51 protein-coding genes (2 of these 51 cut by a window edge) are annotated in these 57,030 nt (G+C 69.1%); 21 read left to right on the top strand and 30 right to left on the bottom strand.

From position 1 onward, the window contains the following. Positions 1-276, top strand: the end of a protein-coding gene (locus WAF18_RS00785) for a TlpA disulfide reductase family protein (protein WP_337243419.1). The gene continues 303 nt to the left of window position 1, outside the view; 276 of the gene's 579 nt are visible here — the last part of the coding sequence; its start codon lies off the left edge, out of view; it ends in the stop codon at positions 274-276. Between the two features lie 136 nt (positions 277-412). Here WAF18_RS00785 and WAF18_RS00790 read toward each other — a convergent pair whose 3' ends face one another. Continuing rightward, complete coding sequence (locus WAF18_RS00790; protein ID WP_337243420.1) at positions 413-1,147, bottom strand: SDR family oxidoreductase; 735 nt, start codon at positions 1,145-1,147, stop codon at positions 413-415. Positions 1,148-1,242: 95 nt separating this feature from the next. Between WAF18_RS00790 and WAF18_RS00795 the strand changes: the two genes are divergently transcribed. Beyond that, the gene (locus tag WAF18_RS00795; protein ID WP_337243421.1) at positions 1,243-2,142 is read left to right on the top strand and encodes a LysR family transcriptional regulator; all 900 of its coding nucleotides are present in this window, start codon (positions 1,243-1,245) and stop codon (positions 2,140-2,142) included. Between the two features lie 121 nt (positions 2,143-2,263). Here the strand turns inward: WAF18_RS00795 and WAF18_RS00800 are convergent, their stop codons facing one another. After that, entirely contained in the window at positions 2,264-2,608 is a 345-nt protein-coding gene (locus tag WAF18_RS00800; protein ID WP_337243422.1) for a DUF86 domain-containing protein, read from the bottom strand. Then, positions 2,605-2,895 (bottom strand): nucleotidyltransferase family protein, encoded by a 291-nt coding sequence (locus WAF18_RS00805; protein WP_337243423.1) that lies wholly within the window; start codon positions 2,893-2,895, stop codon positions 2,605-2,607. The genes WAF18_RS00800 and WAF18_RS00805 overlap by 4 nt, the downstream gene beginning before the upstream one ends. A gap of 526 nt (positions 2,896-3,421) precedes the next feature. Here WAF18_RS00805 and WAF18_RS00810 point away from each other — a divergent pair. Both WAF18_RS00810 and WAF18_RS00815 read left to right on the top strand, forming a co-directional pair. Further along, positions 3,422-3,817: a ribonuclease inhibitor gene (locus WAF18_RS00810; protein WP_337243930.1), complete on the top strand. Its 396-nt coding sequence runs from the start codon at positions 3,422-3,424 to the stop codon at positions 3,815-3,817. A 92-nt stretch (positions 3,818-3,909) separates the two neighbouring features. After that, a complete protein-coding gene (locus WAF18_RS00815; RefSeq protein WP_337243424.1) occupies positions 3,910-4,929 on the top strand; it encodes a PTS sugar transporter subunit IIC in 1,020 nt (339 codons plus the stop codon). 142 nt (positions 4,930-5,071) lie between these two features. Here WAF18_RS00815 and WAF18_RS00820 read toward each other — a convergent pair whose 3' ends face one another. Next, positions 5,072-5,596, bottom strand: coding sequence for a hypothetical protein (locus WAF18_RS00820; protein WP_337243425.1), 525 nt, complete (start codon positions 5,594-5,596; stop codon positions 5,072-5,074). Positions 5,597-5,866: 270 nt separating this feature from the next. Here WAF18_RS00820 and WAF18_RS00825 point away from each other — a divergent pair, with 270 nt between their 5' ends. Beyond that, on the top strand, positions 5,867-6,331 hold the full coding sequence (locus tag WAF18_RS00825; RefSeq protein WP_337243426.1) for a peptidylprolyl isomerase: 465 nt from the start codon (positions 5,867-5,869) through the stop codon (positions 6,329-6,331). A 202-nt stretch (positions 6,332-6,533) separates the two neighbouring features. Here WAF18_RS00825 and dbpA read toward each other — a convergent pair whose 3' ends face one another. Continuing rightward, positions 6,534-7,916 (bottom strand): ATP-dependent RNA helicase DbpA, encoded by a 1,383-nt coding sequence (dbpA, locus tag WAF18_RS00830; RefSeq protein WP_337243427.1) that lies wholly within the window; start codon positions 7,914-7,916, stop codon positions 6,534-6,536. A gap of 172 nt (positions 7,917-8,088) precedes the next feature. Here dbpA and WAF18_RS00835 point away from each other — a divergent pair, with 172 nt between their 5' ends. Beyond that, the gene (locus WAF18_RS00835) at positions 8,089-8,346 is read left to right on the top strand and encodes a type II toxin-antitoxin system prevent-host-death family antitoxin (RefSeq protein WP_337243428.1); all 258 of its coding nucleotides are present in this window, start codon (positions 8,089-8,091) and stop codon (positions 8,344-8,346) included. Beyond that, positions 8,334-8,663: a type II toxin-antitoxin system RelE/ParE family toxin gene (locus tag WAF18_RS00840; protein ID WP_337243429.1), complete on the top strand. Its 330-nt coding sequence runs from the start codon at positions 8,334-8,336 to the stop codon at positions 8,661-8,663. Before WAF18_RS00835 ends, WAF18_RS00840 begins: the two co-directional genes overlap by 13 nt. A gap of 9 nt (positions 8,664-8,672) precedes the next feature. Here WAF18_RS00840 and WAF18_RS00845 read toward each other — a convergent pair whose 3' ends face one another. From WAF18_RS00845 to WAF18_RS00860, 4 genes are all read right to left on the bottom strand, one after another. Next, positions 8,673-9,854, bottom strand: coding sequence for a glutathionylspermidine synthase family protein (locus tag WAF18_RS00845; protein WP_337243430.1), 1,182 nt, complete (start codon positions 9,852-9,854; stop codon positions 8,673-8,675). 2 nt (positions 9,855-9,856) lie between these two features. Then, positions 9,857-10,426, bottom strand: coding sequence for a DUF1190 domain-containing protein (locus tag WAF18_RS00850; RefSeq protein ID WP_337243431.1), 570 nt, complete (start codon positions 10,424-10,426; stop codon positions 9,857-9,859). Positions 10,427-10,512: 86 nt separating this feature from the next. Then, on the bottom strand, positions 10,513-11,412 hold the full coding sequence (locus tag WAF18_RS00855) for an NAD(P)/FAD-dependent oxidoreductase (protein ID WP_337243432.1): 900 nt from the start codon (positions 11,410-11,412) through the stop codon (positions 10,513-10,515). After that, a complete protein-coding gene (locus WAF18_RS00860; RefSeq protein WP_337243433.1) occupies positions 11,405-11,866 on the bottom strand; it encodes an Rrf2 family transcriptional regulator in 462 nt (153 codons plus the stop codon). The genes WAF18_RS00855 and WAF18_RS00860 overlap by 8 nt, the downstream gene beginning before the upstream one ends. Positions 11,867-11,943: 77 nt before the next feature. Here WAF18_RS00860 and WAF18_RS00865 point away from each other — a divergent pair, with 77 nt between their 5' ends. Beyond that, positions 11,944-13,326, top strand: a complete 1,383-nt coding sequence (locus WAF18_RS00865; RefSeq protein WP_337243434.1) for a serine hydrolase — start codon at positions 11,944-11,946, stop codon at positions 13,324-13,326. Positions 13,327-13,650: 324 nt separating this feature from the next. Here the strand turns inward: WAF18_RS00865 and WAF18_RS00870 are convergent, their stop codons facing one another. Next, positions 13,651-15,519 (bottom strand): DUF885 domain-containing protein, encoded by a 1,869-nt coding sequence (locus WAF18_RS00870; RefSeq protein WP_337243435.1) that lies wholly within the window; start codon positions 15,517-15,519, stop codon positions 13,651-13,653. 276 nt (positions 15,520-15,795) lie between these two features. On the opposite strand from WAF18_RS00870, the gene WAF18_RS00875 reads away from it, so the two are divergent. Then, positions 15,796-16,176, top strand: coding sequence for a hypothetical protein (locus tag WAF18_RS00875; protein WP_337243436.1), 381 nt, complete (start codon positions 15,796-15,798; stop codon positions 16,174-16,176). Positions 16,177-16,236: 60 nt separating this feature from the next. Beyond that, a complete protein-coding gene (gene folE / locus WAF18_RS00880) occupies positions 16,237-16,845 on the top strand; it encodes a GTP cyclohydrolase I FolE (protein ID WP_337243437.1) in 609 nt (202 codons plus the stop codon). 9 nt (positions 16,846-16,854) lie between these two features. On the opposite strand, the gene WAF18_RS00885 is transcribed toward folE, so the two are convergent. After that, entirely contained in the window at positions 16,855-17,628 is a 774-nt protein-coding gene (locus WAF18_RS00885; protein WP_337243438.1) for a TSUP family transporter, read from the bottom strand. 104 nt (positions 17,629-17,732) lie between these two features. On the opposite strand from WAF18_RS00885, the gene argS reads away from it, so the two are divergent. The 4 genes from argS (at position 17,733) to WAF18_RS00905 (ending at position 21,860) form a co-directional block, all read left to right on the top strand. Further along, positions 17,733-19,433 carry an arginine--tRNA ligase gene (gene argS / locus WAF18_RS00890; protein WP_337243439.1) on the top strand — a complete coding sequence of 567 codons (1,701 nt, stop codon included), beginning with the start codon at positions 17,733-17,735 and terminating at the stop codon, positions 19,431-19,433. Beyond that, positions 19,433-20,221: an SPOR domain-containing protein gene (locus tag WAF18_RS00895; protein ID WP_337243440.1), complete on the top strand. Its 789-nt coding sequence runs from the start codon at positions 19,433-19,435 to the stop codon at positions 20,219-20,221. The genes argS and WAF18_RS00895 overlap by 1 nt, the downstream gene beginning before the upstream one ends. A gap of 15 nt (positions 20,222-20,236) precedes the next feature. Then, a complete protein-coding gene (locus WAF18_RS00900) occupies positions 20,237-21,004 on the top strand; it encodes a UPF0149 family protein (RefSeq protein WP_337243441.1) in 768 nt (255 codons plus the stop codon). 103 nt (positions 21,005-21,107) lie between these two features. Next, the gene (locus WAF18_RS00905; protein WP_337243442.1) at positions 21,108-21,860 is read left to right on the top strand and encodes an SDR family NAD(P)-dependent oxidoreductase; all 753 of its coding nucleotides are present in this window, start codon (positions 21,108-21,110) and stop codon (positions 21,858-21,860) included. 74 nt (positions 21,861-21,934) lie between these two features. On the opposite strand, the gene speA is transcribed toward WAF18_RS00905, so the two are convergent. After that, positions 21,935-23,824, bottom strand: coding sequence for an arginine decarboxylase (gene speA, locus WAF18_RS00910; RefSeq protein ID WP_337243443.1), 1,890 nt, complete (start codon positions 23,822-23,824; stop codon positions 21,935-21,937). A gap of 147 nt (positions 23,825-23,971) precedes the next feature. Here speA and speE point away from each other — a divergent pair, with 147 nt between their 5' ends. Then, the gene (gene speE, locus WAF18_RS00915; protein ID WP_337243444.1) at positions 23,972-24,820 is read left to right on the top strand and encodes a polyamine aminopropyltransferase; all 849 of its coding nucleotides are present in this window, start codon (positions 23,972-23,974) and stop codon (positions 24,818-24,820) included. Between the two features lie 61 nt (positions 24,821-24,881). Here the strand turns inward: speE and WAF18_RS00920 are convergent, their stop codons facing one another. From WAF18_RS00920 to WAF18_RS00940, 5 genes are all read right to left on the bottom strand, one after another. Next, complete coding sequence (locus WAF18_RS00920) at positions 24,882-25,196, bottom strand: AzlD domain-containing protein (protein ID WP_183425164.1); 315 nt, start codon at positions 25,194-25,196, stop codon at positions 24,882-24,884. Then, entirely contained in the window at positions 25,193-25,882 is a 690-nt protein-coding gene (locus WAF18_RS00925) for an AzlC family ABC transporter permease (RefSeq protein WP_337243445.1), read from the bottom strand. Before WAF18_RS00925 ends, WAF18_RS00920 begins: the two co-directional genes overlap by 4 nt. Positions 25,883-25,915: 33 nt before the next feature. Next, entirely contained in the window at positions 25,916-26,590 is a 675-nt protein-coding gene (locus WAF18_RS00930; protein WP_337243446.1) for a hypothetical protein, read from the bottom strand. A 68-nt stretch (positions 26,591-26,658) separates the two neighbouring features. Beyond that, on the bottom strand, positions 26,659-27,705 hold the full coding sequence (locus tag WAF18_RS00935) for a D-alanine--D-alanine ligase (RefSeq protein WP_337243447.1): 1,047 nt from the start codon (positions 27,703-27,705) through the stop codon (positions 26,659-26,661). Continuing rightward, positions 27,702-28,040 (bottom strand): P-II family nitrogen regulator, encoded by a 339-nt coding sequence (locus WAF18_RS00940; protein ID WP_183425161.1) that lies wholly within the window; start codon positions 28,038-28,040, stop codon positions 27,702-27,704. Before WAF18_RS00940 ends, WAF18_RS00935 begins: the two co-directional genes overlap by 4 nt. 222 nt (positions 28,041-28,262) lie before the next feature. Here WAF18_RS00940 and WAF18_RS00945 point away from each other — a divergent pair, with 222 nt between their 5' ends. Together WAF18_RS00945 and WAF18_RS00950 are read left to right on the top strand one after the other, a co-directional pair. Continuing rightward, on the top strand, positions 28,263-28,547 hold the full coding sequence (locus WAF18_RS00945; RefSeq protein ID WP_337243448.1) for an accessory factor UbiK family protein: 285 nt from the start codon (positions 28,263-28,265) through the stop codon (positions 28,545-28,547). Positions 28,548-28,559: 12 nt separating this feature from the next. After that, on the top strand, positions 28,560-30,071 hold the full coding sequence (locus WAF18_RS00950) for a YifB family Mg chelatase-like AAA ATPase (RefSeq protein WP_337243449.1): 1,512 nt from the start codon (positions 28,560-28,562) through the stop codon (positions 30,069-30,071). 1,008 nt (positions 30,072-31,079) lie between these two features. On the opposite strand, the gene WAF18_RS00955 is transcribed toward WAF18_RS00950, so the two are convergent. From WAF18_RS00955 to WAF18_RS00975, 5 genes are all read right to left on the bottom strand, one after another. Beyond that, complete coding sequence (locus WAF18_RS00955; protein ID WP_337243450.1) at positions 31,080-31,433, bottom strand: TraB/GumN family protein; 354 nt, start codon at positions 31,431-31,433, stop codon at positions 31,080-31,082. A gap of 2,164 nt (positions 31,434-33,597) precedes the next feature. After that, positions 33,598-33,891 (bottom strand): hypothetical protein, encoded by a 294-nt coding sequence (locus WAF18_RS00960; protein WP_337243451.1) that lies wholly within the window; start codon positions 33,889-33,891, stop codon positions 33,598-33,600. 14 nt (positions 33,892-33,905) lie between these two features. Next, positions 33,906-34,358 carry a hypothetical protein gene (locus tag WAF18_RS00965; protein WP_337243452.1) on the bottom strand — a complete coding sequence of 151 codons (453 nt, stop codon included), beginning with the start codon at positions 34,356-34,358 and terminating at the stop codon, positions 33,906-33,908. Positions 34,359-35,153: 795 nt separating this feature from the next. Beyond that, a complete protein-coding gene (locus tag WAF18_RS00970) occupies positions 35,154-37,091 on the bottom strand; it encodes a hypothetical protein (RefSeq protein ID WP_337243453.1) in 1,938 nt (645 codons plus the stop codon). Between the two features lie 456 nt (positions 37,092-37,547). Further along, complete coding sequence (locus WAF18_RS00975) at positions 37,548-38,546, bottom strand: DUF4349 domain-containing protein (protein ID WP_337243454.1); 999 nt, start codon at positions 38,544-38,546, stop codon at positions 37,548-37,550. A 189-nt stretch (positions 38,547-38,735) separates the two neighbouring features. On the opposite strand from WAF18_RS00975, the gene WAF18_RS00980 reads away from it, so the two are divergent. After that, positions 38,736-40,832, top strand: a complete 2,097-nt coding sequence (locus tag WAF18_RS00980) for a S9 family peptidase (RefSeq protein WP_337243455.1) — start codon at positions 38,736-38,738, stop codon at positions 40,830-40,832. A gap of 127 nt (positions 40,833-40,959) precedes the next feature. Here WAF18_RS00980 and ligD read toward each other — a convergent pair whose 3' ends face one another. Beyond that, a complete protein-coding gene (gene ligD / locus WAF18_RS00985) occupies positions 40,960-43,563 on the bottom strand; it encodes a DNA ligase D (protein WP_337243456.1) in 2,604 nt (867 codons plus the stop codon). Between the two features lie 4 nt (positions 43,564-43,567). Beyond that, positions 43,568-44,488 (bottom strand): Ku protein, encoded by a 921-nt coding sequence (locus WAF18_RS00990; RefSeq protein ID WP_337243457.1) that lies wholly within the window; start codon positions 44,486-44,488, stop codon positions 43,568-43,570. A 255-nt stretch (positions 44,489-44,743) separates the two neighbouring features. Here WAF18_RS00990 and WAF18_RS00995 point away from each other — a divergent pair, with 255 nt between their 5' ends. Both WAF18_RS00995 and WAF18_RS01000 read left to right on the top strand, forming a co-directional pair. After that, positions 44,744-44,941 (top strand): hypothetical protein, encoded by a 198-nt coding sequence (locus tag WAF18_RS00995; RefSeq protein WP_337243458.1) that lies wholly within the window; start codon positions 44,744-44,746, stop codon positions 44,939-44,941. Positions 44,942-45,086: 145 nt separating this feature from the next. Further along, the gene (locus tag WAF18_RS01000) at positions 45,087-47,264 is read left to right on the top strand and encodes a glycoside hydrolase family 3 N-terminal domain-containing protein (protein ID WP_337243459.1); all 2,178 of its coding nucleotides are present in this window, start codon (positions 45,087-45,089) and stop codon (positions 47,262-47,264) included. A 70-nt stretch (positions 47,265-47,334) separates the two neighbouring features. Here WAF18_RS01000 and WAF18_RS01005 read toward each other — a convergent pair whose 3' ends face one another. From WAF18_RS01005 to WAF18_RS01030, 6 genes are all read right to left on the bottom strand, one after another. After that, positions 47,335-47,730: a DUF6165 family protein gene (locus WAF18_RS01005; protein WP_337243460.1), complete on the bottom strand. Its 396-nt coding sequence runs from the start codon at positions 47,728-47,730 to the stop codon at positions 47,335-47,337. 33 nt (positions 47,731-47,763) lie between these two features. Continuing rightward, positions 47,764-48,525, bottom strand: coding sequence for an N-acetylmuramoyl-L-alanine amidase (locus tag WAF18_RS01010; protein ID WP_337243461.1), 762 nt, complete (start codon positions 48,523-48,525; stop codon positions 47,764-47,766). Positions 48,526-48,590: 65 nt separating this feature from the next. Further along, positions 48,591-48,848: a hypothetical protein gene (locus tag WAF18_RS01015; protein WP_337243462.1), complete on the bottom strand. Its 258-nt coding sequence runs from the start codon at positions 48,846-48,848 to the stop codon at positions 48,591-48,593. A 46-nt stretch (positions 48,849-48,894) separates the two neighbouring features. Next, positions 48,895-49,155, bottom strand: coding sequence for a hypothetical protein (locus WAF18_RS01020; protein ID WP_337243463.1), 261 nt, complete (start codon positions 49,153-49,155; stop codon positions 48,895-48,897). A gap of 56 nt (positions 49,156-49,211) precedes the next feature. After that, complete coding sequence (locus WAF18_RS01025) at positions 49,212-51,077, bottom strand: S8 family peptidase (protein WP_337243464.1); 1,866 nt, start codon at positions 51,075-51,077, stop codon at positions 49,212-49,214. 68 nt (positions 51,078-51,145) lie between these two features. After that, the gene (locus WAF18_RS01030) at positions 51,146-56,479 is read right to left on the bottom strand and encodes an ESPR-type extended signal peptide-containing protein (protein WP_337243465.1); all 5,334 of its coding nucleotides are present in this window, start codon (positions 56,477-56,479) and stop codon (positions 51,146-51,148) included. A gap of 208 nt (positions 56,480-56,687) precedes the next feature. Here WAF18_RS01030 and WAF18_RS01035 point away from each other — a divergent pair, with 208 nt between their 5' ends. Continuing rightward, a protein-coding gene (locus WAF18_RS01035) for an ATP-binding protein (RefSeq protein ID WP_337243466.1) crosses the window boundary here: on the top strand, positions 56,688-57,030 show its 5' end (the start). The gene runs 1,010 nt beyond the window's last position; the window shows 343 of its 1,353 coding nt (coding positions 1-343); it begins with the start codon at positions 56,688-56,690; the stop codon falls past the right edge of the window.

Raw genomic sequence — 57,030 nt, forward strand, 5'->3', positions numbered from 1 at the left:
ACGCTGCGGCGCCAGCTCAAGGATCTGACGGTGACCTGGACCCACGACCATGACGGGGCGATCAGCGTGGCATACGGCGTCTCCTCTGTCCCCTACGTGTTCATCATCGACCGGGATGGCAACACTGCGGACATCATGCGCGGCTACTCTGAGGGCTCCATTCCGCGTCTCGTCAACCGGCTCAACGGTCTGCTCGCCGATCACGGCCCTGCCGACGCACCCCATGCGTCGGCAGGAGACGCCGAAACGCCATCACCTGCCGCGACCGCCGACTGAAGCTGACGCACAGTGGCAAGCCCGGGCTGCAGCGCGGATGTCGGATGCTCCCATTGCACGGCACTTGCCCGCGCGCGGGCGTCGAACTCGGACAGGCCATCGTTTGCGAAGGCCACACGGGATGGCGATCGCGGGCTCAATACGGACTGGCCACCGGCCGCACGACCACTTCGCTGACATCGACATCCGCCGGTTGTTCCATCGCATAGGCAATGGCGCGAGCGACTGCCTCAGGCGCGATCGTGATGCGGCGGAAATCGCGCATGCCCTCGGCCGCGCCCGCATGGGTGATCGTGTCGGCAAGCTCCGAAGTCGTGGTGCCCGGGCTGACCACGGTCACGCGCAAGCGGTCGGTCTCCTGACGCAGGCCTTCCGACAGCGCCCACACCGCGTACTTGGTCGCGCAGTACACCGCCGATGTGGGAAACACGCGGTGCGCGCCGATCGAGGCGACGTTGACCACGTGCCCGAAGCCCTGCCGCTCCATCGTCGGCAGCACCGCGGCAATGCCGTGCAGGACGCCGCGCAAGTTCACGTCGATCATCCGGTTCCATTCGTCGCGCTTGAGCGCCGACAACGGCGAGAGCGGCATCACGCCGGCGTTGTTGACGACGGCGTCGATGCGGCCGTGCGCGGCGAGCGCGTGGTCGGCGAAGGCCTGCATGTCGTCGGGTGACACGACATCCAGCGCACGCGCCTGCGCGCGCCCGCCGGCAGCGACGATCTCGGCGACCAGGGCGTCGAGACGTTTGGTCCGCCGCGCGCCGAGCACGACGGTTGCGCCGCGGGCCGCGAGCTCGCGCGCCGTGGCGGCGCCGATGCCGCTGCTGGCGCCGGTGATCAGGATGATGCGGTCGGTCAGGGTCTGCATGAGACGGTCTCCAGTAGGGAGCGCCCACGGTAGGCGTCGCGCCAGACGACCGGAATTCCCTTGCCACTGGACGCATTGGTTAGACTGGCTAACCAATGGAACTCGATCTCAACCTGCTGCGCGTCTTTCTCGCCGTCGCCGAAGGTCCGAACTTCCGCGCCGCCGCCGACCGGCTCGGGGTGACGCGCTCGGCGGTCAGCCAAGGCATCCGCCGGCTCGAGGATGCGCTTGGCATCGCGTTGGTCCACCGCTCCACGCGCAGCGTGCGCCTGACCGAGGCCGGCGAGCGTCTGCATCGCCAGGTCGTCACGCCGCTGACCGCATTGGGCACCGCGCTCGACGAAGCCGTCGACGACGGCCCGTCACGGGGCCTGTTGCGCATGGCGGTCACCTCGATCGCCGAGCGCTTTTTGTCCGGCCCGCTGATCGCGACGTTCGCCCACACCTATCCCGGCATCACGCTGGATGTGACCGTCACCGACGAGACCTTCGACATCGTCGCCGCCGGCTTCGACGCCGGCGTGCGCCTGGGCGAGGTGATCGAGCAGGACATGGTCGCCGTCCCGCTGACAGGCCCGCAGCGCGAAGTCGCCGTTGCCGCGCCGGACTACCTCGCCCGCCACGGTGTGCCTGCACATCCGCGCGATCTCGTCGCCCACCGCTGCATCGGCTGGCGCATGACGCCGGCCATGGCGCCGCACCGCTGGGAGTTCGTCGAGGACGGCCGTCCGTTCGACGTGCAGGTCGCGCCGCAGATCACCACCAACGACATGCTGCTGATGATCCGCACCGCACTGGCCGGCGGCGGCATCACGTTCGGCATCGAAGAGACATTCGCACCGTACCTCGCACGCGGCGAACTCGTGTCGCTGCTGCAGGACTACCTGCCGCCGTTCCCCGGCTTCTTCCTGTACTTCCCGAACCGCCGGCACCAGCCGCCGAAACTGCGCGCGCTGATCGAGCATGTGCGGGCGTATCGGGAGGTCGAGCGCTGATGGCGCTGTCGTTGCGATAGCTGTTCTGTGACCTTGATACCGGATGCGGCGTAGGGCTTGACACCGTCGCAAGGAATCGCAGAAGCCGCCGTCGCCCTCCTAGGAGGTTGATCACGCAGCGTCAGTCGGCGCGTGCTTCTAGGTGGCTGACAAGATCGGGCAAGGCGCGTTGCACGGTTTCCCATACCACGCCCATGTCGATCTCGAAGTATCCGTGCGCGATACGATTGCGCATCCCCTTCATCCCCGCCCACGGAATGCTGGCGTACTGCACGATGCGCTCTGGGTACCGCTCGATCATCTTGGCCGCAATCTCGCCGATGATCAGCAGGTTCATGGCGACCGCTTGTTGGGTGCGGGCATCGTCGAGGAACTCTTCGCGTGTCATGCCTTCGACGTACCCGCAGGCCTGCTGCGCCGCCCCACGCATGTCATCCAGCCAGCCCTCGAACCGATCGAGGCTCACAGCGGCTGAGCTTCCCGCAACACCGTGTCCCGGAACCTGGCCGGCAGATCACCAGGCGTACGTACGTCGACCGGGACACCAAGCAGTTCTTCCAAGGCAACCTGGAGCGCGCCGAGGTCGAACAACGTGGTCTCGGGCGTGGGGTCCACCAACAGATCGAGGTCACTGCCATCACGATCGGTGCCATGGACCACCGATCCATACACGCGCGGGTTGGCGACCCGGAAGCGGCGCGCGGTGCCACGCAAAGCGGTCAACTGGTGGCGGATAGCGTCGGAGGGTTTCATGGCCTTCTATCTCATCTGCGGAAAATCGCTTGCTCTGGCACAGGACCGCCGTGACCAGCCGCTTGTCGGCACCTCGCAAAGCGGCCAGAGCAGCGAGAATACTTCAGCCCTTCATAGCCGCACAGCCACCACGTTAATGAAGAGATAGCGCCAGGCGGTTGCGCGCATGGTCCAAGTAAATTCGGCCCGCTGCTCGGCACGGCGGCCGGCCACGGATCTGCCCCGTCACACGGCCAGTGCGGCGCTGGGCGGGCCCTGCCGGCTTCGCAATGCCGTACACCGGGCGATCTTTGCGGATGCGGCAACGCGGCGCCTGTTCAATCAGTTGCGCCTGCACCTGATCGAGGATCTCCCGCAGGTGCTGCGCGAGCGCCCGAACCCTGTTGCGCAAGCATCGACTTGCTTTGAACGGAGGGGCGTGCGCTTTGCAGCCCGGGCTGGCCTTCAAGTCCCGGGCAGGTTCACTTTTCCACCCGCTTCGATCAGGCTCTGCCTCTTCGCGAACTCGATGCCGACCGTCTTGCCCATCGCGTCCAAATCGCTGCTGCTCGACGGTACCCGGATCCACGACATCACGTCGTTCTATGACGAGATCAACCGCGTCTTCATGGCGGAGGGCGACTGGACGCTCGGGCCGAGTCTGGATGCGCTCGACGACATGCTCTACGGCGGGTACGGCGCGCTGGATGGCGATGCACCGGTGACGCTGGTGTGGTCGGCGTTCGAGAAGAACCGGCGGGACCTGGGCGTGGAAACGACGCGCCGCTTCCTGCAGGCCAAGCTCGCGCATCCCGAGCGCTTCAACGTGGCGCATGTGCAGCGCCAGCTCGATGCGCTGGAGGCCGGTATCGGGCAGACGTACTTCGAGATCGTGCTGGAGATCCTCGCCGCGCATCCGAACATCACGTTGGTCCCACGCTGAGGGACGGTCGACCGCCGAGCCGCTATCCTTGCGCGCTCGTTCGATCCGCGCGGTCCGTCCAGGCCGTCTCGTTTTCCTGTACCGGCACGGCCATGTCCCTGACATCCTTCCTGCGCGCGCGCGACATCGAGTTTTCGCTGCGGCGCTACGGCATCGAGGCGCTCAACGCGATGACGCTGGGCCTGTTCGGCTCGCTGGTGATCGGCCTGATCCTCAAGACCATCGGCGGCTGGACGAACCAAGCCTGGCTGCTCGACGCCGGCACGATGGCGCAGCAGGCGATGGGGGCTGCGATCGGCGTGGCGGTGGCCTACGGCTTGAAGGGGCCGCCGATCGTGATCTTCGCCAGCGCCGCGACCGGGCTACTGGGCGCCAAGCTCGGTGGGCCGGTCGGTTGCTTTGTCGCGGTCGCGGTGGGGACCGAGATCGGCAAGTTGGTCAGCCGCACCACGCCGATCGACATCATTGCAACGCCAGCTGCAGCACTGGTCGCCGGCTTCGCCACTGCGCACGCGCTGGCCCCGCTGATCGGTAATGTGCTGGCGGTGACCGGGCAGACCATCGAGTGGGCGATGACGCTGCAGCCGTTGCTGATGAGCGTGCTGATCGCAGTGGCGATGGGCATGATCCTGACCGGCCCGACCTCGAGCGCGGCGCTGGCGATCTCGCTGGGCCTGGGCGGTCTGGCCGGCGGCGCGGCGACCGCGGGCTGCGCGGCGCAGATGGTCGGCTTCGCGGTCATGAGCTGGCGCGAGAACGGCACGTCGGGGCTGCTCAGCCAGGGCTTGGGCACGAGCATGCTGCAACTGCCCAACATCGTGCGCAATCCGCGGATCTGGATCCCGCCCACACTGGCGGGCGCCATCCTCGGCCCCGTCGCGACCCTGGGCTTCGGCATGCAGAACGTGCCCACCGGCTCGGGCATGGGCACCAGCGGCTTCGTCGGCCAGGTCGGCACCCTGGCGGCCATGGGGAATGCGCCGTCGGTATGGCTATCGATCGGCCTGCTGCATTTCCTCGCGCCGGCGCTGCTGACGTTGGCCATCGCCGCGCCGATGCGGCGCCGCGGCTGGATCCAGCCGGGCGATCTGAAAGTCGATGCCAAACTCTGATCCCCGCGATGCGGTCAGTGTGCAGGGGTCAGGTTCGCTTTTCCCTCAGCAAACCGCAGCCGCGACGTCACGGCGGGGAAAAGCGAACCTGACCCCGGTGTTGCACCGCGGCTGCTAAGGAAAATCGACTCTGACCCCGGTTTTAGGCCCAGAGTTGTTCGATGGTGTTCAGCGCCAGGCCTTGGGTCGGCGCGGTGGGGGCCTGGGAGATGCAGCCGCTGACGCCGAGGTCTTCACGCATGCTCTCGACCGCCTGACGCGCGGCGTCGACGGCGGCGGCGGCGTTCTGCGCGTCTTCGGCCGCAAGGGCGGCGGCGGCTTCGGTCACCGAGGTGGGGGTCTGTGCGGCGATGTCGGCCACGGTCTGCGCCGCCTGCGCGGTCTGCGATGCCGCCGCTTCGGCGCGCGACAGGGCGGCCTCGGCGGTGCAGGCATCGCCCACCTTCGCAGCTTCGGCAGCGGCCGCGGCCGAGCTCACCGCCTCGGCCGACGCCGGCCCCATCGATTCGACGGCGCTGGCGGCAGCGTCGTTGGCCGCGGACTGCGCGGCATCGTTGGCGGCATCCGCTGCACCAGAACCACCCGAAACGCCGGAAGCGCCATCGGTCATGTCGTTTCTCCTGATCGGGAAGGGGCACCGCCTGCAAACGCGGTGGATGACGGACAACTTAATTGCGGAGGTTGGGGCCAGGATCTGGGGTTCGCCCTAGTGCGCGGGCGCCGGTTCATTGTGGCGTCATCCAGTCCCGATCGCGCCACGACGGCGCAGACGTGGCCGAATGGCACCGTCCAAGCGCAGCGCTGCGCGTGCGCCGGTTTGCGTGCCGCCTCCCCGCCCGGTAGGGTGGTGCGGTGGTCATCCACACCGTGTGTCGTCCGGTGTCGTTTCGTCTTCCGCCACGCCTCCCCCTTCTATTCGAATCTCAAGGAGATCCTCATGGAGATCGCCGCTGCACGCGTTGCCAGCATCCACTACACCCTCACCAACGATGCCGGCGAGGTGCTCGACAAGTCGCCCGCCGGTCAGCCGCTGCGCTACTTCCACGGCGCCGGCAACATCATCCCGGGCCTTGAGAAGGCGTTGGCGGGGCGCAAGGTCGGCGACACGCTGACCGTCGACGTGCCGCCGCAGGAGGCCTACGGCGAGCGCAACGACGCGCTGGTCCAGGTGCTGCCGCGCGAAGCCTTCCAGGGCGTGGATACCGTCGAGCCGGGCATGCAGTTCCAGGCCCAGGGCGGCCAGGGCGCGGTGCTGGTGACCGTGGTGGATGTGACCGACACGCAGGTGCGCATCGACGGCAACCATCCGCTGGCCGGCCAGACGCTGCACTTCGCTGTCGAAGTGGCCGAGGTGCGCGAGGCCACCGAGGACGAGAAGAACGTCGGCCGCGTTCAGGGCTGACACCGCAGTGCATCCCGGCCGCGCCGTCGTGGCGCGCGCCGGTCCGTCTGCCCCCGGGCCCAAGGAGATCTCCGCGATGACGTTACTGCAATGGATCGGCCTGGGTCTGGCGATCGGCGTGGTCTACGCGGCCGTCCGCGCGGTATGGGCGCGCTGGCGCGGGCGCTGACCGCGTCCGCCGCGATGCGTTCGACGCGCGGTATCAGAGCCGCGCGATGCGGAACCGCCGCCCCTTGATCTTGCCTTCGCGCAGCCGTGCCAGCGCCTGTGCGGCCTGGCCGCGTGCGATCGCGACATAGCTGCGCGTCGCGAACACGTCGATCTTGCCGATCGCCTCCTTGTGCAGACCGGCCTCGCCGGTCAGCGCGCCGACGATGTCGCCCGGCCGCAGCTTGTCGCTGCGGCCGGCGTCGATGCGCAGCGTGGCCATCGCCGCAGGCGGCACATTCGTCGCCTTGCCGGACAACGGCATCAGCTTTTCCCAGCGCAGCGGCTGGCCCAGGTGCGCTTCGATCGCCGTCGTGCGCGGCAGCTCCCGCGGCGTCACCAGGTTCAGCGCCAGCCCGGTGCGACCCGCGCGGCCGGTGCGGCCGATGCGGTGCACGTAGGTGTCGGGGTCGTGCGGCAGTTCGAAATTGATGACCGCCACGAGGTCCTCGACATCGAGCCCGCGCGCGGCGACGTCGCTGGCCACCAGCACGGCGCAACTGCGGTTGGCGAACTGCAGCAGTACTTCGTCGCGGTCGCGCTGCTCCATGTCACCGTGCAGCGCGAGCGCCGCGAAGCCGTAGTGCGCCAGCGAGCCGGCGACCTCGGCCACGTCGGCGCGGGTGTTGCAGAACACCACCGCCGACTCGGGTCGATAGCGCAGCAGCAGCGCGGCCAACAGCGGCGCGCGGCGCGCGGGTTCGACCTCGAAGCAGAGCTGATCGATGGCCGGGGCCTTGGTATCGCCGCCGATGCCGATGCTGACCGGGTCGCGCAGCATCGCCGCACCCAGCGCGCGGATGTCGTCGGGAAACGTTGCCGAGAACAGCAGGCCCTGGCGGGTCTTGGGCGTGCGTCCGACGATGTCGCGGATTGGTTCTTCGAAGCCCATGTCGAGCATGCGGTCGGCTTCGTCTAGCACGAGCGTGCGTATGTGCCGCAGATGCAACGCCTTCTTCTTGGTCAGCTCCTGGATGCGTCCGGGGGTGCCGACAACGATATGCGGATCGTGAGTCAGCGACGCGAGCTGCGGACCCAGCGGAATGCCGCCGCACAGCACCGAGACCTTCAGGTTCGGAATGCCGACCGCGAGCCGGCGCAGCTGGCGCGCGACCTGGTCGGCGAGCTCGCGCGTGGGGCACAGCACCAGCGCCTGCGTTTCCACACGCGCCGGATCGAGCCGCTGCAGCAGGCCGAGCCCGAACGCAGCGGTCTTGCCGCTGCCGGTGGGCGCCTGCGCAATGGTGTCGCGGCCGTCGAGGATGGCGGGCAATGCCTGCGCCTGGATTGGCGTCATCGCCGTGTAGCCGAGGGCGGCGACGCCCTGCAGCAAGGCGGGCGACAGCGGGAGGGTGGAAAACGCAGTGGGCTCGGTCATGCGCACATGATCGCAGGCGCGGGCCGTGTGCGTGGCATCGGCGTCGCGGGCGAAGCGTCACGACAATGGCTGCACGCGGCTTGGCACCCGATCCTGTCTGGTGCTTCAAGGCCACCCATGTTCAGGCGCATGCCGCTTGCACTCGCGTCAGTGATACTTTAGTGTCACTTTCATGCGCACCGAACTCGTCACGACGCTCAAGCGGCAAGCCACCGAGTTGCTGTCCGACATCGAGCGGGACAGGCAGCCGATCCTCATCACGCAGCATGGTCTGCCCAGTGCCTATCTGGTGGATGTGGAGAGCTACGAGCATATGCAGCAACGCATGTCGATTCTCGAAGGCATCGCGCGTGGCGAGCAGGCGATTGCCGAAGGCCGCTTTGCAAGCCACGACCAGGCCAAGGCACGTCTTGCTCGATGGCTGAAGTAGTCTGGTCGGAGCCGGCGATCGCCGACCTGGACGCAATCGCCGACTACATCGCAATCGAAGATCCGCGGGCCGCGGCGAAGTTGGTAGCGCGCGTGTTCGCCCACGTCGAACACCTCGCCGATCATCCGGCCAGCGGTCGCCGCCCGCCCGAGTTGCCCGGCTCGCGCTACCGAGAAATCGTTGAACCGCCGTGCCGTGTCTTCTATCGGCATGAGGGTCCACGCGTGCTCATCGTCCACGTCATGCGTTTCGAGCGCCTGCTGCGCATCGAAGATCTCGGCGTCCGCGCAAAGGCCCCGAAGCGCCCTCGCGATTGATCCGCCCGCTCAGGCGTACAGCGTGGCCTGCGCACCGTCCTCGACGATCGCGTGCGGCACGAAGCGGGCGCTGTCGCGGGTGATCGGGCCGTCGTCCTCGCGGATGCCGATGCCGCAGGCGACATCGCCGACGACCCAGCTACCGACCAGCGGATAGTGGCCGTCGAACTGCGGCAGTGGGTGCAGTGCCTGGCGGATGCACGGACCGGCATAGGGGCCTTCGCTCTCGAGCCAGCGGCCGTCGGGCAGATGCATGGCGACGTTCGCGCCTTCGCGCGAATGCAGCGGCTTGCGCACCCAGCCGGCCGGCAGCGCACCGCCGTCGTCGAACGCGGCGGCCAACAGGTTGGGATGGCCCGGGTGGCGCTCCCACAGCAGCGGCAGGATGCCCTTGTTGCTGAGCAGCGCCTTCCACGGCGGCTCGAGCAGGCGCAGACCCGAGCCGGGCAGCGCGCGGCCGAAGTCCTCGGCGAACAGGTCTTCGAGCGGATAGAGCTTGAACAGCGTGCCGATCACGCCATCGTCGAGGTCGGTGAACCGCCCGTCGTCCGACAGCCCGACATCCTCGATCGCGATCGGCGCACCGTGCAGACCGGCCTGGGCGGCGCAGTCGCGCAGATAGTCGACCGTGCCCTGGTCTTCCTCGGAATCGCGCGAGGCGGCGAACAACAGCGGCGGCGGCAGGTGCGTCGACAGCGCGCCGAAGCGCTCGACCAGCGCCTCGTGGATCGAATTGAACTGGTCGGCCTCGGCCGGCAGGCGCCCGGCTTCGCGCTGGTCCTCCAGCCACTGCCACTGGAAGAACGCGGCCTCGAACAGCGAGGTCGGGGTGTCGTAGTTGAGTTCGTAGAGCTTGGCCGGGCCCTGGCCGTCGTAGGCGAAGTCCAGACGTCCGTAGAGATGGCCGTCGCGGCGACGCCAGCTCTCGGCGACCCAGTCGCGGAAGGGCGCGGGAATCGCCAGCCGCTGCATCAGCGCATCGCTGCCGGCGATCTCGTCGACCAGGTCGAGCGCCATCGCGTGCAGCTCGGCGCTCGGATCCTCGAGATCGCTCTCGATCTGGCGCAGGGTGAACGCGTAATAGGCGCGTTCGTCCCAGTAGCGGGCGCCATCGATGGTATGGAAGCGGAAACCGCTTTCGGCAGCGCGTGCGCGCCAGTTGCCGCGCTCGACGATCGGAATCCGCCGCACGCTCAGCCGCCGCTGCTGCGACCGCGTCCCGAGGCGCCGAAGCCGCCGCGCTGCGCGGTCATCGCGCGGTCCGGGGTGGCGGCGACCGGCGTCAGGCCGGCGCGGCCGGCGGCCGTCGCACCGGACGGGCGCAACCAGCCGTCGGTGTTGCTGCGCCAAGCCGGGGTGGCCTGCGGCCGACCGGGGGCGGCGCCGCGTGCCTGGCCCGCGGCCGGCTGCTGGGCGAGACCGGCGCGGTTGCCGCTCATCATTTGCGACAGGAAGAAGCCCGCCATCATCGGTCCGATGAACGAGTGCCCGGCCGTCGTGCGCTGCTCCACGCAGTCCTCGGCCGGATAATCGCGCGCGCAGGCTTCGCGGCTGCCGTACTGCGGGGCCGCATCGGCGGCCTGCTGGCGGGCCTGCTCGAACGCGATGCGGCAGTTGGAGGCATCGCCGGTGGCTTCGGTGCAGCGCTCGACCGAGGTGAACAGGCCTTCCTGCATCTGCACCGGCTGCTCGCGCTGGCAGGCGGTGAACAGCAGGGGCGCGGCGCCCATCAGCAGCAGGGCCGTCGTCTTCGATCGCTTCATGCGCGCGGGTCTCGTCGTGTGGGCGGGTTCCAGCCTGTCATGATGCCGCGTGCGCGCTGCACGGGCAAAGCGCCAGGCCCGCTGGTTCAGTCGAACAGCAGGCTGCGATGGGTCGCGGCGCCGGCCATCGCGCCATCGCCGATCGCCAGCGCAACACTGTGCGCAGCGCGCGCGGCGTCGCCACAGGCGAACACGCCGGGCACCGAGGTGGCCTGCATCGCATCGGTGCGCACGAAGGCGCCTAGCGGCCCATCTTCGAACGCGCAGCCGAGCTGCTCGGCCAGCGGGCTGGCGACGTGGGTGCGGCTGGCAACGAACAGCCCGTCGCATGCGATCAGCCGGCCGTCTTCGAGCACGACATCCGCGTGCCCGGCCACCGCGGCGATCCGCCCCGGCTCGATCCGCACGCCACGCGCAGCGAGCGCGGCGCGCTGGCTCTCGTCGGGCACGAATCGCCCATCGAGAAAGAACGTCACCGCGCCCCAGTCGGGCAGCATCAGGGCATGGTGCCTCGAGACCTCGCCGACGGCGATCACACCGATGCGGCCGCGGTCGAGCTCGTAGCCGTGGCAGTACGGACAATGGAACACGCTGCGTCCCCAGCGCGCCTGCAGGCCGTCGATCGGCGGCAGCGTGTCGATCACACCAGTCGCCAACACCAACCGGCGCGCCTGCACGCGCTGGCCGGCCTCGTCCTCGACCGCGAACAGGCCGATGCCGCCATCGGCGCGCACCGCGGTGGCCTGTCGCCAGGTCACGGTCGGATAGGCCAGCACCTGGGCGCGGGCGTCGGCGGCGATTGCGTCCGGCGCGCGGCCGTCCTGGCCGATCAACCCGTGCGCGGCGGACGCGAAGCGGTTGCGGCGCTGACCGGCGTCGATGATGAGCACGCGCTGGCGCGCGCGGGCGAGCTGCATCGCAGCCGACAGGCCGGCATAACTGCCGCCGACGACGACGGCATCGAAGGACGCGGTGGGGTCAGGCATGGTCGGGACGCTCGCAGGGGACGGACGGGACATGCGGCATGCGCCGCGCGAAGGAGGCGGCCAGCTCGGCCAGCGTCACCTCGCCCAGACGCGCGATCAGCAGCGCTTCGGCATCGCGGAAGGCGATGTCGAGTGCTTCGTTGACGGCCTGCTCGACCAGGCACGCGGGCTGCGCCAAGCGATGGCCCATCGCGAACACGGTCGGTTCGCCGACCGCGCGATAGATATCGAGCAAGGTCACCGTGCGCAGATCGCAGCCCAGCGTCCAGCCGCCGCCCGGACCCTTGGCCGAGGCGACATAGCCGCGCTCGCGCAGGCTGGCGAGCGTGCGGCGGACCACCACCGGGTTCGTGCCCAGCGCGCGCGCCAAGGTCTCGGAGGTCAGCGGGCCGTCGTGCTGGGCCATGTGCAGCAAGACGTGCAGGACGGAGGACAGGCGGCTGTCTGGCTTCATGTAACTCAAATTATTACATTATGCGGAGCACCGCAAGCTCCGCCTAGACTGCGGTCCTTGCCCGATGGGACCTTTCGATGCGCGCCCTGTTGCCACTGCTCCTGCTCGTCGCTGCGCCCGCGGTCGCCCAGACCGCGCCCCCGGCATCGTCCGAAGCGCATGCGCGCGCGGTCGCGGCCGGCTACAAGGCGCTGACGTTGTGCAGTGCGCACCTGGGCGGCGGGCGCGACCCGGCGCAGGTGGACGCGGTCGAGTTGCGCGGCATCTATCCCGAGTACCAGGCGCAGGTGGACGCGCTGACCGCAGTGGTCGACCGCGACGCGCACACGGTGTCGGTCGCGTTCGACCCGGCGATGCCGCCGCGTATCGCCGCCTGGCGCCCCAACCTGGGCTGCGCGCAGTTGCCGATCGGCGCCGACGCGGCCGCGGTGGCGACGCTGCCGCGCTTCGATGCCGCCGCGCCGGACCTCGATGCCCGGTCCTGGCCGCTGGGCGAGCGTGACGCGACTGCGCCGCTGCGCGGCGACGACCGCGCGCTGTCGGCCGCACTCGAGGGCGCACTGGGTGCCACCGCGTTCGGCGAGGGGCACGTCACCACCGCGGTCGTCGTGGTGCAGGGCGGGCGCATCGTTGCCGAGCGCTACCGCGACGGCTTCGGCCCGCACGTCCCGCAGCGCACGTGGTCGGTCGCCAAGAGTCTGGCGGGCGCGCTGGTCGGCGTCGCCGCGGGCCAGGGCACGCTCGATCCGGCGCGCCCGGCACCGGTGCCCGAATGGCAGCGCCCCGGCGACCCGCGCGCGGCGATCACCGTCGACCAGTTGCTGCGCATGGCCAGCGGCCTGCACAGCGACACCGCCGGCAACCGCACCGATGCGCTGTACTTCGGCGGTGCGACCGTGGCCGAAGCCGCACCCGGTTGGCCGCTGGCCGCTTTGCCGGGCACGCGATTCCGCTACGCCAACAACGACAGCGTGCTGGCGGTGCATGCCCTGCGCGCGGCCACCGGCGACGACGCGCGCGCGCTATCGCGTCCTTACACCGATCTGTTCTGGCCCGTGGGCATGACGCGCACGTTCGCCGAGACCGACTGGCAGGGTGGCTACGTGCTGTCGAGCCAGGTCTGGTCGACCGCGCGCGACCTCGCCCGCTTCGGCCTGCTCCTTGAGAACGACGGCGTGGCCGCCGGACGCCGGCTGCTGCCCGAAGGCTGGGTACAGCAGGCGACGACGCCGTCCGGCCCGCAGCCCGAGGGCGACTTCGGCTACGGCGCGACGCTGTGGTTGCTGCAGCGCTCGCCGGGCGTGCCGGCCGACACGTTCGCCGCGTTCGGCAACCGTGGGCAGTACATCGTGGTCGTGCCCTCGCGCGATCTCGTGCTGGTGCGCCGCGGCGAGGACCCGACCGGACAGCGCTTCGATGTCGCGGCGTTCGCGGCGGCGGTGCTGGCGGCGATGGAGTAAGGAATCGCCCGCACAGGGCGGGATTTGATAACACCATCATCTGGCGTTCGCCCCCACCCGGCGCCTGCGGCGCCGACCTCCCCCGCGCTGCGGAGGAGGTGACCAATCTGCGCTGCGGAGGAGGTGGCCCGTCCGCGCTACGCGCGCGAGTCGCGCCGCTTGTCTCCCTCCCCCGCATCGCGGGGGAGGGTTGGGTGGGGGCGCTTTCCCGCGACGGCCCGTCCCCCACCCGCCGCGCTGCGCGTGGCGACCTCCCCCGCGGGCGGGGGAGGTGTGATCTGGAAACGGCACCTTCCGGGGGTGGAACGCGACGCCGGTGCCGGCTCAGCCGGCTTTCTTTTCGGCGATCCAGCGGTCCACGCGCTGTTCGAGCAGGTCCAGTGGCAGCGCGCCGCCGCCGAGCACAGTGTCGTGGAAGCCGCGGATGTCGAAGCGGTCGCCCAGCTCGGTCTCCGCCTTCCGGCGCAGGGCCTGGATGCGGATCATGCCGACCTTATAGGCGGTGGCCTGACCGGGCATGATCAGGTAGCGGCGGATCTCCGACTCGATCGCCGCCTGCGGGATCGAGCTGTTCTGGCGGAAGTAATCGACCGCCTGCTGCTCGGTCCAGCCCTTGGCGTGCATGCCGGTGTCGACGACGAGTCGGATCGCGCGCCACATCTCCGACATCAGCCGGCCGTACTCCGAGTACGGGTCCTGGTAAGTGCCCGGCATTTCCTTGGCCAGCCACTCCGAGTACAGGCCCCAGCCCTCGGTGTAGGCGGTGTGGAACTGCTGGGTGCGGAACGTCGGCACGCCCTGCAGTTCCTGGGCGATCGAGATCTGCATGTGATGGCCCGGCAGGCCCTCGTGATAGGCGATGACCTCCAACTCGGTCTTGGGCATCGCGTTCATGTCCGACAGGTGCGCGTAGTAGATGCCCGGCCGCGAGCCGTCAGGCGTGCCGGGGTAGTAGTGCTGCGCCGCGCCGGGCTGCTCGCGGAACGCCTCCACGCGGCGCACCTCCAGGCCGGCCTTGGGCAGCAGGCCGAAGTACTCGGGCAGGTGCTGGCGGATGTTGTCGATCGCGGCGGTCGCATCGTCGATGTAGGCCTGGCGGCCGGCATCGGTGTCGGGGTACTTGAAGCGCTTGTCGGTGTCGAGGAACGCGAAGAACGCCTGCAGGTCGCCATCGAAGCCGACGCGGGTCTTGAGCGCCTCCATCTCGCCACGGATGCGCGCGACCTCGTCCAGGCCCAGCTGATGGACCTCGTCGGCAGTCATCGCAGTCGTGGTGTTCTCGCGCAGCTGGTAGGCGTAGTACGCCGCGCCATTGGGGTGGGTCGTGCCGACACCGGACGGGTTCTCCAGGGCCTGGGGCCGCTCCTGCTCGCTCCACGCGATGATCCGCTCGTAGGCCGGCTTGAGTTGCTCGACCAGCGCCACGCGGGCGTCTTCCTTGAGTTGCGCGGCGCGCTCGGCGGTCAGCTTGCCCTGCTCGACCAACGCATCGGCCTTGGCCTGGGCATCGGCCCACAGCGCGCTGGCGGGACCGTCGTCGAACGGCGCGCCGGTGATCACCTTGCGCGACTGGTCGATCACGCCGTCGAACGCGAACCGCGGCGGACGGATGCCCTGCGCCGCGGCAGCGCGGCCGCGCTCGAGCAGTTGGTCGAACATCACCGGCGCTGCCTTCAGGCGGGCGATGTAGGCCTGATAGCTCTGTTCGTCGTCGACCTTGTGGATGCTGATCATGAAGGTCGGGAATGCACTGTGCATGCCGTTCATCTGGTCGAACACATAGCCGTCGGCGAGGAACGCCATGCCGCCCTGCGCGCTTTCGTACTGGCGCTTCCACAGATCCCACGACAGCTTGGTCTCGGCATCGAGCGCGTCGTAGTCGAACTTCGCCTCCATCTCCGCGACCGAGGCCTGCAGCCAGGCCAGGCGATCGCGCGAGGCCTGTTCGGACATGTCGTCGAGCCGATCGTTCTGGTCCTTGCGCCCGAGAAAGGTCAGCTGGGTGGGGCTCGTTTGCAGCAGCGCCTCGTACTGGGTCTCGAACCAGGCGTTGAGCCGGGCCGATTCATCCTGGGCAGTCTGTCCGCTGGCGGCATCGGTCTGTGTGGTGCCGGACGGTGCGGGCGCAGATGGAGCGCAGGCGGCGAGGGCCAGGGCGAGAGCCAGCGTGGAACCGGCGGCAATGGCGCGCATGGGCGGAACTCCTGGTGGTCGGAGGTGCATTCTGCGCGGCGGCCAAGCGCGGCGCCCCTGCGAAATGTCATGCCACCCCGCCCGCCCGGGGCCCGGCAGGTCTGCAGTTTTTTCAAGGGCCGACCTTCACACCGATTTGGGCTGAACGCAGGCTGCACGTATTCCGTGGCTGGGCACGGAGCTTCACTGCTGTCGTACGGACTGCGGCATAGGGTGCGGCCAACGCTCCTCCTTGCCTGCCCCGCCCCAACTCCGGCCTTACGGAAGAAGACGCGAATGAAGCCCGACCCCGCCCTCGTTGCCCATCCTGCATCTGACCCCGCCCGCGACGCGTCGACGGCGGCCGATGCGGACGACGCAGCGCTGCTCAAGCGCTTCGCTGCGTCGCTCCAGCAAGCGCCGTACTACTCGGTGGGCAGGACCTGGGAGGACTACGCGCCGGCCTACCGGCTCGGCCTGCGCAGCTGGCGCCGCACTCCCGGCGAGGACTTCGAGACGATCGCCGCCCAGCTTGAGCGTGACTGGAATGCGACCCGTGGCGCCTCGCGGCTGGGCTGGGTGGAGGCACGCGGCGCGGTCGAGGCAGCCTGGCAGCACTGCGCCATGGACGCCGCCTCCCGGCAGGACGCTGCCCGGCGCGCCGACCGCAACGCCTGAGCGGCCCTGGGGCGCTGAACGGCGCCGCGCTACCATAGCGTCTTTTCCGCGAGAGCCGCGATGAGCGCTTCCCACGACGATGCCCGCAACGGCGTCCCCCGCGCCGAGGCCGAGGCCGCCGTCCGTACGCTGCTGCGTTGGGCCGGCGAGGACCCGGCCCGCGAAGGTCTGCTCGATACGCCGCGCCGCGTCGCCGACGCCTACGGCGAATGGTTCAGCGGCTACGCGATCGACGCCGACGCCTATCTGGCGCGCACGTTCGAGGAAGTGGCCGGCTACGACGAGATGATCGTGCTGCGCGACATCGAGTACGAGAGCCATTGCGAGCATCACATGGCCCCGATCATCGGCAAGGTGCATGTCGGCTACCTGCCGTCGGGTCGCGTGGTCGGCATCAGCAAGCTCGCGCGCGTCGTCGAAGCCTATGCCAAGCGTTTCCAGGTGCAGGAGAAAATGACCGCGCAGATCGCCGGCTGCATCCAGCGCGCGCTGTCGCCGCTGGGCGTGGGCGTGGTGGTCGAAGGCGCGCATGAGTGCATGACCACGCGCGGTGTGCACAAGCGCGGGGTCAGCATGATCACCTCGACGATGCTCGGCAGTTTCCGCGACGATGCCCGCACGCGGGCCGAATTCCTGCAGTTCATCGAGGTCGGCGGCGGCCGCCGCTGACGCGCCGGCTCAGCGCGCGAAGGTGTCCCAGGCCATCTTCGCGATCAGCACCACCACCAGCGCGACGAACAGCTTGCGGATCAGCGGCGTGCCGCCGCGCAGCGCCAGTCGCGTGCCGACCACCGACCCGCCGACATTGGCGATGGCCATCGGCACTGCGAAGGTCAGCAGCACGTGACCCGAGGGCACGAAGAACGACAGCGCCGCCAGGTTGGTCGCCAGATTGACGATCTTCGAAGCGGCAGTCGCGCGCAGAAAATCCAGCCCGAAGAAGCGGATGAACAGGAAGATCAAGAAGCTGCCGGTGCCGGGCCCGAACAGGCCGTCGTAGAAGCCGATCGCAGCCCCCATCGCCAGGGCTAGCGCCAGCTCGCGACGGCCGACCTCGCGCGGGCGGTGCAGCACGCCGAAGTCCTTCTTGACCAGGGTGTAGGCCAGCATCGCCACCAGCAGCACCAGAATCAGCGGCCGGACCGCATCGCGGGGCAGCAGGCTGACCGCGGTGGCGCCGGCGAAGGCGAATACGAACGCGGTCGCCGAGGCGCACAGCACGGGCATCCAGGGGAAGCGCACATTGCGCGCGTAGCGCCAGCCCGCCGCCGCGGTGCCGAAGATCGAGCTGAACTTGTTGGTGCCCAGCAACGCCGCCGGGGCGTACTGGGGCAGCGCGGTGAACAGGCCCGGGAGCTGGACCAGGCCGCCGCCGCCGACCGCCGCGTCCACCAGCCCGGCCATGAAGGCGATACACACCAGCCAGATCAGTTCGGGAAACAGCGCGTCCACGCAGGGCCTGCAGAACCGGGCGCGCAAGCATACGCCTTCCGCACCGGCCCGCTCAGGATGGCTCGCGTACAATGCCCGGCCGTGCTCCGCGACACTCTTTGCCCGTGAACTCCTCGTCCCGCGCCCTCATCGAACCCCTCGTCGAGCGGGCCATCGCCGCCCTGCGCGATGCCGGCACGCTGCCCGCCGATCTCGCCACGCCCGCCTTCGTCGTCGAACGGCCGAAGGACCGCAGCCATGGCGATTTTTCCACCAACGCGGCGATGCTGCTGGCGCGCCCGGCCCGCTCGAACCCGCGCGCGATCGCGCAGGCGCTGGTCGATGCGCTGCCGACCAACGATGCGATCGCCTCGGTCGAGATCGCCGGCCCCGGGTTTCTCAACTTCCGTCTGACACCGGCCGCCTGGCGCGACCAACTGGTCGCGGTGCACACCCACGGCGACGCCTACGGCCACAACGACAGCGGCGCGGCGCAGACCGCCGGCGTCGAGTACGTCTCGGCCAATCCGACCGGTCCGCTGCACGTGGGCCACGGCCGCGCCGCGGTGATCGGCGACTGCATCGCGCGCGTGCTCGACGCCAACGGCTGGAACGTCAAGCGCGAGTTCTACTACAACGACGCCGGCGTGCAGATCGAGAACCTCGCCCGCTCGGTGCAGGCGCGCGCACGCGGCCTGGCGCCGGGCGACGCCGATTGGCCGGCCGATGCCTACAACGGCGAGTACATCGCCGATGTCGCCCGCGCGTGCCTGGACGGCGCCACGGTCGAGGTCGAAGGCCAGTGCGTGACCGGCACCGCCGATGCCAACGACCTCGACGCGATCCGCCGCTTCGCAGTCGCCTGGCTGCGCCGCGAGCAGAACGCCGACCTGGCTGCCTTCGGCGTGAGCTTCGACGTCTATTTCCTGGAGTCGTCGCTGTACGCCGACGGCAAGGTCGAGGAGACCGTGGGCACGCTGGTCGCCAATGGCCATACCTACGAGGACGGCGGCGCGCTGTGGCTGCGCTCGACCGACTATGGCGACGACAAGGACCGCGTGATGCGCAAGTCCGACGGCAGCTACACCTACTTCGTGCCGGACGTGGCCTATCACCTGAGCAAGTGGCAGCGCGGCTACCGACGTGCGATCACCGAGCTGGGTGCCGACCACCACGGCTCGCTGGCGCGCGTGCGCGCCGGCCTGCAGGCGCTCGATGCCGGCATCCCGGCCGGCTGGCCGGAATACGTGCTGCACCAGATGGTCACGGTGATGCGCGGCGGCGAGGAAGTGAAGCTGTCCAAGCGCGCCGGCAGCTACCTGACGCTGCGCGACCTGATCGATGAGGCCGGGCGCGATGCCACGCGCTGGTTCCTGGTCGCGCGCAAGCCTGATTCGCAGTTGGTGTTCGACATCGACCTGGCACGCAGCCAGTCGCTCGACAATCCGGTCTACTACGTCCAGCTCTCGCATGCGCGCATCTGCGGCCTGCAGCGCCAGCTCGCCGAACGCGGCCTGGTCTTCGACCTGCAGCAGGGACTTGCGCAGTTGCCGGACATGACCGACACGGCGCTGCGCGATGTGCTGATCGACCTGTCGCGCTGGCCTGAGATCGTCGCCGCGGCTGGCACCCAGCTCGAACCGCACCTGATTGCGACCTATCTGCTGGAACTGGCGCAGGCCTTCCAGACGTACTACAACGATCACCAGTTCCTGGTCGACGACGCCCCGACGCGCGACGCGCGTCTGGCGCTGGCGACGGCCGTGGGACAGGTGCTGCGCAACGGCCTGGCGCTGCTGGGCGTGCAGGCTCCGGAGGCGATGTGATGGCGGCAAGACGCGGCAAATCCCAGGCGCGACGCAACGGCGGCAGCTCCGGCGGTCTGCCCGGCTGGGCGTGGATGATCATTGGCGTGGTGCTCGCGCTGGGCGTGGTGCTGGCTGTGCCGCGGCTGTTCAAGCCCGACGCCGAGGACGGCTTCTTCCGCCCGCGCCCCAATCCCGATGCACAGCCCGCGGTCGGTGCGCTCGACGAGGACGCGCCGGCGCCGCTGGCCGAGACCCCGGCACCGAGGCCGCGCCCGGCGCAGCCGCAGCCCGCGCCCGCCGCCGACTACGACTTCTACACTCTGCTGCCCGACCAGGAGGTGCCGATGTCCGACGCCGAGCTGGCCGCCAGCGCGCGCGCCGAGGCCGAGCGCCGGCAGCGCGCCGAGGCGCAGCAGCAGGCGCTGCAGGGGCGTCACCCCGACGCCGCTGACCTGGCCGGTGCCCCCACCGGCCCGACGCCGCTGAGCGAGACGCCGGCGGCGACGACCACGCCGGCGGCGACCCCGACCCGGCCCACGACCACGGCCTCGACCGCACCGGCTGCCGGCAGCGATGCCCGCTACCTGCTGCAGGCAGGCTCGTTCAGCGCCTCGGGCGACGCCGAAGCGCTCAAGGCACGCATCGCGCTGCTGGGCCTCAGTGCCCGGGTCGAAGCCGGCCAAGCGCAGGGCAAGACGGTCTACCGCGTGCGCATGGGGCCCTACGGCACCGCCACCGAGCTTGCCGAAGCCAAGCAGAAGCTCGGCAACGGCGGCCTGCCGGCGCTGGCGATCAAGGCCCAGTGACGGAGACGCCCGACCATGGCTGACGACACCCGCCTGAGCGATACCGAGCTCGACCGGCTGGACACGTTGCTCGATCGCTGCACCGACCCGGAGACCGGGCTGGGCAATCTGGAAATGCTCGACGGCTTCCTGTCGGCGCTTGCGGTCGGTCCGGTCGAGACCACGCTCGACAGCGTGCTGCCGCTGGTCTGGGGTACGGGCGAGGTGGCGCGCCGCGATGCCCGCCAGACCCGCGAGGCCGAGGCGCTGATCGCCCGGCTGGCCGACGAGATCGTGCATCGCGTACGCCAGGACCCGCAGGAGGGTGTCGCCCACGAGGCATTGATGCCGATGCTGGGCCTGCCGCCCGAAGCCGACGATGGCCAGGCCGAAGGCGAGGCCGCAGGCGGACTGGACGGCGTGCCGGCCGACTTCCCGTTCGCAGCCGCGTGGGCCGCCGGGTTCCTGCGCGCCGCCGCCGAACACGAAGACGCGTGGTCTGAATGGATGCACGAGCACGACGCGATCGAGAACGACCTGGGCGTCATCGCCCGACTGGCGATCGTCGATGCGAGCCAGCTCGAAGATGCCGAAATGGCCGAGGGCGACATGCTGTCGCTCGAGGAGCGCTTCGACCTCGCCTACGACCTGCCCGACATGCTCCACGACATGTATCTGCAGCGCTTGCACGACCGGCGGCCGCAACCGGCCCGACGCGCCGATGTGCCCGGCCGCAACGACCCGTGCTCGTGCGGCAGCGGCCGCAAGTACAAGACCTGCTGCGGCACGCCGACGCTGCACTGATCGACGCCGCGGCCGCTGCACTGATCGACGCCGCGGCGCGATGCCGCATCCGTCCCGCCCTTCATCCGCGCCCGACGCAGGCGCCCGCCCCGGAAGAGTTCCCATGCTCCGCACCCTCCTCGTCACCGGCGCGACCTCGGGCTTCGGCGCCGCGACCGTCGCCCGCTTCCTGCAGGGCGGCTGGCGCGTGATCGCCACCGGTCGCCGCGCCGAGCGGCTGCAGGCGCTGGTCGACACGCACGGCACCGAACGCCTGCACGTGGCCGCATTCGACATCCGCGATGCCGACGCGATGCGCGCCGCGCTCGACGCATTGCCAGACGCCTTCCGCGGCATCGACGTGCTGATCAACAACGCCGGGCTGGCGCTGGGCACCGCGCCGGCGCAGCGCGCCGATCTCGCGCAGTGGACGCAGATGATCGACACCAATGTCACCGCGCTCGCCACGCTGACCCATGCCCTGTTGCCGACATTGATCGAGCGCCGCGGCGCGATCCTCAACATCAGTTCGATTGCCGGCAGCTATCCCTATCCGGGCGGCAACGTCTACGGCGGCACCAAGGCCTTCGTCACCCAGTTCTCGCTGGGCTTGCGGTCCGACCTGCACGGCACCGGCGTACGGGTGACCTCGATCGAACCGGGCATGGCCGAGACCGAGTTCACGCTGGTGCGCACCGGCGGCGATCAGGCCGCCTCCGACACGCTCTACGGCGGCGCCACGCCGATGACCGCCGAGGACATCGCCGAGCAGCTGTGGTGGGTCGCCAACCTGCCGCCGCATCTGAACATCAACCGGCTCGAGATCATGCCGGTCAGCCAGTCGTTCGCCGGCTTCCAGGTCCATCGCGGCGGCTGACCGCCGCGTGCACCGGAATCGCCGGCCGCCTCGTGCGCCGGCGGCCCTGAGGCCACCGACGCCGTTGTCGCGGCTTACTCGAGCGGCGTGTCGTCGAGATAGGTGTAGCCGGTGAGCCCGGCTTCGAGCGCGTCCTTGAGCCGCTGCGCTTCATCGGCCGCCAGCGCCGCGTCGTCGACCATCGCGGTGTAGCGCGCGCGCAGGTCCTCGAGGCGATAGCCGACGTAGTCGAGCATCACGTCGGTGGTGTCGCCGCGGCGCTGCTGCGCGATCGTGATGCCGTCGCCCTCGATCTTCACTTCGACCGCATCGGTGTCGCCGAACAGGTTGTGGATGTCGCCGAGGATTTCCTGGTAGGCACCGACCATGAAGAACCCCAGCCGGTACTGCTCGCCCGGACGCAACGCATGCAACGGCAGCGAGGTGTCGAGGTCCTCGTTCTCGACGTAGGTATCGATCTTGCCGTCCGAGTCGCAGGTCAGATCGGCGATGACACCGCGGCGCTCGGGCAGCTCGTCGAGGCGCTCGATCGGCACGATCGGGAACACCTGATCGATCGCCCAGACATCGGGCATCGACTCGAACACGCTGAAGTTGACGAAGTACTTGTCGACCAAGCGCTCGTTGAGCTCGTCGAGCAGCGGGCGATGGCTCTTCTCGTCGAAGGTCAGCCGCGCGCGGACCGCGTGCGCGATCGCATAGAACAGGTCGTCGATGCGCGCCCGGTGCACCAGGTCCAACTGGCCGAGCGCGTACAGCGCCAGGCCCTCGGCGTGGTGGTGCTGCGCCTCGTGGAACAGCTCCACCGCCGGTCGCGCCGCCAGTTCGCCGTGCAATTCGCGCAGGTTGGCCACCACCGCCGGCTCGTCACTGTGCGCGTCGGGCACGCGGCCTTCGGGCGCGCGCTCGACCTCCGACACATTGGCGACCAGCACCGCGTGGTGGGCGGTCATTGCACGCCCGCATTCGGTGACGATGCGCGGCGGCGGCAGCCCATGCTCGGCGCAGGCCTGCGCCAGCGGTTGGACGATGCTGCCGGCGTACTGGCGCACGCCGTAGTTGACCGAGTTGTAGCTGCGCGAGCGCGTGCCCTCGTAGTCCACACCGAGGCCGCCGCCGACGTCGACGTGGCTGATCCGCGCGCCCAGCCGCGAGAGCTCGACGAAGTAGCGCACCGCCTCGCGCATGCCGTTGGCGATGTCGCGAACGTTGGAGATCTGCGAGCCCATGTGGAAATGCAACAGCTGCAGGCAGTCGCTCATGCCCGCGTCGCGCAGCTTCTTCCACAGGTCCAGCAACTGCCGCGGATTGAGCCCGAACTTGGCCTTGTCGCCGCCGCTGTTCTGCCACTTCCCCGCGCCCAGCGAGGCCAATCGCATGCGCACGCCCAGGCCCGGCTTCACGCCGAGCGCGGCCGCTTCCTCCATCACCAGCGCGAGTTCGGACGGCTTCTCGACGACGATGAAGGTCTCCAGGCCCAGCTTGCGGCCGATCAGCGCCAGGCGGATGTATTCGCGGTCCTTGTACCCGTTGCATACGACCAGACCCCCCGGGCGCGAGAGCGCGAGCACAGCCATCAGCTCGGGCTTGCTGCCCGCTTCCAGGCCGAAGCCCTCGCCGTGATGGCCGGCCAGTGTGCCGGCCACCCCGCGGTGCTGGTTGACCTTGATCGGATACACCGCGGTATAGCCGCCGGCGTACTCCCACTCGGCCTGCGCCTGCGCGAACGCGGCCTGCAGCCGATGCAGGCGGTCGCCGAGGATGTCGGGAAAGCGCACCAGCAGCGGCAGTTGGGCACCCTTGGCGCGCGCGGCGTCGACCGCCTCGGGCAGCGCGATCGACGGGCCCTGCGCGCCGCGCGGCGAGACGACGATGCGCCCGGCGTCGTCGACATCGAAATACCCCTCGCTCCAATGCGGGATCGAGTAGGTCTTGCGGGCGTGGTCGGTCGACCAGGCAGTCATCGGCGGGCGTCCATCGGCGAAGGGGCCGCATAGTCTAGGGGTTGCCGACGCAACCTGCGGTGACACGCCCTCAGCCAGCCCGCGCGCCCGGCCTGTCATGGGGGCTCGGCTACAATGCGCGGCCCGCAATTGACCGGAACCTTTCGCATGTCCGCTCCGACCTGGCTCCACGAGACCTTCGACCCCACCGGCTCGTCGATCGGCTTCCGCGTGACCAAGAAGCTCGACGAAGTGCAGTCGCCGTTCCAGAAGATCGAGATCTACGAGAGCACCGATTGGGGCAACGTGATGCTGATCGACGGCGCGATGATGGTCACCACGCGCGACAATTTCTTCTATCACGAGATGGTCTCGCACCCGGCGCTGTTCACCCATGCCGTGCCCAAGCGCGTGGTGATCATCGGCGGCGGCGACTGCGGCACGCTACGCGAAGTGCTCAAGCATCCGGGCGTCGAAAGCGCAGTGCAGTGCGACATCGACGAGCAGGTCACGCGGATGTCGGAGAAGTACTTCCCCGAACTGTGCGCCTCCAACGACGACCCGCGTGCGCAGCTGCTGTTCGACGACGGCATCGCCTACATGCGCGACTGCGCACCGGGCAGCGTCGATGTCGTCATCGTCGATTCGACCGACCCGGTCGGTCCGGCCGAGGGTCTGTTCAACAAGGCCTTCTTCGACAGCTGCTTTCGCGCGCTCAAGGACGACGGCATCCTGGTGCAGCAGTCCGAGTCGCCGCTGGCGCTGCTGGACCTGATCCGCGAAATGCGTGCCGAGATGGGCAAGGCCGGCTTCACCACGTTCCAGACGCTGCCGTTCCCGCAGCCCTGTTATCCGACCGGGTGGTGGAGCGTGACGCTGGCGCGCAAGGGCCAGGGCTTCGACTTCCGCCAGGCCGACGCCGCTGCCAAGGGTTTCGAGACCGCGTATTACAGCGCCCAGATCCACCAGGCCGCGCAGGTGCTGCCGCCGTTCGTGGCCAAGGCCCTGGAGGCCTGAGCCCACGCCCCGGCGATGCCGCGGCTCCCGCCGCGCATCGCCCGCATCGCGCTCGACCCGCTCAGCCGATGCCGGCCGCTCGCAGCCCCGCTGCCGCGAGCGCGCCCAGCACCACCACGCCCAGGAACGGCACGCCGCGCCACAGCGCGACGACCGCGACCAGCAAGGCGCCGGCCCGGGCATCGAGCACGACGCCCCCGCCGCCGGCAAAGCCGTTGACGACCACCAACGCCGCCAGCAACCCGATGGTCATCGCCGAGGTGATGCGCGCCATGCGTGCGCCTTCCAGCCAGCGCGCCGGCACCAGGTAGCCGGTGAGCTTGGTCGCGAACGCGACCGCGCAGGCCAGCAGCAACCAACCCCAGGTCGCGCTCACGCCCGCGCCTCTGATGCAACGTTGCGCCGCGCGAGCAAGGCGCCCCAGGCGGCCGCGACCGCCGCCGCGACCAGGATCGGCACACCGGCGGGCAGCCAGGGCATCGCGAGCGCGGTTGCCAAGGCGCAGACCACCGCGATCGCGACCGGCTCGCCGCCGCGCAGCCGTGGCCACAGCAGGCCGATGAAAGCGGCCACCGCGGCACCGTCCAGGCCCCAACGCCGGGGATCACCGATCACGTCGCCCAGCAGCGCCCCGACCAGCGTGAACAGGTTCCAGCACACGAACACGCCCAGCCCGGCGACCCAGAAGCCGCGGCGTTGTTCGGCAGGCTCGGTCTGACCGGCCGCGGTCGCGGCGGATTCGTCGATCGTCACCTGCGCCGCCAGCAGGCGCGCCCACCCGCGCGGGTGCAGCAGCCGGTTGATCTGTACCGCGTAGACCGCATTGCGCACGCCCAGCAGGCTGGCCGCCCCGAACGCCGCCGCGCCCGCCCCGCCGCCAGCGAGCACGCCGACGAACGCGAACTGCGAGCCGCCGGTAAACATCAGCAGGCTCAGCGCCATCGTCTGCCACAGGTCGAGCCCGGCGGCGACCGACAACGCACCGAAGGACACGCCGTAGAGGCCGGTGGCCAGCGCGATCGACAGGCCGATCCGCGTGGCCGGGGTCAGTGACCGTCCCATGCCGTCATCCTCGCTGCCGCGCCCGGGCCCGCGTCAACGCGCGGCGTCGCAGCCGGCCGGGCGCGCGAGGTCGGGCATCGCCTCGACCTCGCGCAACGCCCCATCCGGCGCGAAGTGGAACCGCCACGTGCGCTCGCAGCGCATCGGGATCGGATTGACGTCGGCGCGCCAGCCCGGGCCGCCGTCGGCGCGCCCGATCACGTAGTACAGGCTGTCGAGACCGGTCGCCAGCGCGTGCTGCGATGCGGCATCGTCGCTGGCTTCGGCACGCATCCGGTGCAGTTGCGCGTCGGCGGCGGCCGCTGCGACCGGCAGGCCTTCGAGCGGCAACGCAGCGAGGTCGAGCAGGTCGGGTTCAAGAACGGACGGCGATGCCTCACGCCCGGCCTCAACGGCCTCCCAGCGCATTCCGGGCGCCGGATAGGCATCGCCGTAGGTGTAGCGCAGCAGCGCTGCCGGGTCGTTCGGCGACTGCAACCACAGCAACGCCGAGCCGTCCGCGTAGAGGTACACGAAACGGTGCAGCCGCAGCGCGTGGCCCCGCAGCTCCGGCCGCGCCGCGAGCTCGGCCAGCAGCGCGCGGAAGTACGCCGGGCGGTGGAGATGATCGGGCTTGGTCGCGTGCACCGGCGCCGGTGGCGGCGGTGCCGCCGAGGGACGGTCGCAGGCGGCGAGCAGGCAGGCGAGCGCGATGGCCGCGACGGCCATCGGCCGCGCCCCGGGGCCGGGCTGCGCCGCCCTGGGCTCGCGTGCCGTCGTCGCACGGCGCAGGCCGGTCATCCGGCGCCGCTCGACCCAGCGCCCCGCACACCGGACCCACGACGCTGCAACGCAAGCCGACACAGCCGTTCGCAGAGTGCGGGAAAGGCAATGCCCATCGCGGCCGCCGATTGCGGCATCAGGCTGGTTGCCGTCATGCCCGGCAGCGTGTTGAGTTCCAGGCACCACAACCGACCCTGTGCGTCGAGGCGAAAATCGGCGCGGCTGTAGTCGCCGAGCTTGAGCGCGACATGCGCGTGCAGTGCCAGCGTCTGCGCCTGTTCGGCGATCGCGGGCGGCACATCCGCCGGAAACACCTCGCGCACGACGCCCTGGTACTTGTCCTCGTAGTCGAACACGCCATCGGCCGGCAACACGATCTCGCCGACCGCGAGCGCTTGCCCGTCCAGCACGCCGACGGTGAGCTCGCGCCCGGGCACGAAGCGCTCGATCATCACCTCGGCATCGAGCGCCCGAGCCCGCTCGATCGCAGGCTGCAACGCAGCGGCCTCGCGCACGACCGACAGGCCGATCGTCGAGCCCTGTCGGTTCGGCTTGACCACCAAGGGCCAGCCCAGAGGCGCGATCTGCGCCTCGTCCGCCGGATGCATCGCCCAGTCGGGCGTCGGCACACCCGCGGCCCGCATCAGGCGCTTGGACAGGTCCTTGTCCATCGCGATCCCGCTGCCCAGATGGCCGGTGCCGGTATAGGGCAGGCCGGCCAGATCGAGCAGCGCCTGCAGCGTGCCGTCCTCGCCGGTACCGCCATGCAGCGCCAGGAAGACGACATCGCAATCGCGGGGAAACGTCGAGGCCAGACCGCCGGCCGTCGAGGTGACGAGTGCCATCGATCCGGTGTCTGGCGGCGCGACCGCCACCTTGCTGTCCAGCAGCCGACGTTCGGCCGCGTCGTCAAGCAGGCCATGGGCGGTGTCGACGACCCGGACCTCGTGGCCAAGCTGGCGCAGCGCGCCGACCACCTGGGCGCCGCTGGCAATCGACACGTCACGCTCGGCGCTGGTGCCACCGCACAGCACCGCGACCCGCAAGGCCCCGCCGCTCACAACGCGTCGGCGTCCAGCTCACCGGTGCGGATCCGCACCACGCGCTCAAGGTCGTAGACGAAGACCTTGCCGTCGCCGATCCGCCCCATGCCTGCGGACTTGAGCACAGTCTCGACCACGGCATCGACGATGTCGTCGGTCACCGCGATCTCCAGCTTCACCTTCGGCAAGAAGTCCACGACGTACTCCGCGCCGCGATAGAGCTCGGTGTGGCCCTTCTGGCGGCCGAAGCCCTTGACCTCGGTGACGGTGATACCGGTCACGCCGACCTCGGCGAGCGCCTCGCGCACGTCGTCGAGCTTGAACGGCTTGATGATCGCCATGACCATCTTCATCGCTGTGTCTCCGCAGAGGATGCGCCAAGGATACGCCACCCTCACGCGCCGCCCTACACGATGCCGAGCACGCGGCGCAGCACGCTTGTGCGCGTGCCCGGAGGCATGGTCTAGTGCGCCCCGCGCCGCGACGGGGATTTTCTGACGACGCGCCGCGGAGGCGGCCGACTGCATGCGTTGCGCATGCCGGCGACGCTATCCGTACACCGTGAGGACTGACTGATGATCGATTTGAACAACATCGACGAGCTCGCGCGTCGCCTCAGCGGGCTGGTGCCCGCCGGCCTGCGCGAGAGCCGCGAGGAACTGCAGGAGAACTTCAAGGCCGTGCTGCAATCGGGTCTGGCGAAGCTGGACCTGGTCACGCGCGAGGAGTTCGAGGTCCAGCGCGCAGTGCTGCTGCGCACGCGCGAAAAACTCGAGACCCTGGAGGCGCAGGTCCGCCAACTCGAGACCCAGAGCGCGTCGCCGGCCCCGTCGCCAGGCAAATTCGACACCGCCCACTAAAAGGACAGCGCCATGGGACTTGCGCTCGTGCACGGACGTGCGCGCGCAGGCATCCGAGCACCCGCGGTCAAGGTCGAGGTGCACCTGGGCGGCGGCCTGCCATCGATGTCGATCGTCGGCCTGCCAGAAGCCGCAGTGCGCGAAGCCAAGGACCGGGTCCGCGCCGCGATCCAATGCGCGCAGTACGAGTTCCCGGCGCGGCGGATCACCGTCAACCTCGCCCCAGCCGACCTGCCCAAGGGCGGCGGCCGCTTCGACCTGCCGATCGCGCTCGGCATCCTGGCCGCCAGCGGCCAGGTTCCGGTCGAAGCGCTGCGCGACTGGGAATTTGTCGGCGAGCTCGGACTGACCGGCGAACTGCGCGCCGTCGACGGCGTGCTGCCGGCCGCGCTCGCGGTCGCCGGTGCCGGTCGCGGACTGGTGGTGCCGGCCGGCAATGGCGCCGAAGCCGCGCTCGCATCCGACGTCGAGGTGCGGACCGCACGCACACTGCTGGAAGTCTGCGCCCTGCTCGGCGGCACCAAGCCGTTGCCGGTCGCGGTCGCCCCGCCGCAGCGCCCGGTGCCCGGCCCCGACATGCGCGAGGTCCGCGGCCAGGCGCAGGCCCGGCGCGCATTGGAGATCGCCGCGGCCGGCGGCCATCACCTGCTGCTCGTCGGCCCACCAGGCTGCGGCAAGACCCTGCTCGCCTCGCGGCTGCCCGGTCTGCTGCCCGACGCCGCCGAGGCCGAAGCCTTGGAAACCGCCGCGGTACTCTCAATCAGCGGCCGCGGCCTCGACCCGACGCGCTGGCGCACGCGCCCCTTTCGTAGCCCGCATCACACCGCGAGCGCGGTCGCGCTGGTCGGCGGCGGCAACGAACCACGCCCAGGCGAAATCTCGTTGGCGCACAACGGCGTGCTGTTCCTCGACGAGCTGCCCGAATGGGACCGCCGCGCCCTGGAGGTGCTGCGCGAACCACTGGAGTCAGGCACGGTGACGATCTCGCGCGCTGCGCGGCAGAGCGAGTTCCCGGCCCGCTTCCAGCTGGTCGCGGCGATGAATCCCTGTCCCTGCGGCTGGGCCGGCGACGTGTCGGGGCGCTGCCGCTGCAGCAGCGAGGCGATCGCCCGCTACCGCGCCCGCATCTCCGGCCCGTTGCTCGACCGCATCGACCTGCACGTCGACGTCCCGCGCCTGCCGCCGGCCGCGCTGCGCCCCGACGCGCCGCAGGGCGAAACCAGCGCCGCGATCCGGGTCCGCGTCGACGCCGCGCGCGCACGCCAGCACGCGCGCGCCGGCACCCTCAACGCCCGACTCGACCAGACCGCGACCGCCCGCCACTGCCGGCTCGTCCCCGCCGACCAGGCGTTGCTCGAGCGTGCGATTGAATCGCTGCATCTGTCGGCCCGCGCGATGCACCGTATCCTGCGCGTGGCGCGGACGATTGCCGATCTCGACGGCAGTGCCGACATCGGATCCAGGCACCTGACCGAGGCGCTGGGCTATCGGGGCGTCGATGCGGCGCAGGCGCCCACCGCCTGAGACCAGGCGCCGCGCCGGAGCGAGACAGGCAAGCCGCACCCGGATCCTGACCGCGAACGGCGTAATCCCGGCCGAGTCACTGGGCGAGCGGGTGTCTGTCGGTGAACTCATACTGGCCGACGAGCTGCGCGCGTTAGGCGGGCTTGCTACTGGTGGCGCTCGCGGTCCTAGGCTCCGTCCGCGTACTGGTCGTGCCGGCCGCCGACGACCCCGAAGCCGCGCTGGCGTCCGAGGTCGAGGTCCGCATTGCGCGAAAGCTGCTCAAGTTCTGGGTGCTGCTCAATTACGGGGCACGTCGGATTAGCCGCAGAATCTTGCCTGCGCAAGTGCAACCTCGCGGACCAACTCTGGATCCGCGTCAGGACGGCCTACCATCTCGTTGAGCGCGCTTCGAAGGCCCGGGCAGGGACTGTCTGTATAACCAGGTGGCCAAAATCCGAGGAACTTCGACACTTCCCTCACGACGTCTTCGAGCGCCACTTGCTCTCGCATGCGAAAACGCTCAGGTGCGCTTGAGCGCCGGAGCGCCGGGTCCCGTTCCCACGGCTGGCGCTCGGAAACGGAGATCGGCGCATCCCGGACAGAACCCAGCAGTGATGCAGCCGACACCTGGGATTCTGAACTCTCCCGAGCGCCCTGATTCTCTAGCTCATTTTGTGAAGCGACCGGGCGCTGCGCGGTAGATCGCTCAGCGCCGTTGTTCCGCGATACCCGATGATTGCGCGCTACCGCCTCGGTGGAGGGCGTCGGCAGCGGCGCCACATCCTCCTCGGGCTCTGCAGTCAACATGACAGCCGCCGCCTCCGCCTTCAAGCGAACGACATAAATGACCGCAAGCGGCGCGCTCTTTGCGGCTGGCGGAGCACTACCGGGTCCGCTCCACCTGCCAATCAATAGCGCAGCACAAATATAGAACACGCATGTGCCTACAAGCGCGACTACCCGCGTCCACTGGTCGTTCACCCCGAGCGCCCAATCGTCACTGCCGCCAAGAATCGGGCCTGCCAATCACTGTGTTTGGCCGGGCTCGTAAACAGTGAAGCCTCGTCCCTCAAGCTCCGACAAGATGCCCTCCTGCTCCAAAAGCCTGGCAATGGGCAGCGTCGCGAACACCGTGTCGCGCTCTTCCAGAGTCTCGTCGAGCGCCTCGAGCCACTTTTGGCGCATAGCAGTCTCCACACTCCGAACGCCAGCTCGCGCCGCCAGCTCTGTGCTCGCACGCACCTGCGCACAGGCAGCACGCTCATTGACATGCGAGAGCGCCCGCAGCGTTTCAAGATCGCCGTCCGCCCAAGCGTTCGCTCGACTCTGGCCATGTTCTGCAGATCGGCGTCCAGGCGCTCCATCGTCCGCGCCAGACACTCGCTATCGTCAAGGTCATACCGCACGACGACGCGCTCAAACGCAGAGAAGACTCCAACGCACCCGCGCGACTCACCAGAAGCGTTGCGAACTCGGGTGAGACAAGCTGGTCCGTGAAAGATAGAACCGTGAGGTTATCAGAACTGTTCTTGTCGCACACGTCAAAGCATGCAGTCGGCGTGAGAACCTCGCCGTCAGCTACATCTGGGCAATAATTTCGGAAGAACTCAAGGCTGCCCACGACGATCACGTCGGATCGCTCGCGTGATACTGCAAGCGCGTACTCCAGCATTGCTTGAGTGCTAGGAAGCAAGTAAATACCTGGCGCACCAGGATCGAGATTCGCTGCATTCATCAGCAGCATCTGCTCATTCGCGATCAAAACCAGGCTCCATGCCAAACCAAACGCCTTTCGATCGATGCTTATCGCGCACGCGCGCGAATCATAACGACGTTCCCAAAGCGCAGCCCACCAGGGCAATCGCCTCAAATCACGCCGAAGACCTGAGTCTTCGGCGTGAGAAAAGCCCTAGGGCTTTACAGCCAATCGCAGCGCGAGACTTCGCAGGTGATCGCGTCTTCCTGGCGCTCAGCCACCTGCACCAAGCTGTCGAGCGAGCTGACGATCGACGAACCGACCTGCATCAGGTTACCGATCTGGTCGGCGACCACAATTGCCTCATTTATTTATCTTATCCTTGATAGTACACGCCCACCATGGCCGAAAGCAAAATTACGTTGCATGAAGAGAAAATCAATCCGGCAGCCTTATGGATCTCTCCTAAGCCAATCTCAGAAATAACTGTCGCCGCCTGAGATCAATCGACGTTTAATCGCTCAACCCGATCTCCAAAATCTCCCCGGTACTGCACTCCGTGGCACCTCTCCTCCATGCGATCGCGCTCTTGCTTGGTGCAAGGTTCTTTCAACGCGCCCACGGCTCCCAGCAGATGACTGGCCAGGGCGGAACGAAATGCCAGCCCGTGCTGGACTGACTTGCCCGTCGGCGCCCAAGCGCGATCGAATCGCGTGGGCGCGGGCGGAGGCGGCGCCGATCGCTCCCATGGGAGCCGGGAGCGCTCTTCGCTCGACTCAATGGCAATCTTCTCGCGAAGTGAAAGATCGATCACTTTCGCCGCAGGGGAATCAACGATCACGACCTCAAACGCAGGTTCCTTCGACGCCGATGCAGCTTCTCGATGCGGCTGTCTTTCCGTCGTTCGAGTGGGGCGGCGCGGCTGCTCTTGCACCGCCTCAACATCAGGCGAGCGTGGCTTCGCTCCTGCACTGCGGGGCCGCTCCAACCAATAGACCACTTGTAGCGGCTGGCTCGACCGCGGCACATCCGGTACGCCAGGGCCTGCAAACAGCCAGTTCACCACGGCCAAGTGAAGCGCAAGCGTCGCAGCGATCGCTGTAACGCGGCCCGGAGCGACGCTGGACGCTGGCCTGTGACGCTTCATTCCAAGGTGCACTGCGCGCTGTCCAGGTTCTGCACACCGCTCATTTTGACTGCGCCATCTTCGGAGACGCCGCGACCAGACTGTTGAGAAGAAGCGAGGCGCTCGGATTGACAGATATCTGTTGCTCGAGGATACCTCCGACTGCGTCCGTGAGAGAACGCAGCCCTTTCTGCGCCCTTGACGCCCGCATCGATCGCTAAGGGCTCTCGACTTCAATCGAAATCTGATCGACAGTGAGCCTGCACTGTGCAGGCAGTAACACCGCTCGTGTCTTCATCGCGATGCTCAACATCGCAGATTCTATCGACCTGGGACGACCAAACATCGCATACGGCAACACGCCCCGTCCCAGGCAAACGATCCGGATAGGTGCAAAACACATCACCGTGAGCCAACACGTCCATGATCTGTTTGACGCCCTGCATGCTGGCCATGATTCAGCACTCCAGTACTGCATCCTCACTGGAGTTTCAGGACGTCAGAAGGATCTGAATCCGCTGTACGAACGCTTTTGGCAACTGCCTCCCGCTCGCTCCGCAGGATAGCTGATCAACCCACGCACATCTTGCGCCGAGCGACACGCGTAGGACACGACCGACGTCATCCTGGCGCCGGCCGTTTGAGAGGGTGGATGTATCGGAATATCGAGCTATTCCCAGAAGTTCGCTAGGGAGCAGTCCGGGTAGCAAACACGGTTCGCATTAGCGGCGTCGCGACATAGCCTCTCGAAGCTGATCGCGGGCTTCTTCGTCCTCGTCAATCAAACGGCGCAGCGCGTGGTAGACATAAGCGCGGCAAAGACCTGGCCAAGCTACGAGCACATACACGCCGCCGATGACAAGCCATTCTATAGCTATCGGACGCGACAGCCCCAGCTGACCACCGATTGCTAGAACCAGCAGCACCAAAGCCAAGACCCAGCGGAACCAGTGCCAGAAGCGCAGGCCCCAGTCGACATTCATGACATGCTTGAGTTCATTTTCAGTGAGCCTCATTACAAATCTCCCTATTAGTAATGGCCGACCGTTCCTCGGCGCATGGCGACCATGCGCAGGTGGGAGAACAAGACTAGCCCGAGAATAAAGTAGCCAAGAGACGCCAGCGTTGTAATCGCCACCATCGACCAGCTCCAAGCGCCAGGATCGATGATCATACCTTTGGCAATGCCGAGAGGCCCGACAAACGGCAAGAGCAATGCGGCGGGCGATTGATTAACCCAGGATGCGACGCCGTCAGCCATCATCACCGGCATTAGGCCGAAAGTCATCAGCAGCACGATCGACCTGGTCTTCTTGAAAACCAGCGCGAATCCAGCCATCAACAACCCGCCGCCAGCAGCTGTCAACATGGCCAAAGACAGCAGTGCGGGTGGCGCAACGGCAAGCTCCGCGTTAGTGGTGCGCCCTGCTACAACCACGATAAGGGCTACGATCGCGCTAGTAACCAACAGGCCCGCAGCCATCCTCAGAAGTAGGATCGGCGATCGAGTCGACAGTGCGAATGCCTGGAAGGAGGTCGCCAGTTGCAACACCTTCCAGAGGCAGCACCCCATTGACCGAAGCCATCATCGGATCGGGCAAGAGCGACTTCTTAAGATTATCCTTTTCCATAGCTGCGAAGTGCAGCGTGCTTAGCGCTATTTAACTCATCCTATGAGGTCAAGCGATAGCCCACTTCTTCGATCTCTCCCCAAGGCCTGCGAAATGGTTTTATAAGCACCGAGGCGATCAGGCGTGCTCGAGGCTGGCCCGCAACCGCTCGCTGCATATCTGCACTGCGCAGTACATCAAGCGGCCTGACGATTCGCACGGCGCTCCACAGCTTCGCAAGGGCGCGTCAGCGCCCGCCAAGCATCGACTACTACTAGGCCGAAGGCAGATCGACGACACTTGGCTTGGACTTTCTGCAGGGTGCCGAGTCCATTCTCGCGTCAAGCGTCAGCTCCGCGCTGCTGTCCGACGACCCCATGCACGCCAGGCGATCGCGACGATGGCGACAGCAGCCACAGCGGCCTGAGCAGCGTCACGGCGACGCTGGCGTCGAGCAGGCCTTGCCAGCCGCCGCGTAGCGCCTGGCCGATAGAGCGCACCAGCGGTTCGACCTGTTGGTGTTCTCGCCGTGGATCCCGGACCGCTACGGCCGCATCGCCATCGTCAGCGCAGTCGGTCCAGAGGTCATGAAGTGATCCAGCAGAACGCGGTGCGATTTGGGCAGCAGCGCTGTGCGCCGCACGAGACGGAAACCGGCGTCGCGTCGATCATTTCGATCTGCTCGGCTGGCTGCGTGTCCCCGGCAGCACCGAATCGGCAGTGCCGGCATCGGACTGAGCCGCCGCCCGCCTATCGTCTTGCGGAAATGCCGCCATCGCCTCCCGGATGTGGGAGGGAATCACGCAGTCGGCACCGGTGCGCAGTGGCGCTCCGTTCAACGGTTCGATCACCGCGCCCTCGGTCTCCTTGGACGTGCCGAAGCACTTCACCGCCAGGAACACCGTCCGGCCTTCGCGGTCGACCCACTGCTGACCAAGGTAGTTGCCCTGCGCGGTTTCGAAGCCACGGCTGAGCAGCTCGGTCACCGGTCCTTCGTCGGGCAGGGCGCGCAGCATCAGGCTGCTGCCCACCGTCACGTCCATCCAGCTGGCGATGATCGCACCGTCCATCCCGTGCAGCGACACCTGCTGCCGGTTCAGCACATCCTTGTCCACATAGTGCGAACTCCACAGGCGGTCGTCGCCCCAGGCGGTGATCGCGTTGTAACGAGGCGGCAGGCGTTCGCGCCCGTCTGCATCCATGAACCCGTAATAGCCGTCGCGCTGGAACACCACGCCGCCGGGCAACAGCGCTTCGGCGTCTGCAAACGGCTGGCCAACGAAGCGCTCGCGCTTCACGTCGTAAAGCCGCAATTCGCCTTCGATCGTGCGTACCGCCAGCAGCGCGCCATCGCGGCTGACGGTGTCGATCGCACTGCCCTCCGGCAGCAGGTGCGGGCGCAGGGCGGCGTCCAGCCACAGCCGTGGTTGGGTTTCGTCGACCAGGGTGCCCACGAAGCCGGGCGACTCGACGGTCAGCCGGATGAGCGCCGGAGTATCGACCAAACGTTTTCCGCTACAGTCGACCAGCGTCTCCCGTCCGTCCGCGGCGATCGCCACCCGCAGGCCAGGGCGTGCGTCGACTTCGCGCCACGCGTGCGCCTCGAACCGGCCACCCAGGCGCCCTTCGGCATCGCCGAGCCGGTCGCCGCCACGCTCCATCGAAAACCGCCAGACGCCTGGACAGACTTCGCGGCCCGCGCTGGCGCCGGGGACGGGCACGAAGCGGCCGTCGGCCTGCATCAGGCCACCAACGGCCGTTTCCGGCTTCAGTACCAGCTGGTCCTCGGTTTCATGCCCGGCCCGGTATGCCGTCATCCAGCGCGGCCAGGACGCCTCGTCGGCATCGGCCTGGCTGCGCGCGCGCGGCAGGAACTGGCCGGCAACGAAAACCTGGTCGCGCTCGCCGTCCAGTTGGCCATTCGCATCGAGACGACGCCAGGCATTGCCCTGCCGCGCCAGCCAGCGGCCGTCCTGCAATGGCAGCAGATCGTCGACCCAAGCCGTCCACAGCGTGGTGCCGGCTTCGTCGCGCAATGCGCACGGCGCCTGTACCGACAAATCGCAAATCAGGTATTGCGCACGGCCGGCGAACGGGCCGGCGGCACGCAGCTCATGGTCTCCCAGTTGCAGGCGCAGCTGTCCGTGCTGGTCGAAGATGCGCTCGCCGGCCTCGCGTGACCGCCAGCTGTAACGCTGCGGATGGGCGGTGATGGTCCATTCGCCGCCCCGCTCGGGCTGCCAGTCAAGGAACATGCTGCCGTCGGCGCGCAGCAGGCCAGTCCCCTCCTGCGACCAGGCACTGAACAGGGAACCGCGAACGGGATCGTCCGGGTGCCGCGCCAAAGCCGACGAGCGGAGTTCGACATAGGGCCCGCGCGAGGACACGCGCCCGACATCATCGAACCACACGCTGGTCTTCGACTGGAAGTCCACGGCGACCCAGCGCCCCGGCGCCAGCCGCTGCGGGCGGCCGGGCCCGCTTTGGACCAGCCGTCCACGAGCATCGGCAACCACGGCGGTATCGAAGCCGCTGGCCTGCAGCGGGAAGGTCACCGTTTCGCTGGCCCAGGCGGGGGCCGCGCCCAGCATCCCCGCCAGCAGCACCGGCAGACAGCGCCTGTCGGGCAGGAGGCATGTGATGCGTGTGGGATTCGCCCGCTGGGGGGCATCCCTGTTCGTTTCGTGCTTCGTCATCCCGATGGCGTGGGATCAGTGGGGGCGCAATGGTAGCGGGTGTGGAGGCGGCCTCGCACGCCAAGTCGGCGGATCGGCGCGACCTTGCGCAGCAGTCGATATCGCGTGTGGCCATCCGCGCCATCGCCAGCGCTACACGACCGCAGACGCCACATGCTTGGCGTCGGGAACTTTGCGCTGCCTCGACTCGATGACCGTGTGTCGCCCCATGGACCGCATTCGCCGGGACCGCGCCGCGTGCCGACGCGGGCACTCCAGGCGCTGTCACGGCGCAGCCGCCGCGGTCGACTGACGTCGAGCCTTGGCGGGTCGACGTCACTTTGCGCTCAGCTTTGCAAGGCGTCGCGTCGACGCCTCACATCAGTCTCAGCTCCGCGCTGCTGTCCGGCGACGACGCCACGCACGCCAAGCAATCGCGACGATGGCGACAAACAGCCACAGCGGCCAGAGCAGCGCCACCACGACGCCGGCGTCGAGCAGGCCCTGCCAGCCGCCGCGCAGCGCTTGGCCGATCCGCACGAAGAAGCCGGGGCGTTGCTGGGCGAACACGGCCTCGGGGTCGACGCGTTCGCTGTGCCGGACCTGCGAAGGCTGATAGAGCGACAGGTCGATCGTCGCGAACGCGATCCGGTCCTCGACTTCGCGTTGCGTCACGCGGGCCTCGTCGCGAGCCGCAAGCGCGCGTTCGCGGGCGGCGAACGCGTCGCCTTTGCGGTCCAGCCGGTCGCCGGTCTGCACTGCCTGGGCCAGCGATTGCTGCAGCTCCTGGCTGCGGGCGTACGCCAGTTGCTGGCGCAGCAGGTCGAACTGCACATCGCGCGCATCGAAGTCGCGGCTGTCCAGGAAGGCCATCTGCTTGGCGAGCTCTCGCAGAAACGTCTGCGCGCGCTCGCTGGGCACACGCACGGTCAGCTCACCTGCGGTGGTGTACTCGACCAGCTCCAGCAGCTTGCCGTCGCCGATGCGGTGCCGCTGCACGCCCTGGGTCTCGGACCGGATCCGGTTGGCGACCACGAAGCCGCCTTGCGCAGCGGCGAGATCCTCGATTGCGAGCGCCGAGCGGTAGACGTCGTCGACCGCGAACCGCGCCTGGGCGGTGCGGACGAAGCGGCGCGCGGGATCGGTCTGCGCCAGCGCGCCGGAAGCCATCTGCACGGCGGCATCGACCCCCGCCTCGGGCGCAACAGGCCCGGCGCCCGCTGCCGGGGACGACATCGCATCGGCTTGCAGCGCCTCGGCCGGTGGCGGAGGCGGGGCGTCAGCCGCGAACTCGGTGGCGGTCTCAGCCGACTGCTGCGCGCAGGCGGCCAGCAGCACGCAGAGCAGGCCGGTCGACAGCAGCCGGCGATGACGGAAGACAAGCATGGAGGTCTCCAGAAGGGGCGGGGTGCAGAGTCAACGCGCGAGGCCGAGCATCGGGGCTGACCGTGCGACGCACAAGCAGGCCTCGCCCCCTGCCATCGGTCACCCCTGTGCTTTAACGCGAAGCCAACATCTTTCAATCGCCGCCCCGCTAGCGTCATGCGCGACACATCCGTCACCTGGGGATCTTAGATGCGCCACCTGTTGCTCGCGACCGCGGTCGCGATGGGCCTTGCCGCCTGCGGCGACCGTCCGCCCACCGATACCACCGCCGCCACGCCGGCCGCCCCCCCCGCCAAGCCGATGGCGCTGGACGATGTGGAACTGATTCCGCGCGATGCGCTGTTCGGCAATCCCGAGCGCGCCGGCGTGCAGCTCAGCCCTGACGGCCGGTACCTGAGCTGGCTCGCGCCGGTGGACGGCACGATGAACGTCTGGGTGGCGCCGACCGACGATCCGGGCGCGGCGAAGGCGGTCACCCAGGATGCGGCGCGTGGGATCCGCAATTACTTCTGGTCCTATCAGCCGGGCACGTTGCTGTACCTGCGCGATACCGGTGGCGACGAGGACTTCCATCTATTTGCCGTCGACATCGACAGCGGGCGCAGCCGCGACCTCACGCCGTTCCCCAAGACCACCGCGCAGGTGGTCGGCATCAGCCATCGCCATCCCGATGCATTGCTGGTGGGCATGAATGATCGCGACCCGCAATGGCACGACCTGTACCGCGTCGACCTGGGCAGCGGCGCGCGCACGCTCGTAGAGCGCAACGACGACCGCATCGGCGGCTACCTGGCCGATGCCGATTACACGCTGCGCTATGCCTCGCGCTCGCGCCCGGACGGCGGTATGGACCTGCTGCGCCGCGACGGCGACGGCTGGGCGACGATCGAGGACGTGCCCTTCGAGGACGTGCTCGGCACCGGGCCGGCCGGGCTGACCGACGACGGCGCGACCTTGTACATGCGCGATTCGCGCGAGCGCGACACCGCCGCGCTGTTCGCGGTCGACACCGCCAGCGGCGAGAAGCGGCTGGTGCACGAGGATGTACGCGCGGACGTCGGCGACGCCCTGTCCGACCCGCGCACCGGTGTCGTGCAGGCGGTCTCGGCGAACTACCTGCGCGAGGCCTGGACGGCGGTCGACGACCGCATCCGCGCCGATCTCGAAACGCTCGAAGCGATCGGCCCGGGCGAGGTCTCGATCAACAGCCGCACACTCGACGACCGCCACTGGCTGGTCGCCTACTCGGCCGCCGAATCGCCGGTCGTCTACTACCGCTACGACCGCCCGGCCGAGGGCGGCGCCGGCACGCTGACCCAGCTGTTCTCCGGACGCCCGGCACTCGAGGGCAAGCCGCTGGTGCCGATGTGGCCGCTGGAACTCAAGTCCCGCGACGGGCTGACGCTGGTCAGCTACCTCACCCTGCCCAAGCACGCCGACGCCGACAACGACGGCAAGGCCGACGCGCCGGTGCCGCTGGTGCTGCGCGTGCATGGCGGGCCCTGGTCGCGCGATGGCTACGGCTTCAAGCCGACAGACCAGTGGCTGGCCAACCGCGGCTACGCAGTGTTGAGCGTCAACTTCCGCGGCTCGACCGGCTTCGGCAAGCAGTTCACCAATGCCGGCAACGGCGAGTGGGCGGCCAAGATGCATGACGACCTGATCGACGCCGTGCAATGGGCGGTCGACAGCGGCGTGACCACTGCCGACAAGGTCGCGATCATGGGTGGCAGCTATGGTGGCTACGCGACGTTGGTCGGGCTGACGTTTACGCCCGACACCTTCGCCTGCGGCGTCGACATCGTGGGCCCGTCGAACCTCAATACCTTGCTGTCGACGGTACCGCCGTACTGGGCGAGCTTCTTCGAGCAGCTCGCCCGACGCATGGGCGACCCGCGCACCGAAGCGGGCAAGACCTGGCTGACCGAGCGCTCGCCGCTGACCCGCGCCGATGCGATCACCAAGCCGCTGCTGATCGGCCAGGGCGCTAACGATCCGCGGGTCAAGCAGGCCGAGAGCGACCAGATCGTCGAGGCGATGACCGCCAAGTCGATCCCGGTCACCTATGTGCTGTTCCCCGACGAAGGCCACGGCTTCGCGCGGCCGGAGAACAGCACCGCGTTCAACGCGGTCACCGAGGGCTTCCTGCAAACGTGCCTGGGCGGACGGGCGCAGCCGATCGGCGACGACTTCGCAGGCTCGAGCATCACCGTACCCACCGGCGCCGACCGCGTGCCGGGACTGGCCGAGGCGCTGAAGACGCATACCCAGGACGTGCGCAAGTAACGCCGGCCGGGATGGCCCGCCGCCGTGTGTGCGGCGGCGGGCCGAGTCGCGGGATGTGCGCAGCGCATCCCGATCCGGCGCGCCGCACACGATGCCTTCGACGTGCCGGCCGCCGTCTGCTGTGCGATCAGCGCCGCTTGCCGCGCGCCGCGCTTGGCAGGGTCTGTCGCAAGGTCTCGAGGCCGTCCCACGGATGCGTGCCGAGCCGCTTGAGGCGGGCCGGTGTATTGCGCAGCGTCCACTGGTTGCCGGCCTTGACCCGACCCAGTTCCTCCCAACGCAGCGGCATCGCGACCGGGGCACCGGCCCGCGCGCGCAACGAGAACGAGGCCACCGCGGTCGCGCCGCGGCCATTGCGCAGGTAGTCGACGAAGATTCGCTCCTTGCGGAACTTCTTGGTCGCCGTGGCGACGTAGGTCAAGGGCTCGAGCTGCGCCAGGCTCTGCGCGAACGCCTGCGCGAAGGGCTTGACCACCGACCACGCGCAGCCTGGATTGAGCGGCACCACCACGTGCAGGCCCTTGCCGCCGGAGGTGCGCACGAACGATTGGAGGCCCACCTGCTGCAGCAATCCGCGGATCTGGCGTGCGGCCGCAACGATGTCGCGCCAGGCGATGCCCTCGCCGGGGTCGAGGTCGAAGACGATCCGATCGGCGATGTCGGGCGCCTTGGCATGCGCGCCCCAGGGATGGAACTCCAGCGCGTTGAACTGCACCAGTTCCAAGGCGGCAGCCGCGTCGTTGACGACGAGGTAGTCGCCGGCGCCGCCCGATTCCTCCTTCAGCCGCACCGTATCCACCAGTTGCATGCCGGCAGTGTGGTGCTTCTGGAAGAAACAGGCGCTGTCGATGCCGCCCGGGCAGCGGATCACCGACAGCGGCCGCCCGGCGATCTCGGGCAGCAACCAGTCCATGACCTTTTCGTAGTAGGCAGCGACATCGCCCTTGGTCAGGGTGTCGCCGGGAAACAGTACCTTGTCCGGGCTCGACAGCGTCGGCGGCGCGCGCCCATCGGCGGGCGCCCTGCCGGTTGTCGCCTGCTTCGCGGCTGTGCCCGCACCCGTGGCGGCGCGCTTGCGAGCAGGCGTCTTGCTGCGGGTCTGCGTTGCCATCTCGTCGTCTCCTTCGGGGGCGCCGCGGTCGCTGTCGTACAGGTCCTCGATCGACTTGTCCGGCCGCACCGCCTTGAGCGAGGGCTGGCGCAGCAGGCCATGACCGCCGGTGCCGCGCGAGAACACCTCGACCACGAAGCGCGGCGCGAACCAGCGCGCGGCGCGCAGGTCGGTGTCGTTGGGCGGCACGTGGACCGTCGGGGCATCGCGCCCGGCCTTGCCGATGCGCTCGGCGATCTCGTCGAGCAACACGTCGCTGAAGCCCGAACCCACGCGCCCGGCGTAGCGCCAGCCGTGTTCGGGATCGGGGCGGGCGAGCAGCAGCGAACCGAACCCGCTGCGGCTGCCCTTGGGCGGGGTGTAGCCGACCACTGCGTACTCGTCGCTGGCCAGTTCCTTGGTCTTGCGCCAGTCGTCGCCGCGCCCGGGGCGATAGCCACGATCGCCGCGCTTGGAGATGATCCCCTCGAAGCCGGCCTGCGAGGCCAGCTCGATCGCGGTCGCCGCCTCGCCCTCGATGTGCGAACTCCAGGCCAGGTGCGCGGGCGGCGGATCGCCGAGGATGCGCTGCAGCAGCGCCTTGCGTGCGAACAACGGCGCTTCGCTGACGTCGACCCCATCGACATGCAGCAGGTCGAACAGGACCAGCGCCAACGCACCCTGGCGCTCGCCCGACAACGTCTGCTGCAGCAGGTTGAAATCCGCACGCGCGCCGCGCCCGGCGATCAGCTCGCCATCGAACGCAGCCGAACGCAGCCCGAGCTGGGTCATCGCTTCAGTGATCTCGGGCACCTTGTCAGTCCATTCGAGCGCGTTGCGCGACCACAGCCGCACCTTGCCGCGTGCGATCGTGACCAGCAGCCGGTAGCCATCCCATTTGAGCTCGTGCAGCCAGGCCCCCCCGGTCGGCGCGCTCTCGCCGAGCTTCGCCAGTTGCGGCGCGAACGGGCCATCGGGCGCGGCGGCACGGCGGGCGCCGTCGAGCTTGCGTGCGGCCGCCGCCCAGTCGTGCTTGCGGCGCGTGGCGACGGCGACCTCGCGCTCGCCACGCTTGCGCGCCTTGCCGGTGCCGGCGCGCTTGGCATCCTCGGGGGGTGGCGGCACGATGTCGCCGAGGAGGTCGTCGGCATCGAGCTTGCCGGCGTACGCGTCGCGGTCCTTGAACAACAGCCACTGGGGCTGTCTGCCCGGTCGCGCGGTGCGCACCAGGTGCCAGCGGCCCTTGAGCTTGCGGCCGAACAGTTCGAAGCGCAGATGGCCCTTGGCCAGCGCCTCTTCCGGGTCACCATCCGCGACCCAGGCGCCGGTGTCGAACCTGGCCACGTGGCCCCCGCCGTACTGGCCCTTGGGGATGTCGCCTTCGAAGCCGGCGTAGTCCAGCGGATGGTCTTCGACCTGCACCGCCATGCGCTTGACGTCGGGGTCGTAGCTCGGCCCCTTGGGCACCGCCCAACTGCGCAGCGCATCGCCCACCTGCAGGCGGAAGTCGTAGTGGCGGCGGCTGGCATGATGCAGCTGCACGACGAAGATCGCCCGCTTGCCGCGCGGTGCGGCCTTGCCCGGCTCCGGCTCGCGGGTCGTGTCGAACCTGCGCTTGCGGCTGTACTCGGCGAGGGTCATGGCGTCATGAAGCCTTGCGCACGGCCTTCTTCGCGGTCTTCTTGCTGGCCTTGGCGGCGCGCTTCTTGGCCGGCGCCTTCTTCCGAGCCGGGGTCTGCTTGCTCGCGGTCTTCTTGGCCGGCGTGCGCTTGTTGCTCTGCAGGCTCTGCTCGAGCAGCGAGACGAAGTCGACCACATTGGTCGCCGCATCCTCGCGAGGCGCGGGCTCCTCGGTCACGCGCGTGGTCGCGCCCTTGGCCTTGATGCGCTTCTGGATGATCTGGGCCAGCCGCTCGCGGAACTCGTCGTGATAGCCCTCGGGGTCCCAATCGGCCGACATCGACTCGATCAGTTGCGTGGCCATCTGCACTTCCTTGTCGGCGATGCGGTACTTGGACGCATCGCCGGTGGGCAGCTTGTAGTCGTTGGGATCGACCAGCTCCTGCGGATAGCGCAGCAGCATCAACACCAACGCATCGTCCTCGGGCAGCACCGCGCACAGGTACTCGCGCGTGCGGATCACGACCCGGGCGATGCCGATCTTGCCGGTCTTCTTCAGCGTCTCGCGCAGCAGCACGTAGCCCTTTTCGGCCTTCTTGCCCGGCACCAGCACATAGGGCTTCTCGTAGAAGCGCGTGCCGATGCTGCCGGCATCGACGAAGGCCTCGACATCCACCGACTCGTGCGACTCGGGCGCGGCCGAGGCGATGTCCTCCTTCTCGATGACGACGTAGCTGCCCTTGTCGTACTCGAAGGCCTTGACGATTTCCTTCCACGGCACTTCCTCGCCGGTGTCGGCGTTGACGCGTTCGAAGCGGATCGGCTTCTTGTCGCGCGAATCGAGCATGCGGAAGCTCAGATCGGTGCGGCGCTCGCCTGACATCAGCGACACCGGAATATTGAGCAGGCCGAACGACAGCGAGCCGGACCAGATGGGACGTGCCATGGGATCTCCGATGCGCAGCGCAGCGCGAATGTGCGCGCCCTGCACGGCATGGCGGACGCGGTCGTCGCAGGCTGGCAAAGGCCTCGTGGACCCGGCGTCAACCTCGCTGCCGCGCGGCTTGCGTTCGAGCAAGACACGGCGCGCCGCATCGCGTTGCCGGGGCCGACCCGAAGGGCTGCCGACCCTGCACACCTGAGGCACGCTGCGCCCGGCGCTTTCACGTCCGGTTGCGCCTGCCGGCGCACAGTGACGCGCATGAACCCCGACCACGACATCGACAAGACGCCTGATGAACGCGACCGGGCGCCGAATCCGGCCTCGCCGGAGGACGCGCGCGAGCATCGTGGGCACCGCGAGCGGCACGAAGAGAACACCCACGACGAGGCGCTGGAAGAGACCTTCCCGGCCAGCGATCCGGTCTCGCCGTTCGTGCCGGCACGCGATCCGGAGTGAGGGCGCCCGGGCGCCTGGGGACCGCCGCGCGCAGGCCCGGCGGCCAGCACGTCGGCTGCGGGCCGGCCATTGGGGGCGACCCTACCCGCACGACGCGGCCAGGCCCCTATAATCGCCGGCTGTAATCGTTTACACAGGATCGACGATGCGTCTTGACGACCGGCTGGAAGCGCTGCTCGCCCGTATGACCGTGGAGGAAAAGGTCGGCCAGCTCGGCATCTTCGCCGACATGCTGCGGCCGTTCGCCGCCGACGTGAATCCGGAGATGAACGAGCTCAACGCCGGTGAACTGCGCGAGCGCATCCGGGCCGGTCACGTCGGCGCGGTCTTCAATGGCGTGGGTGCCGCCCAGGGGCGCGAAGCGCAGCGCATCGCGCTGGAGGAAAGCCGGCTCGGTATCCCGCTGCTGATGGGCGCCGACGTGATCCACGGCATGCGCACGGTATTCCCGATTCCGCTGGGCGAAGCGGCGAGCTTCGAGCCTGAACTGGCCCGGCGCACCGCGCGCGCGGCCGCGATCGAGGCCACCGCCTGCGGCCTGCACTGGACCTTCGCGCCCACGCTCGACATCGCCCGCGACCAGCGCTGGGGCCGCGTGGCCGAAGCGGCCGGCGAAGACGTGGTGCTGGCGAACGCCTTCGCGGCCGCGCGGGTGCGCGGCTTCCAGGGCGACGATCTGACTGCCGACGATTCGCTGCTGGCGAGCCCCAAGCACTTCGTCGGCTACGGCGCGGTGATGGGCGGGCTGGACTACAACAGCGTCGAGATCTCCGAAGGCACGCTGCGCGACGTCCATCTGCCGCCGTTCAAGGCTGCGATCGATGCCGGTGCACTGACGGTCATGAGTGCGTTCAACGACATCAACGGCGTGCCGGCCTCGGCCCACGACGGCCTGCTGACCGACCTGCTGCGCGGCGAGTGGAAGTTCGGCGGCTTTGTGGTCTCCGACTACACCGCCGATTTCGAGCTGGTCGCGCACGGCTTCGCTGCCGACGACCGCGAGGCCACCAAGCTGGCGTTCACCGCCGGCGTCGACATGAGCATGCAAAGCGGGCTCTACGCCGCGCACCTGCCGGACCTGGTCGCCAGCGGCGAAGTGTCGATGGCGACGCTCGATGAGGGCGTGCGCCGGGTGTTCGCGGTCAAGCAGGCGATCGGCCTGTTCGACAATCCCTATCGCTCGCTCGATCCCGAGGCCGAGGCTGCGCTCGATCCGCAGGCGCTGCATGGCGCGCTGGCGCGCGAGGCCGCGCAGCGTTCGATCGTGCTGCTCAAGAACGATGGCGACCTGCTGCCGCTGAAGAAGGCCGGACAGAAGATCGCGCTGGTCGGGCCCTACGCGCGCGATCGCGACAATATCGAAGGCTGCTGGACCCTGTTCGGCGACAAGCGACTGCACGTGAACCTCGAGGATGGCCTGCGCGCCGCGCTCGACGACGGCGACGCGCTGACGGTAGTCGACGGCAGCGGCATGGAGGACGCGCTCGACGGCGGCCTCGAGGCCGCAGTGGCCGCCGCGCGCGACGCCGATGTCGTGCTGCTGGCGATCGGCGAGCCGCAGAACTACAGCGGCGAGGCGCAGTCGCGCACGCAGATCGTGATCCCGCCCGCGCAGCAGGCGCTGGCCGAAGCCGTCGCCGCGACCGGCACGCCGGTCGTGGTGCTGCTGCGCCACGGCCGCGCGCTCGCGCTGCACGGCGCGGTGCGCGATGCACAGGCGATCCTGGCGACATGGTTCCTCGGCACCGCGACGGGACCTGCGATCGCCGACGTGCTGTTCGGCGACTACAACCCGTCCGCGCGCCTGCCGGTGAGCTTCCCGCGCGACTCGGGCCAGCAGCCGCTGTACTACAACCGCCAGCGCACCGGCCGCCCCGAGCTGCCGGAGATGAGCGAGTTCAAGAGCCGCTGGCGCGAGATGCCGCACAGCCCGCTGTACCCGTTCGGCCACGGGCTGTCGTACACGCGCTTCGAATACGGCCCGGTGCAGCTGTCGGCCGACACGCTCGACTGGGACGGCACGCTGACCGTCTCGGCCACCTTGCGCAACACCGGCGACCGCGCCGGCGAAGAAGTCGTGCAGGTGTACCTCCACGACCGCGTCGCCAGCCGCGTGCGCCCGATCCGCGAGCTCAAGGCCTTCCGCAAGGTCGCGCTGGCGCCGGGCGAGGAAACCACGGTCACGTTCGAACTGCACCGCGACCAGCTCGCCTTCACCACCCGCAGCGGCGCCTTCGCCGCCGAGCCGGGGCTGTTCGATGTCTGGATCGCGCCCAATTGCGAGGCCGGCGAGGCGGTGCAGTTCACGCTGCGCGGAGCGTAACGCGCGCAGCGGGCGCCCGTGCCCGGATCAAGCAGCCGCTCGCCGCAGGCGTGGCGGCTGCGCTCAACCGTCAGTCCGCGTCGGCTGCGTACTGCTTCTCTTCGATGAAGCCGGCGCCAGCCAAGCGATTGATCGCGTTCTTGAGCTCGACGCGGGCGTGGTTGGTCGTGGCGACCGCGCGCGCGAGGCGGATGAATTCGTCGTCGAAGGTCTGACGGCGCTCGCGCTCGCGCAGGCCGTCCTGGATGTCCCACATCGTCGCGTTGACTGCCTTGAGCTCGGCCTTCAGCGGTGCGAAGCCGGGATCGCCCGCTTCGACGCCGCGCCACGGCGCCATCAGCGCCTCGAGTTCGGTGCGCACGTGCGCAAGTTTGTCGGCATCGTCGAGCCGCTCGGCCTTGATCTCGAGGATGGTGATCTTGTCGGCGAGTTCGCCGACCGATACCGGGGTCATCACTGCGCCCATGTCTGTCTCCTCGTCGCTGGCCAGGCGCTCATTCTAGTCGCGCGCCGGCGCGGCCTGGTGGATGGCCGGGATCGTCCAGCCCTGGACCAGCGCGTACAGGATGCGGCGGTCTTCATCGTCGAGCGCGCCGGTCGCCTGGGCGCGGAAGCGCAGCCGGAACGCGCGCGCGGTCGCGTCGAGATCGTCGGTCGAGTAGCCCAGCGTGCGCAGCGCCTGCAGCGCATCGAAGCCCGGTGGTGCCGGCGGTGTGCCGTCCTGCGGCCACACGCCGTAGCCGTGTTCGGCGAGCCGGCGCCAGGGGAAATGCACGCCCGGGTCGATCTTGCGTGTGGGCGCAAGGTCGGAATGGCCGATGACGTTCTCCGGCGCGATCCGCCAGCGCGTGCGCAGGTCCTCGAGTAGCACCAGCAGGCTCTCAATCAAGGGCTCGGCGAACGGCTCGCGGCCGTTGTTGTCGAGTTCGATGCCGATCGAGGCCGAATTGACGTCGGTGATTGCGCCCCAGCGGCCGGCGCCGGCATGCCAGGCGCGGTCGAGGTCGGACACCAGCTGGTAGCGCTCGCCGTGTTTGCCGATCAGGTAGTGCGCACTGACCCGGCCGCCGCTGTTGGCGGTGCGCAGCGTGTCGAGACTGCGCTCGACCGAGTCCTGCTCGGTGTAGTGCAGCACCACCAGCACCGGCCGGCGCGCATCAGCATTGGCCGACGGTACCCAGGTGGCGAGGGGATTGCGCGGAGGCTGGTGGGCGCAGGCCGACAGCAGCAGCGCGGCGACGAGGAGAGAAAGGAGGCGCATCGCCGCATTGCACCCGTTCGCCGCCGCGGGCGCAACCCGGGCAGCTGCGCAGGGCATCCGAACGCTCAGCGATCGAGCAGCACGCGGACCAGGGTGCCTTCGGGCAGGCGTTCGACGCGCAGCTCGTACCAGCAGCGGTCGCGGGCGAGCCGCACGCACTTCCACGATAGAAAATCGAGCGACCAGGTGAGTGGCGAGGCGCCGCTGCGTTCCAGGAACTGCGCCAGCGGAAACACCGCCTCCTGGCGACGGTCCTCGCGCAGCGACCACGCCGTCCAGTGCAGCAGCCAGTCGTAGTCGGCTTGGGGGACCTCGGGTTGCATCGGGGATGTCTCGCTGTCGATCAGGTGTCGCCTGCATGCGTCGTCATCAGGCATGCGGCGGACGTTCGCGGAAGATGCGCACCTGCTCGATGCCGCCGGGCAACGTGTGCGTCTGGAGTTCGTACCACTCGCCGGTGCGGATCAATCTGTCGCTGGCCCAGGACACGAAGGCGAACGCCCAGTCCTGCTCCGCCATGCCGCTGCGGTGCACGAACACGTCGAGCGGCAGATCCAGCCGCTCGCCTTGTGGGCACGGTTCCCAACCGGGCAGTCCGGCCATCCAGTCGAAGGTGGTACAGGGCGGCATGAGAAAGCACGCCCGCCCGCATCGCCGTGGGCGATGCAGGCGGGCGCCTGGGACCTCTACTGGCGCGCGACCAGGGTCAGGCCCGCGTACGTGCCGGTGAGGCGGATGTAGTACTTGCCTGCCTGCGGCGCGGTGAAGCGGACGGTCTCGGTATTGCTCTTGGCACGCGTTGAGAACGCGTCCCGGTCGGTGGCGGTCGGGACTCGGCCCCGGGCGACATGCATCGACACATCGCCGGTACCGCCGAAGGTCATGAACGTCAGCACCGCGCCGGCGGTCGCCTCGAACGTGTAGAGCGCGTCCTCGGCGCCCGCAGACAGGCCACGCAGCTCGACCTTGTTGGTCAGCGGCACTTCCAGTGGTGCGCAGTCGCTGGTGCACGGCGGCTGCGTGGCGCGATGCAGCAGCTGGGCCGCATCCAGAATGCCCGCCCCCATCGGCGTGTTGGTGGGGATGGCTGCGGGGAACGGCCGCGCGGTGCGGCGCAGCAGGTCGCGCATGTCGCTCCAGTTCAATGGCGTCTCGACGACGCTCTGCACCATGGCCGCGGCTGCGGCGACATGCGGCGAGGCCATCGAGGTGCCGGTGTAGCCGCCCAAGACCCAGTCGCTGGTCGGGCGCGTGGTGCCGGCATTGAGGACCTGGAAGATGTAGCCGTTGGGATCGCCATCGACATCGCCGCCACCGCCCGGTGCCGACAGGTCGACTCGGGGTCCCCAACTGGAATAACTGGCCTTGCCACCGGTGACGCGAGTCGCGCCGACCGAGATGACGCCCGTGCACGAGCTCATGGTGTAGGTGCCGGCATTGGCGTTGGAATTGCCGGCCGCCACGACGATGATCGAACCCTGCGCGTTGATCTTGTCGATGGCGTCCTGGTATAGCGCCGGGCAGGCCTGCGGGCCGGTACTGCCCAGGCTCATGTTGATGATCTCGGCCGGATTGGGGTTGGCGGGCACGCCCTCGACCGGCAGGCCGGCGGCCCACATCATGCCGTCGGCGATGTCGCTGCCGTAGCCACCGCACGAGCCGAGCACGCGCACCGGCACGACCTTGGCACCGTGGGCGAGGCCAGCCAGACCGGCGCCGTTGTTGGTCTGCTGGGCGATCGTGCCGGCGACGTGGCTGCCGTGCCAGGAGCTGTCGCGCGGCGCATTGCCCTGCGCGCCCAGTGCGGTGCAGTAGTTGGCCTCGACCCAATCGCCCACGTCCCAGCCGCCGGCCACGCGGGCATCGGTGTCGCGGCGGGAAATGCGCCGATCGCTGATCATGTCGTAGCCAGGCAGGACATTGACCGCGAGATCGGGATGGTTTTCGACGATGCCGGTGTCGACCACTGCGACCACGACGCCTTCGCCGATGGAGATGTCCCAGGCCTGCTCGGCGCGCACGCCGCCGGTCGGGTCCTTGAAGTTCCACTGGAAGCGCGTGTACTCAGGATCGTTGGGCACGGCGGCCGGCATCACCGTCGGCGCGCGCGCGACATCGGCGCGCTGGTAGAGCCGGTCGACCTCGACCCGGAGCACGCCGGGCTCGGCCGACAGTTCGCGGATGAAGCTCGCACGCTCGGACTCGGTCATCGCGCGCGAGGCCTGCACCACGTGCCAGCCAGGCGCAGCCATGCTGCGCAGCACGCGCGCGGTGGCGGCCGGGCGTGCGGCCGAGGTCGCGGTCGCAGCGACCGCGCTCGACAGGCCGGCGCGGCGGACGCTGGTCGTCAGCGCGCTGCCCAGGGCCGCGCGCCCCTGCGCCGACGCTTGACTGGTCTTGACGACGAACCGCTGGCCCGCCGCCGCAACGGGCTGCTTTTCGCCGGCCAGATCGCGGGTCACGCTACGGTCGAGGCGAGGGCCTGCGGCCTGCGCGCCGCCGGTCAACAGGATGGCGGCGATCGCCGCGCCAAGGGTGGTCTGGATACGCATGGAACGTGTCTCCGTCGAAGAAAGGAATATCGCGAAAGACAGCGGCGTCGGTCGACGCCGCCGCGGTGTCACAGGTCGATGCCGAAACCGAAGCCGGCCGATTTCTCGTCGCCGCTGAACGCGCCGCCGAGACTGAAGGACGCGCGCTCGCCGACCCGCTTGGCGTAGCCGATCGACAGCGCCTGCTCGCCGCTCTGGAAGCCGGCGCCCACCGCCACGCGTCCGCGCGGACTCTGTGTGCCGGCGGCGTTGGTGGCCATGTTGAGCATTGCCGCGCTCATCGCACCCTGCCGGTCCATGCGCCGGTCGACGTCACTGAAACGACGCTCGACATCGCCGCGGTAGGCGTCGAACTGGTCGCCCCATGCGGCCAGGCGCTGGTCGGTGTAGGCCTTGGACGAGGCCACCGCCTGGGTGGCGGTGGTGTCGGCGTAGGCCTTGGCCTCGGTGACGCCGGCCCGGACCTGGGCGACGTTGGCCGCATCGGTCGCCTGCGTGCCGGCGGCGACGTTGGCGATCTGCCGCTCGGCACCCGCACTGCCGACCGAAACGGTCTGGGCGCGGTCGGCGACCGAGCCCTGGCCGAGTGCGACCGCGCCCTGCGCGGTGACGCTGGCCCCCTGGCCGAGCGCGGTGCCCGAAGCCGCGGTGACCGAGGCGCTTTCGCCGATGGCGACCGCATTCGTGGCATCGGCCGAGATACGGCTGTTGGCACCGACTGCGGTGCTGCCGTCGGCATGCACCTGGGCGTTGCCGCCGACGGCCGTGTCGTTGGGCCCGTGCGCATAGGCGTCGCCGCCCAACGCCACGCCATTGGCGCCGTTCGCCGCGGCACCGCCGCCGACTGCCACCGCATTGGTGTCCGCGCCCACAGTGGCCGGCGCGTCGCCACCGACCGCGACGCGGTCGTTGGTGCCCTGGTTGCTGTCGATCACTGTCTCGACCGACCCGACGCGGGTCTTGAGTTGGCTGATCTGCACGTCGAGCGCGGCGAAGGTCGCGCCGATCGACGCGTATTGCGTGCCCTGCACGGCGTAGCTTGGCGCCGCCAGCGTGCCGAACGCGGTGACTGCGGCGCCGCCGCCCAGGATGTCGGCCATGCTCTGCAGGCCGCCGTGCAGTTGGGCACCGTTGATCGCCTGCGTGCTGTCGGCCGACACCGCGCCTGCGGCCAGGTTCGACAACACCGTGCCGTCGGCCCCCGCCAGCGAGATGCGGCCCTTGTCGACGTCGTCGTAGGCCACCGCGTTCTGCGCGACCCCGGCGACGTCGCCAATGCGCGTATCCAGATCGTCCACGCGGCCTTCGACCGCGGTCACCCGCGTGTTCGTCTCGAACAGCTGGCTGCCATTCACCGCATCGGTGCTGTCTTCGGTGAGTTCGCCAGCGGCGACGTTGGTGATCACCGTGCCGTCGGCGCCGGCCAGCGAGATGCGCGCTTTGTCAGCGTCGTCGTAAGCCACCGCGTTCTGCGCGACCCCTGCGACGTCGCCAATGCGCGTATCCAGGTCGTCCACGCGGCCTTCCACCTGGGTCACGCGCGTGTTCGTCTCGAACAGCTGGCTGCCATTCACCGCATCGGTGCTGTCTTCGGTGAGGTCGCCGGCGGCGACATTGGTGATCACCGTGCCGTCGGCGCCGGCCAGCGAAATGCGCGCTTTGTCGGCGTCGTCGTAAGCCACCGCGTTCTGCGCGACTCCGGCGACGTCGCCAATGCGCGTACCCAGATCGTCCACGCGGCCTTCGACCGCGGTCACCCGCGTGTTCGTCTCGAACAGCTGGCTGCCATTCACCGCATCGGTGCTGTCTTCGGTGAGTTCGCCAGCGGCGACGTTGGTGATCACCGTGCCGTCGGCCCCGGCCAGCGAGATGCGCGCCTTGTCGGCATCGTCGTAGATCACGGCATTGGCAGACAGCTCACCCAGGCCACCGGCGACGGCGTCGAGCTGCGCGAGGTTCACCGCATCGGTCGCTTCGGTGCCGGCGGCGACGTTGGTGATCTGACGTTCGGCGCCCGCGCGACCGACCGAAATCGTGTTCTCGCGGTTCGCCCACGAGTTCGCGCCCAGGGCGACGCTGTTGTCGACGCCGGTCCACAGGCCATTGGCCTGCTGGCGCCCGACGATCGCCGAGGTGCCCAGCGCGATCGAATCTGATCCGTAGGTATTGGTGCCGACACCGATGGCGATGCTGTTGAGATACAGGATCGGCGACGGCGCGAAGAAGTCGCCGTTCCAGACCATCGAGCGGTTGCCGATCGCGATCGAGTTCTGGCCAGCGGCTGCGGATGCCGTTCCCAGCGCGACGGCGTTGACGTTGCGGGCCGACGCCGCATTGCCCAGTGCCGTGCCACCTTCATAGAGGGCGTTTGCGTTCGACCCGATCACCGTGGTGCCCTTGGCGCTCGCGCGCGCACCCGAGCCGATCGCCGTGGTGAAGTCGAACGTGGCTTGCGCACGATCGCCGATCGCGGTCGCGTCGTAGGCCGTGGCCTGTGTCCGATAGCCGATCGCGATCGAGCGGATGGCCGTGGCTTCGGCCAATGCACCGATCGCGGTCGCAGCGTACTCGGTCGCCTGCGCGCCCCCGCCGATCGCGGTCGACAGGCGGCCGGCCGCCTTGGTGTTGCGCAGGATCTGGCCCATGAAGTTCGAGCCGATTTCGTCCTCGCGCACGTCGACGATGCCGCCGATCGCAACGGCCGATTTGCCGGTGGTCTCCGACTGCGCGCCGATGGCGGTGTTGAAGTCGCCATTGGCCTGGGCGCCGGCACCGGCGGCCGTTGCGCCCAGCCCCGACGCGGCGGTCTGGCTGTGGATCACCACGCCGCGCGGCAGGGCGCTGTAGTCGATGTCGAGAACGCCGCCGAGGGCAGTCGACGACTCGCCGACCGCCAGGCTGTCGCGGCCGAGCGCAGTGGCGTTGTTCGCATACGACACCGCGCCTGCGCCCAGCGCGACGGTGCCCGTGCCCACGGCCGCGGCGGCTTCACCCGCCGCCAGCGTGTTGTCGCCCTCGGCGTAGGCGCCGGCATCGCTGTCGGCGCTACCCGTGGCCTGCAGATAGCGCGAGGCATCCGCGGCCACCGCCTCGAGCTGGGACAGGTTGACCGCGTCGGTGGCCTGCGTGCCCGCGGCGACGTTGGTGATCTGCCGCTCTGCACCATTGCGACCGATCGAGACCGTGTTGCTGCGATCGGCGATGGCGCCGGCGCCCAGGGCCACCGCATCGTCGATGTTGCTTGGCAAGCCATCGACTTCCGGTAGGGCCCATCCCCCGACCGTCGCCCCGGCGCCGAGTGCGATCGAGCGGCTGCCGTGCACCTCGGCATTGGTGCCCATCGCGATGCCGTCGGCAAATACGACGGTCTCCTCGCGCCAGGGATTGCTGTTCCACACGAAGGATTTGCCGATCGAGATGCTGTTCTCGGCGGCAGCCCAAGCGCCGCTGCCCAGCGCCGTGGCGCCGACACCATTGGCCATCGCGGCCTCGCCGACGGCCGTTGCTTGCGCTGCAATCGCAGTGGCGAAGCTGCCCAATGCGGTCGCTCGGACGTGGGTGGCGCGTGCGCCGCTGCCGATCGCCGTGGCCCATTCTTCCGACGCCTCGGCGCGGTCGCCGATCGCGGTCGCATCGTAGGCCGTCGCCTGGCTGGCATAGCCGATGGCCACCGCGCGGATGCCGCTGGCGCCGGCCAGTGCGCCGATCGCGGTGGCCGCGTAGTCGGTTGCTTGCGCGCCACCGCCGATCGCCGTCGCAAGACGACCCGATGCCCGCGTGTTCTGCAGCTCGACGCCGGCGAAGTCCTCTCCGAGCTGGTCTTCGCGCACATCGACGATGCCGCCGATCGCGACCGCGGACTTGCCGCTGGTCTCGGTCTGCGCGCCGATCGCGGTGTTGAAGTCATCGTCGGCGCGTGCGCCCGCGCCCAGCGCCGTCGCGGCCAGCCCGTTGGCAGCCGTCTGCTGGTCGAGCACCACGCCGAACTCGCTCGCCGCGCTGTAGTCGAGCTGCAGCATGCCGCCGAGCGCCGTCGACGACGCGCCCGTCGCGAGGCTGTCCTTGCCGATCGCGGTTGCGGTGTCGGCGTACGCCAAGGCGCCCCCACCCAGGGCGGTCGCACCCTGTCCGACCGCCGAGGCCGCCTCGCCCGCGGCAAGCGTGTCGTCGCCTTCGGCATAGGCGCCCGCATCGCTGTCGGGATTGCCATTGACGCCGATGTAGCGATTGAGCGCGGTGGCCGCCTCGAGCTGGGCGAGGTTGACCGCATCGTTGGCCTCGGTACCGGCGGCGACATTGACGATCTGGCGCGTCCGCGCCGGATTGTCGGCATGGTATGTCCATGCCTCGGACGCGCCGACAGAGACCGTATCGGGTCGGTTCGCCAGCGAGCCGACGCCGATCGCGACGCTGCCGGTCGCCTCACTTCGTACGAGCGTGGAGGCGCCCAGCAGGGTCGAAGACGCAGCGAACGAGGCTGCGTGGGCGCCGATGGCCGTCGACATCTCGCCGACGCTGGCGCGGAAGCCGATCGCCGTGGCCAGCTGGCCGCGGGTCAGTGCATTGTTGCCCACGCTCGTGCTCGCCACGCCCATGGCCTGCGCGCTGGGACCGACGACCGTGCTGTCGTCGGCCCAAGCCGAGGAAAAGCTGCCGATCGCCACCGTGTTCTTGGCTCTGGCCCCGGCGCCAACGCCGACGGCCACGGCGTAGTCGCCGAGCGCGAGTGCGTTGGCGCCGAGCGCCGTGGCCCCTTCTTTGCGCGCCTTCGCACCGAAGCCGGTCGCGGTCGCATACAGTCCCTCGCTGATCGACGAGGCACCGACACTGGTCGCCGAATCATTGCGCGACACCGCGTTGGTCCCGATGGCCATCGCACCGATGGACTCGGCGGTGGCGTTGTCGCCGATCGCCATGCTCAGCAAGCCCTGTGCCTTGGCTGCATTGCCCAGCGCGAGCGCACGATCGCCCGACGCGGTCGCGTTCATGCCCAGTGCGACGGCCGCGCGGCCATCGGCGAGACTGTTGTGACCGACAGCGGTGGCGCCGTCGCCGTTCGCGATCGCGCCGCCGGCCAGTGCGGTCGCCCCATTGCCGATCGCCGAGGTGGCCTCCCCGGCAGCCAGCGCGTTGTCGCCTTCGACATACGCGCCGGCATCGCTGTCGGTGCTGCCGCTGGCCTGGACGTAGTGCGCCACGGTCGTGGCGTCGACCACCGTCGGCGTGTCGTACACCTGCACCCCTACGGCGGTGGCCTGCGCCAGTGCCGTCAGCGGCAGCGCTAGCGCCAGACCGGCGACGAGGACGCCCGTGCGGCGTGCGTGTCGGCTGCGCGCCAGCTCCGAGGCCACGACCATGCGACCAAGCTCGGCGTTCCAGAGGGTGCGGTAGATGCGGTTCATTTCGGAGGTCTCCGGCAGCGTTTCATGAAGGCGAGCACGGTCGTGCGGCGGGCTTGCGCCCGCCACCACCGGCTTTCCGTGTCTTGGCCCTGTCATCCAGATCGGATAGGGCGTCCCCGTCTGCGACCGTACGAGGCGTCGGCGCCTCTTGTCACCCGCAACATCTCGCCGGAAGATCACGCGATTCTCACCGCCCGCCGGACTCGCCATGTACCGCCCGTTCCTGCGCTGGCTCGATCGCGCTCCGGTCATGGACCCGGTCGACCAGCGCAATGCGCGCGTGATCCAGGCGCTGTTGCTGTTTCTCGGCGTGACCGTGCCAGCGACGGTGGCCTTCGCCCTGGTGGCCAGCTGGCCGACACTGCGCGCCGAAGGGCTGCCGTGGCAGATCGCCGTTTCGTTGTCGATGAGCCTGGCGATCGGCCTAATCGCATTGGGCGGGGTGGCGCTGATCCGCTATGGCCGCTTCCGCCTGGCGGTCAAGCTGCTGATCGGCGTGCTGCTGGCGGTGTTCGCGGTGAACATGGCGCTCAACGGCCTGCAGCAGCAGA

Source organism: Luteimonas sp. gir, assembly GCF_037198055.1.
GTDB classification, from domain to species: domain Bacteria; phylum Pseudomonadota; class Gammaproteobacteria; order Xanthomonadales; family Xanthomonadaceae; genus Luteimonas; species Luteimonas citri_A.

Coding starts and splice junctions, on each gene's coding strand:
- WAF18_RS00790 (WP_337243420.1), bottom strand. CDS start 1,147: ATGCAGACCCTGACCGACCGCATCATCCTGATCACCGGCGCCAGCAGC.
- WAF18_RS00795 (WP_337243421.1), top strand. CDS start 1,243: ATGGAACTCGATCTCAACCTGCTGCGCGTCTTTCTCGCCGTCGCCGAA.
- WAF18_RS00805 (WP_337243423.1), bottom strand. CDS start 2,895: ATGAAACCCTCCGACGCTATCCGCCACCAGTTGACCGCTTTGCGTGGC.
- WAF18_RS00815 (WP_337243424.1), top strand. CDS start 3,910: ATGTCCCTGACATCCTTCCTGCGCGCGCGCGACATCGAGTTTTCGCTG.
- WAF18_RS00825 (WP_337243426.1), top strand. CDS start 5,867: ATGGAGATCGCCGCTGCACGCGTTGCCAGCATCCACTACACCCTCACC.
- dbpA (WP_337243427.1), bottom strand. CDS start 7,916: ATGACCGAGCCCACTGCGTTTTCCACCCTCCCGCTGTCGCCCGCCTTG.
- WAF18_RS00835 (WP_337243428.1), top strand. CDS start 8,089: ATGCGCACCGAACTCGTCACGACGCTCAAGCGGCAAGCCACCGAGTTG.
- WAF18_RS00840 (WP_337243429.1), top strand. CDS start 8,334: ATGGCTGAAGTAGTCTGGTCGGAGCCGGCGATCGCCGACCTGGACGCA.
- WAF18_RS00850 (WP_337243431.1), bottom strand. CDS start 10,426: ATGAAGCGATCGAAGACGACGGCCCTGCTGCTGATGGGCGCCGCGCCC.
- WAF18_RS00855 (WP_337243432.1), bottom strand. CDS start 11,412: ATGCCTGACCCCACCGCGTCCTTCGATGCCGTCGTCGTCGGCGGCAGT.
- WAF18_RS00860 (WP_337243433.1), bottom strand. CDS start 11,866: ATGAAGCCAGACAGCCGCCTGTCCTCCGTCCTGCACGTCTTGCTGCAC.
- WAF18_RS00865 (WP_337243434.1), top strand. CDS start 11,944: ATGCGCGCCCTGTTGCCACTGCTCCTGCTCGTCGCTGCGCCCGCGGTC.
- WAF18_RS00870 (WP_337243435.1), bottom strand. CDS start 15,519: ATGCGCGCCATTGCCGCCGGTTCCACGCTGGCTCTCGCCCTGGCCCTC.
- WAF18_RS00875 (WP_337243436.1), top strand. CDS start 15,796: ATGAAGCCCGACCCCGCCCTCGTTGCCCATCCTGCATCTGACCCCGCC.
- folE (WP_337243437.1), top strand. CDS start 16,237: ATGAGCGCTTCCCACGACGATGCCCGCAACGGCGTCCCCCGCGCCGAG.
- WAF18_RS00895 (WP_337243440.1), top strand. CDS start 19,433: ATGGCGGCAAGACGCGGCAAATCCCAGGCGCGACGCAACGGCGGCAGC.
- WAF18_RS00900 (WP_337243441.1), top strand. CDS start 20,237: ATGGCTGACGACACCCGCCTGAGCGATACCGAGCTCGACCGGCTGGAC.
- WAF18_RS00905 (WP_337243442.1), top strand. CDS start 21,108: ATGCTCCGCACCCTCCTCGTCACCGGCGCGACCTCGGGCTTCGGCGCC.
- speA (WP_337243443.1), bottom strand. CDS start 23,824: ATGACTGCCTGGTCGACCGACCACGCCCGCAAGACCTACTCGATCCCG.
- speE (WP_337243444.1), top strand. CDS start 23,972: ATGTCCGCTCCGACCTGGCTCCACGAGACCTTCGACCCCACCGGCTCG.
- WAF18_RS00925 (WP_337243445.1), bottom strand. CDS start 25,882: ATGGGACGGTCACTGACCCCGGCCACGCGGATCGGCCTGTCGATCGCG.
- WAF18_RS00930 (WP_337243446.1), bottom strand. CDS start 26,590: ATGGCCGTCGCGGCCATCGCGCTCGCCTGCCTGCTCGCCGCCTGCGAC.
- WAF18_RS00940 (WP_183425161.1), bottom strand. CDS start 28,040: ATGAAGATGGTCATGGCGATCATCAAGCCGTTCAAGCTCGACGACGTG.
- WAF18_RS00945 (WP_337243448.1), top strand. CDS start 28,263: ATGATCGATTTGAACAACATCGACGAGCTCGCGCGTCGCCTCAGCGGG.
- WAF18_RS00950 (WP_337243449.1), top strand. CDS start 28,560: ATGGGACTTGCGCTCGTGCACGGACGTGCGCGCGCAGGCATCCGAGCA.
- WAF18_RS00960 (WP_337243451.1), bottom strand. CDS start 33,891: ATGAGGCTCACTGAAAATGAACTCAAGCATGTCATGAATGTCGACTGG.
- WAF18_RS00965 (WP_337243452.1), bottom strand. CDS start 34,358: ATGGCTGCGGGCCTGTTGGTTACTAGCGCGATCGTAGCCCTTATCGTG.
- WAF18_RS00975 (WP_337243454.1), bottom strand. CDS start 38,546: ATGCTTGTCTTCCGTCATCGCCGGCTGCTGTCGACCGGCCTGCTCTGC.
- WAF18_RS00980 (WP_337243455.1), top strand. CDS start 38,736: ATGCGCCACCTGTTGCTCGCGACCGCGGTCGCGATGGGCCTTGCCGCC.
- ligD (WP_337243456.1), bottom strand. CDS start 43,563: ATGACCCTCGCCGAGTACAGCCGCAAGCGCAGGTTCGACACGACCCGC.
- WAF18_RS00990 (WP_337243457.1), bottom strand. CDS start 44,488: ATGGCACGTCCCATCTGGTCCGGCTCGCTGTCGTTCGGCCTGCTCAAT.
- WAF18_RS00995 (WP_337243458.1), top strand. CDS start 44,744: ATGAACCCCGACCACGACATCGACAAGACGCCTGATGAACGCGACCGG.
- WAF18_RS01000 (WP_337243459.1), top strand. CDS start 45,087: ATGCGTCTTGACGACCGGCTGGAAGCGCTGCTCGCCCGTATGACCGTG.
- WAF18_RS01005 (WP_337243460.1), bottom strand. CDS start 47,730: ATGGGCGCAGTGATGACCCCGGTATCGGTCGGCGAACTCGCCGACAAG.
- WAF18_RS01010 (WP_337243461.1), bottom strand. CDS start 48,525: ATGCGCCTCCTTTCTCTCCTCGTCGCCGCGCTGCTGCTGTCGGCCTGC.
- WAF18_RS01015 (WP_337243462.1), bottom strand. CDS start 48,848: ATGCAACCCGAGGTCCCCCAAGCCGACTACGACTGGCTGCTGCACTGG.
- WAF18_RS01020 (WP_337243463.1), bottom strand. CDS start 49,155: ATGCCGCCCTGTACCACCTTCGACTGGATGGCCGGACTGCCCGGTTGG.
- WAF18_RS01025 (WP_337243464.1), bottom strand. CDS start 51,077: ATGCGTATCCAGACCACCCTTGGCGCGGCGATCGCCGCCATCCTGTTG.
- WAF18_RS01030 (WP_337243465.1), bottom strand. CDS start 56,479: ATGAACCGCATCTACCGCACCCTCTGGAACGCCGAGCTTGGTCGCATG.